The 54,666-nt window shown below is 68.0% G+C and carries 59 protein-coding genes and 1 tRNA gene (2 of these 60 running past the window's edge); 28 read left to right on the plus strand and 32 right to left on the minus strand.

Features of this window, described 5'->3' with window-relative positions; all coding sequences use genetic code 11:
- The 3 genes from FKQ52_RS08260 to rpiA all read right to left on the minus strand — a co-directional run.
- Positions 1-1,217 carry the 5' portion of a class II 3-deoxy-7-phosphoheptulonate synthase gene (locus FKQ52_RS08260; protein WP_141626743.1) on the minus strand. The gene continues 157 nt to the left of window position 1, outside the view, so the window shows 1,217 of its 1,374 coding nt (coding positions 1-1,217); its start codon is at positions 1,215-1,217; its stop codon lies off the left edge, out of view.
- Positions 1,218-1,432: 215 nt separating this feature from the next.
- Complete coding sequence (gene gor / locus FKQ52_RS08265) at positions 1,433-2,830, minus strand: glutathione-disulfide reductase (RefSeq protein ID WP_141626744.1); 1,398 nt, start codon at positions 2,828-2,830, stop codon at positions 1,433-1,435.
- A gap of 34 nt (positions 2,831-2,864) precedes the next feature.
- Complete coding sequence (gene rpiA / locus FKQ52_RS08270) at positions 2,865-3,548, minus strand: ribose-5-phosphate isomerase RpiA (RefSeq protein WP_141626745.1); 684 nt, start codon at positions 3,546-3,548, stop codon at positions 2,865-2,867.
- 116 nt (positions 3,549-3,664) lie between these two features.
- Here rpiA and FKQ52_RS08275 point away from each other — a divergent pair, with 116 nt between their 5' ends.
- Entirely contained in the window at positions 3,665-4,156 is a 492-nt protein-coding gene (locus FKQ52_RS08275; protein ID WP_141626746.1) for a hypothetical protein, read from the plus strand.
- A 28-nt stretch (positions 4,157-4,184) separates the two neighbouring features.
- Here the strand turns inward: FKQ52_RS08275 and glmU are convergent, their stop codons facing one another.
- A complete protein-coding gene (gene glmU, locus FKQ52_RS08280) occupies positions 4,185-5,534 on the minus strand; it encodes a bifunctional UDP-N-acetylglucosamine diphosphorylase/glucosamine-1-phosphate N-acetyltransferase GlmU (protein ID WP_141626747.1) in 1,350 nt (449 codons plus the stop codon).
- Positions 5,535-5,601: 67 nt separating this feature from the next.
- On the opposite strand from glmU, the gene FKQ52_RS08285 reads away from it, so the two are divergent.
- Positions 5,602-6,297, plus strand: a complete 696-nt coding sequence (locus tag FKQ52_RS08285) for an HAD-IA family hydrolase (protein ID WP_141626748.1) — start codon at positions 5,602-5,604, stop codon at positions 6,295-6,297.
- Here FKQ52_RS08285 and FKQ52_RS08290 read toward each other — a convergent pair.
- Both FKQ52_RS08290 and FKQ52_RS08295 read right to left on the minus strand, forming a co-directional pair.
- Positions 6,290-6,793 (minus strand): hypothetical protein, encoded by a 504-nt coding sequence (locus tag FKQ52_RS08290; RefSeq protein ID WP_141626749.1) that lies wholly within the window; start codon positions 6,791-6,793, stop codon positions 6,290-6,292. The genes FKQ52_RS08285 and FKQ52_RS08290 overlap by 8 nt on opposite strands.
- A 40-nt stretch (positions 6,794-6,833) precedes the next feature.
- Positions 6,834-7,241, minus strand: a complete 408-nt coding sequence (locus FKQ52_RS08295; RefSeq protein ID WP_141626750.1) for a helix-turn-helix domain-containing protein — start codon at positions 7,239-7,241, stop codon at positions 6,834-6,836.
- A gap of 105 nt (positions 7,242-7,346) precedes the next feature.
- On the opposite strand from FKQ52_RS08295, the gene FKQ52_RS08300 reads away from it, so the two are divergent.
- From FKQ52_RS08300 to FKQ52_RS08315, 4 genes are all read left to right on the plus strand, one after another.
- Positions 7,347-8,099, plus strand: a complete 753-nt coding sequence (locus FKQ52_RS08300; RefSeq protein ID WP_141626751.1) for an SDR family oxidoreductase — start codon at positions 7,347-7,349, stop codon at positions 8,097-8,099.
- A gap of 92 nt (positions 8,100-8,191) precedes the next feature.
- Entirely contained in the window at positions 8,192-9,481 is a 1,290-nt protein-coding gene (locus FKQ52_RS08305) for a dicarboxylate/amino acid:cation symporter (RefSeq protein ID WP_141626752.1), read from the plus strand.
- 76 nt (positions 9,482-9,557) lie between these two features.
- Positions 9,558-9,632 (plus strand) — tRNA-Val (locus tag FKQ52_RS08310).
- Between the two features lie 216 nt (positions 9,633-9,848).
- Positions 9,849-11,927 carry a DEAD/DEAH box helicase gene (locus tag FKQ52_RS08315; protein WP_141626753.1) on the plus strand — a complete coding sequence of 693 codons (2,079 nt, stop codon included), beginning with the start codon at positions 9,849-9,851 and terminating at the stop codon, positions 11,925-11,927.
- On the opposite strand, the gene FKQ52_RS08320 is transcribed toward FKQ52_RS08315, so the two are convergent.
- The 3 genes from FKQ52_RS08320 to FKQ52_RS08330 all read right to left on the minus strand — a co-directional run bounded on the left by FKQ52_RS08320 (position 11,928) and on the right by FKQ52_RS08330 (position 15,917).
- On the minus strand, positions 11,928-14,069 hold the full coding sequence (locus tag FKQ52_RS08320; protein WP_141626754.1) for a histidine kinase dimerization/phosphoacceptor domain -containing protein: 2,142 nt from the start codon (positions 14,067-14,069) through the stop codon (positions 11,928-11,930).
- Between the two features lie 12 nt (positions 14,070-14,081).
- A complete protein-coding gene (locus tag FKQ52_RS08325) occupies positions 14,082-14,642 on the minus strand; it encodes a biliverdin-producing heme oxygenase (protein WP_141626755.1) in 561 nt (186 codons plus the stop codon).
- Positions 14,643-14,753: 111 nt separating this feature from the next.
- Positions 14,754-15,917: a hypothetical protein gene (locus FKQ52_RS08330; RefSeq protein ID WP_141626756.1), complete on the minus strand. Its 1,164-nt coding sequence runs from the start codon at positions 15,915-15,917 to the stop codon at positions 14,754-14,756.
- A gap of 299 nt (positions 15,918-16,216) precedes the next feature.
- On the opposite strand from FKQ52_RS08330, the gene FKQ52_RS08335 reads away from it, so the two are divergent.
- The 3 genes from FKQ52_RS08335 to FKQ52_RS08345 all read left to right on the plus strand — a co-directional run bounded on the left by FKQ52_RS08335 (position 16,217) and on the right by FKQ52_RS08345 (position 19,565).
- Positions 16,217-17,299, plus strand: coding sequence for an ABC transporter ATP-binding protein (locus tag FKQ52_RS08335; protein WP_141626757.1), 1,083 nt, complete (start codon positions 16,217-16,219; stop codon positions 17,297-17,299).
- 47 nt (positions 17,300-17,346) lie between these two features.
- A complete protein-coding gene (alr, locus tag FKQ52_RS08340) occupies positions 17,347-18,384 on the plus strand; it encodes an alanine racemase (protein ID WP_141626758.1) in 1,038 nt (345 codons plus the stop codon).
- A gap of 227 nt (positions 18,385-18,611) precedes the next feature.
- Entirely contained in the window at positions 18,612-19,565 is a 954-nt protein-coding gene (locus FKQ52_RS08345) for an NAD(P)-dependent oxidoreductase (protein ID WP_141626759.1), read from the plus strand.
- A gap of 9 nt (positions 19,566-19,574) precedes the next feature.
- Here the strand turns inward: FKQ52_RS08345 and FKQ52_RS08350 are convergent, their stop codons facing one another.
- Complete coding sequence (locus FKQ52_RS08350) at positions 19,575-19,904, minus strand: hypothetical protein (RefSeq protein ID WP_141626760.1); 330 nt, start codon at positions 19,902-19,904, stop codon at positions 19,575-19,577.
- Between the two features lie 80 nt (positions 19,905-19,984).
- Between FKQ52_RS08350 and radA the strand changes: the two genes are divergently transcribed.
- Genes radA through purF form a run of 3 tightly spaced genes read left to right on the plus strand, consistent with a single transcriptional unit; the run spans position 19,985 to position 23,514 of the window.
- Positions 19,985-21,349, plus strand: coding sequence for a DNA repair protein RadA (gene radA, locus FKQ52_RS08355; protein ID WP_141626761.1), 1,365 nt, complete (start codon positions 19,985-19,987; stop codon positions 21,347-21,349).
- A gap of 27 nt (positions 21,350-21,376) precedes the next feature.
- Positions 21,377-21,973, plus strand: a complete 597-nt coding sequence (locus FKQ52_RS08360) for a CvpA family protein (RefSeq protein WP_141626762.1) — start codon at positions 21,377-21,379, stop codon at positions 21,971-21,973.
- Positions 21,974-21,999: 26 nt separating this feature from the next.
- Positions 22,000-23,514, plus strand: coding sequence for an amidophosphoribosyltransferase (gene purF, locus FKQ52_RS08365; RefSeq protein WP_141626763.1), 1,515 nt, complete (start codon positions 22,000-22,002; stop codon positions 23,512-23,514).
- Positions 23,515-23,539: 25 nt separating this feature from the next.
- Here the strand turns inward: purF and FKQ52_RS08370 are convergent, their stop codons facing one another.
- Both FKQ52_RS08370 and FKQ52_RS08375 read right to left on the minus strand, forming a co-directional pair.
- Positions 23,540-23,857 (minus strand): type II toxin-antitoxin system RelE/ParE family toxin, encoded by a 318-nt coding sequence (locus FKQ52_RS08370; protein ID WP_141626764.1) that lies wholly within the window; start codon positions 23,855-23,857, stop codon positions 23,540-23,542.
- On the minus strand, positions 23,854-24,126 hold the full coding sequence (locus tag FKQ52_RS08375; RefSeq protein WP_141626765.1) for a CopG family ribbon-helix-helix protein: 273 nt from the start codon (positions 24,124-24,126) through the stop codon (positions 23,854-23,856). Before FKQ52_RS08375 ends, FKQ52_RS08370 begins: the two co-directional genes overlap by 4 nt.
- A 67-nt stretch (positions 24,127-24,193) precedes the next feature.
- Between FKQ52_RS08375 and FKQ52_RS08380 the strand changes: the two genes are divergently transcribed.
- Positions 24,194-24,949 carry an SDR family NAD(P)-dependent oxidoreductase gene (locus tag FKQ52_RS08380; protein WP_141626766.1) on the plus strand — a complete coding sequence of 252 codons (756 nt, stop codon included), beginning with the start codon at positions 24,194-24,196 and terminating at the stop codon, positions 24,947-24,949.
- Between the two features lie 84 nt (positions 24,950-25,033).
- Positions 25,034-25,441, plus strand: coding sequence for a LytTR family DNA-binding domain-containing protein (locus FKQ52_RS08385; protein WP_141626767.1), 408 nt, complete (start codon positions 25,034-25,036; stop codon positions 25,439-25,441).
- Here FKQ52_RS08385 and FKQ52_RS08390 read toward each other — a convergent pair.
- From FKQ52_RS08390 to FKQ52_RS08425, 8 genes are all read right to left on the minus strand, one after another.
- Positions 25,365-25,922: a lysozyme inhibitor LprI family protein gene (locus FKQ52_RS08390; protein ID WP_141626768.1), complete on the minus strand. Its 558-nt coding sequence runs from the start codon at positions 25,920-25,922 to the stop codon at positions 25,365-25,367. The two genes, FKQ52_RS08385 and FKQ52_RS08390, sit on opposite strands and share 77 nt — an antisense overlap.
- A 59-nt stretch (positions 25,923-25,981) precedes the next feature.
- Complete coding sequence (gene der / locus FKQ52_RS08395; RefSeq protein WP_141626769.1) at positions 25,982-27,604, minus strand: ribosome biogenesis GTPase Der; 1,623 nt, start codon at positions 27,602-27,604, stop codon at positions 25,982-25,984.
- A gap of 32 nt (positions 27,605-27,636) precedes the next feature.
- The gene (locus tag FKQ52_RS08400) at positions 27,637-29,052 is read right to left on the minus strand and encodes a PQQ-like beta-propeller repeat protein (protein ID WP_141626770.1); all 1,416 of its coding nucleotides are present in this window, start codon (positions 29,050-29,052) and stop codon (positions 27,637-27,639) included.
- A 23-nt stretch (positions 29,053-29,075) separates the two neighbouring features.
- Positions 29,076-29,867 (minus strand): tetratricopeptide repeat protein, encoded by a 792-nt coding sequence (locus tag FKQ52_RS08405; protein WP_141626771.1) that lies wholly within the window; start codon positions 29,865-29,867, stop codon positions 29,076-29,078.
- Positions 29,868-30,071: 204 nt separating this feature from the next.
- Complete coding sequence (panB, locus tag FKQ52_RS08410; protein WP_141626772.1) at positions 30,072-30,908, minus strand: 3-methyl-2-oxobutanoate hydroxymethyltransferase; 837 nt, start codon at positions 30,906-30,908, stop codon at positions 30,072-30,074.
- Positions 30,909-30,965: 57 nt separating this feature from the next.
- On the minus strand, positions 30,966-31,376 hold the full coding sequence (locus FKQ52_RS08415) for a hypothetical protein (RefSeq protein WP_141626773.1): 411 nt from the start codon (positions 31,374-31,376) through the stop codon (positions 30,966-30,968).
- The gene (locus FKQ52_RS08420; RefSeq protein ID WP_141626774.1) at positions 31,366-31,920 is read right to left on the minus strand and encodes an RNA polymerase sigma factor; all 555 of its coding nucleotides are present in this window, start codon (positions 31,918-31,920) and stop codon (positions 31,366-31,368) included. The genes FKQ52_RS08415 and FKQ52_RS08420 overlap by 11 nt, the downstream gene beginning before the upstream one ends.
- A gap of 25 nt (positions 31,921-31,945) precedes the next feature.
- Positions 31,946-32,323 (minus strand): DUF6249 domain-containing protein, encoded by a 378-nt coding sequence (locus tag FKQ52_RS08425; RefSeq protein ID WP_141626775.1) that lies wholly within the window; start codon positions 32,321-32,323, stop codon positions 31,946-31,948.
- A gap of 156 nt (positions 32,324-32,479) precedes the next feature.
- Between FKQ52_RS08425 and FKQ52_RS08430 the strand changes: the two genes are divergently transcribed.
- Positions 32,480-33,292 carry an endonuclease/exonuclease/phosphatase family protein gene (locus FKQ52_RS08430; RefSeq protein ID WP_141626776.1) on the plus strand — a complete coding sequence of 271 codons (813 nt, stop codon included), beginning with the start codon at positions 32,480-32,482 and terminating at the stop codon, positions 33,290-33,292.
- Here the strand turns inward: FKQ52_RS08430 and FKQ52_RS08435 are convergent.
- Genes FKQ52_RS08435 through FKQ52_RS08445 form a run of 3 tightly spaced genes read right to left on the minus strand, consistent with a single transcriptional unit; the run spans position 33,256 to position 34,546 of the window.
- Positions 33,256-33,579: a hypothetical protein gene (locus FKQ52_RS08435; protein ID WP_141626777.1), complete on the minus strand. Its 324-nt coding sequence runs from the start codon at positions 33,577-33,579 to the stop codon at positions 33,256-33,258. The two genes, FKQ52_RS08430 and FKQ52_RS08435, sit on opposite strands and share 37 nt — an antisense overlap.
- Positions 33,569-34,108 (minus strand): RNA polymerase sigma factor, encoded by a 540-nt coding sequence (locus tag FKQ52_RS08440; protein ID WP_240811597.1) that lies wholly within the window; start codon positions 34,106-34,108, stop codon positions 33,569-33,571. The genes FKQ52_RS08435 and FKQ52_RS08440 overlap by 11 nt, the downstream gene beginning before the upstream one ends.
- A gap of 27 nt (positions 34,109-34,135) precedes the next feature.
- Complete coding sequence (locus FKQ52_RS08445; protein WP_141626778.1) at positions 34,136-34,546, minus strand: hypothetical protein; 411 nt, start codon at positions 34,544-34,546, stop codon at positions 34,136-34,138.
- 239 nt (positions 34,547-34,785) lie between these two features.
- On the opposite strand from FKQ52_RS08445, the gene FKQ52_RS08450 reads away from it, so the two are divergent.
- Entirely contained in the window at positions 34,786-35,025 is a 240-nt protein-coding gene (locus FKQ52_RS08450) for a DUF2188 domain-containing protein (RefSeq protein WP_141626779.1), read from the plus strand.
- A gap of 143 nt (positions 35,026-35,168) precedes the next feature.
- Positions 35,169-37,391 (plus strand): glycoside hydrolase family 3 N-terminal domain-containing protein, encoded by a 2,223-nt coding sequence (locus FKQ52_RS08455; protein ID WP_141626780.1) that lies wholly within the window; start codon positions 35,169-35,171, stop codon positions 37,389-37,391.
- Positions 37,392-37,459: 68 nt separating this feature from the next.
- Here FKQ52_RS08455 and FKQ52_RS08460 read toward each other — a convergent pair whose 3' ends face one another.
- From FKQ52_RS08460 to rplM, 4 genes are all read right to left on the minus strand, one after another.
- Entirely contained in the window at positions 37,460-37,807 is a 348-nt protein-coding gene (locus FKQ52_RS08460; RefSeq protein WP_141626781.1) for an arsenate reductase, read from the minus strand.
- Between the two features lie 62 nt (positions 37,808-37,869).
- Complete coding sequence (locus FKQ52_RS08465; RefSeq protein ID WP_141626782.1) at positions 37,870-38,454, minus strand: 2'-5' RNA ligase family protein; 585 nt, start codon at positions 38,452-38,454, stop codon at positions 37,870-37,872.
- A gap of 147 nt (positions 38,455-38,601) precedes the next feature.
- Positions 38,602-39,087 (minus strand): 30S ribosomal protein S9, encoded by a 486-nt coding sequence (gene rpsI / locus FKQ52_RS08470; protein ID WP_141626783.1) that lies wholly within the window; start codon positions 39,085-39,087, stop codon positions 38,602-38,604.
- 2 nt (positions 39,088-39,089) lie between these two features.
- A complete protein-coding gene (gene rplM, locus FKQ52_RS08475; RefSeq protein ID WP_141628291.1) occupies positions 39,090-39,563 on the minus strand; it encodes a 50S ribosomal protein L13 in 474 nt (157 codons plus the stop codon).
- Between the two features lie 371 nt (positions 39,564-39,934).
- Here rplM and FKQ52_RS08480 point away from each other — a divergent pair, with 371 nt between their 5' ends.
- Both FKQ52_RS08480 and FKQ52_RS08485 read left to right on the plus strand, forming a co-directional pair.
- Positions 39,935-40,594 carry a hypothetical protein gene (locus tag FKQ52_RS08480; protein ID WP_141626784.1) on the plus strand — a complete coding sequence of 220 codons (660 nt, stop codon included), beginning with the start codon at positions 39,935-39,937 and terminating at the stop codon, positions 40,592-40,594.
- A gap of 362 nt (positions 40,595-40,956) precedes the next feature.
- Positions 40,957-42,351 (plus strand): alkaline phosphatase PhoX, encoded by a 1,395-nt coding sequence (locus FKQ52_RS08485; protein ID WP_141626785.1) that lies wholly within the window; start codon positions 40,957-40,959, stop codon positions 42,349-42,351.
- Between the two features lie 42 nt (positions 42,352-42,393).
- Here FKQ52_RS08485 and FKQ52_RS08490 read toward each other — a convergent pair whose 3' ends face one another.
- Positions 42,394-43,464 carry a COX15/CtaA family protein gene (locus tag FKQ52_RS08490; RefSeq protein WP_141626786.1) on the minus strand — a complete coding sequence of 357 codons (1,071 nt, stop codon included), beginning with the start codon at positions 43,462-43,464 and terminating at the stop codon, positions 42,394-42,396.
- A 134-nt stretch (positions 43,465-43,598) separates the two neighbouring features.
- Between FKQ52_RS08490 and FKQ52_RS08495 the strand changes: the two genes are divergently transcribed.
- Entirely contained in the window at positions 43,599-43,850 is a 252-nt protein-coding gene (locus FKQ52_RS08495; RefSeq protein WP_141626787.1) for a transglycosylase, read from the plus strand.
- Positions 43,850-44,050: a DUF2842 domain-containing protein gene (locus tag FKQ52_RS08500; RefSeq protein WP_141626788.1), complete on the plus strand. Its 201-nt coding sequence runs from the start codon at positions 43,850-43,852 to the stop codon at positions 44,048-44,050. The genes FKQ52_RS08495 and FKQ52_RS08500 overlap by 1 nt, the downstream gene beginning before the upstream one ends.
- Positions 44,051-44,056: 6 nt before the next feature.
- Here the strand turns inward: FKQ52_RS08500 and FKQ52_RS08505 are convergent, their stop codons facing one another.
- A complete protein-coding gene (locus FKQ52_RS08505; protein WP_141626789.1) occupies positions 44,057-45,031 on the minus strand; it encodes a hypothetical protein in 975 nt (324 codons plus the stop codon).
- Between the two features lie 432 nt (positions 45,032-45,463).
- On the opposite strand from FKQ52_RS08505, the gene FKQ52_RS08510 reads away from it, so the two are divergent.
- Genes FKQ52_RS08510 through FKQ52_RS08530 form a run of 5 tightly spaced genes read left to right on the plus strand, consistent with a single transcriptional unit; the run spans position 45,464 to position 50,583 of the window.
- Positions 45,464-46,849 (plus strand): acyclic terpene utilization AtuA family protein, encoded by a 1,386-nt coding sequence (locus tag FKQ52_RS08510; RefSeq protein ID WP_141626790.1) that lies wholly within the window; start codon positions 45,464-45,466, stop codon positions 46,847-46,849.
- Entirely contained in the window at positions 46,849-47,172 is a 324-nt protein-coding gene (locus FKQ52_RS08515) for a DUF4387 domain-containing protein (RefSeq protein ID WP_141626791.1), read from the plus strand. Before FKQ52_RS08510 ends, FKQ52_RS08515 begins: the two co-directional genes overlap by 1 nt.
- A 23-nt stretch (positions 47,173-47,195) precedes the next feature.
- On the plus strand, positions 47,196-48,206 hold the full coding sequence (locus FKQ52_RS08520; protein ID WP_141626792.1) for a phosphoglycerate dehydrogenase: 1,011 nt from the start codon (positions 47,196-47,198) through the stop codon (positions 48,204-48,206).
- Entirely contained in the window at positions 48,203-49,510 is a 1,308-nt protein-coding gene (locus FKQ52_RS08525) for a glycerate kinase (RefSeq protein ID WP_240811598.1), read from the plus strand. The genes FKQ52_RS08520 and FKQ52_RS08525 overlap by 4 nt, the downstream gene beginning before the upstream one ends.
- Positions 49,507-50,583, plus strand: coding sequence for a tartrate dehydrogenase (locus FKQ52_RS08530; protein ID WP_141626793.1), 1,077 nt, complete (start codon positions 49,507-49,509; stop codon positions 50,581-50,583). The genes FKQ52_RS08525 and FKQ52_RS08530 overlap by 4 nt, the downstream gene beginning before the upstream one ends.
- Here the strand turns inward: FKQ52_RS08530 and FKQ52_RS08535 are convergent.
- Complete coding sequence (locus FKQ52_RS08535) at positions 50,580-51,281, minus strand: Crp/Fnr family transcriptional regulator (protein WP_168196815.1); 702 nt, start codon at positions 51,279-51,281, stop codon at positions 50,580-50,582. The genes FKQ52_RS08530 and FKQ52_RS08535 overlap by 4 nt on opposite strands.
- A gap of 88 nt (positions 51,282-51,369) precedes the next feature.
- On the opposite strand from FKQ52_RS08535, the gene FKQ52_RS08540 reads away from it, so the two are divergent.
- Together FKQ52_RS08540 and FKQ52_RS08545 are read left to right on the plus strand one after the other, a co-directional pair.
- Positions 51,370-52,149: a class II aldolase/adducin family protein gene (locus tag FKQ52_RS08540; protein ID WP_141626795.1), complete on the plus strand. Its 780-nt coding sequence runs from the start codon at positions 51,370-51,372 to the stop codon at positions 52,147-52,149.
- Between the two features lie 151 nt (positions 52,150-52,300).
- Positions 52,301-52,528, plus strand: a complete 228-nt coding sequence (locus tag FKQ52_RS08545) for a hypothetical protein (RefSeq protein ID WP_141626796.1) — start codon at positions 52,301-52,303, stop codon at positions 52,526-52,528.
- 140 nt (positions 52,529-52,668) lie between these two features.
- Here the strand turns inward: FKQ52_RS08545 and FKQ52_RS08550 are convergent, their stop codons facing one another.
- Positions 52,669-53,802 carry an AbrB family transcriptional regulator gene (locus FKQ52_RS08550; protein WP_141626797.1) on the minus strand — a complete coding sequence of 378 codons (1,134 nt, stop codon included), beginning with the start codon at positions 53,800-53,802 and terminating at the stop codon, positions 52,669-52,671.
- Between the two features lie 9 nt (positions 53,803-53,811).
- A protein-coding gene (locus FKQ52_RS08555; RefSeq protein ID WP_304580189.1) for a CitMHS family transporter crosses the window boundary here: on the minus strand, positions 53,812-54,666 show its 3' portion. The gene runs 495 nt beyond the window's last position; the window shows 855 of its 1,350 coding nt (coding positions 496-1,350); its start codon lies beyond the right edge, outside the window — the gene reads right to left on this strand; it ends in the stop codon at positions 53,812-53,814.

Raw genomic sequence — 54,666 nt, forward strand, 5'->3', positions numbered from 1 at the left:
CATTCCGTCACGTTCTGGCCGGTCATCTCCAGGTGCACCCCGCCGGGGTGAACGCCCTCGGCCTCGGCCACATCGATGAAGGTGCGGACCTCGGTCATGATCCGCTCGAACGGGCGTGTCTTGTAGCCGTTGCCGGCTTTCAGCGTGTTGCCGTGCATCGGGTCGATCGACCAGATCACGCGCTTGCCCGCCGCCTTCACCGCGCTCATCAGCGCAGGCAGACGGTCGCCGACCTTGTCCGAGCCGAACCGGCCGATCAGGGTCAGGCGGCCCGGCGTGTTGTCCGGGTTCAGCGCGTCGATCAGCGGCAGCAGATCGTCCGGCGTCATGGTCGGCCCGCACTTCACCCCGATGGGGTTGCGGATACCGCGCATGAACTCGACGTGGGCGCCGTCCAGCTGACGGGTGCGCTCGCCGATCCACAGCATGTGGGCCGAGGTGTCGAACCATTCGCCCGAACCGCCGTCCAGCCGCGTCAGGGCGCTCTCGACGTTCAGCAGCAGGGCCTCGTGCGAGGTGAAGACCTCGACGCGGCTCAGGTCCGGATGGGTCTCGGGCGTGACGCCAACGGCCTCCATGAAGGCCAGGGCTTCGGTGATCTTGTCGGCCAGCTCGCGGTACTGGGCGCCGGCGGCGTTGTCGCCCGCGAAGCCCAGGGTCCAGCGATGGATGTTGTACAGGTCGGCATAGCCGCCGCCCGCGAAGGCCCGCAGCAGGTTCAGCGTCGAGGCCGACTGGTTGTAGGCCTTCAGCAGACGCTGGGGATCGGGAACCCGCTCCTCCGGCGTGAAGCCCATGCCGTTGATGATGTCGCCGCGGTAGCTGGGCAGCTCGACGCCGTCGATCTGCTCCACGCCCGACGAGCGGGGCTTGGCGAACTGGCCGGCGATGCGGCCGACCTTCACCACGGGCTTGCGGCCCGCGAAGGTCAGGACCACGGCCATCTGAAGGATCAGACGGAAGGTGTCGCGGATGTTGTCGGTCGAGAACTCCTTGAAGCTTTCGGCGCAATCGCCGCCCTGCAGCAGGAAGGCGTTGCCCGCCTCGACCTCGGCCAGCTTGGACGTCAGACGCCGCGCCTCACCCGCGAACACGAGCGGGGGCATGGCCCGCAGTTCATCCTCGACACGGCGCAATTCGGCCATGTCGGGATAGTCCGTCGGCATCTGCACGACGGGCTTTTGTCTCCAGCTCTCGGGTGTCCAGCGCGTACTCATCCGGACAAGATAGGCCGATGATCCCTCCGGGACAACGCGGCGTGTTGGCTGAAATGATCCGTGTGACACGGAAAGCGCGGGGGATGTGAAGTGATTAGTGGCTAGTGATTGGTGGATCGCGGCGTCACGTGCGGATGTCGTCCTGGAACAGGCCGGTCCGCGGCCACCCACCAATCACTAGCCACTAATCACTTTCAGGCGCCCACGTCCGGTTCTCACCCCGCCGACATGTTCCCCGGCGACTGCTTCTCGCGCAGGGTGACCAGTTCCTCCGCCATGGTGGGGTGGACGGCGCAGGTGGCGTCCCACTGGGCCTTGGTCAGGCCGCCCTTCACCGCGATGGCGGCCAGTTGGATCATCTCGGGCGCCTCGGGGCCGACGATGTGGACGCCGACGACCTTCTGGCTTTCGGCGTCGACCACCAGCTTCATCAGCACCCGTTCGTCCGAGCCGGTGAAGGCGTATTTCATCGGGCGGAAGCGGGTCAGATAGACATCCACCTCGCCGGGACAGGAGTGACGCGCCTCGTTCTCTGTCAGGCCGACCACGCCCACGGGCGGCTGGCTGAACACGGCGGTGGCGACGGCCTCGTAATCAAAAGCCTGCGGATGGTCCTTGAACACCGTCTGATGGAAGGCGACCGCCTCGCGGATGGCGACCGGGGTCAGGTTCATCCGGTCGGTCACGTCGCCGATGGCCCAGATGTTGTCGACGTTGGTCTTCGACCAGGTGTCGACCTTGATCGCCCCCTGCTCCGTCAGCTCGACACCCGCCTTCTCAAGCCCGAGGCCCTTCACGTAGGGGACGCGGCCGGTGGCGAACATGACCACGTCGGTCTCGATGGTCATGCCGTTCTCAAGCCGGTTCACCAGCCCGGTTTCGGTCTTCTCGATGGCCTTGTGCTGGCACCCCAGAATGACCTTGATGCCGCGCTTCTCGATCTCGCCGGCCAGATGGGCGCGCACGTCGTCATCGAAACCGCGCAGGATGTTGGGACCGCGATAGATCAGGGTCGTCTCGACGCCCAGACCGGCGAAGATGCCCGCGAACTCGACCGCGATATAGCCGCCGCCCGCGATGAGGATGCGCTTGGGCAGCTCCGGCAGGTGGAAGGCCTGTTCGGAGGTGATGGCGTGCTCGATACCCGGCAGGTCTTCGGGCACCCACGGGCGGCCGCCGGTGGCGATCAGGATCTTGTCGGCGGTGATCTCGCGATCGACGCTGCCGTCCTTCTTCAGGATCTGGACCGTGTGCGTGTCCTTGAACACCGCGCGGCCGTGAACCAGATCGACGCCCGCCTTGCCCAAGTTGGCGGCGTAGATGCCCGACAGGCGGGCGATCTCGACATCCTTGGCCTCAAGGAAGGTCGGCCAGTCGAATTTCGCATTGTCGAAGGACCAGCCATAGCCCTCGGCGATGTGCAGGCTGTGGCTGACCTCGGAAGCCATGACCATGAACTTCTTGGGCACACAGCCCTGGATCACGCAGGTGCCGCCGACGCGATACTCCTCCGCAATGGCGACCCGCTTGCCGCCCAGCGAGGTCAGCCGCGCCGCGCGCACACCGCCCGAGCCGGCGCCGATGACGAAGAGGTCGTAGTCGTAGTCGGCCATGTCAGGCTCCGTTATCCGAGCGGAATAAGTGGGATTACGGCAGCAGCACCTCAACCCCGTCGTCCGTGCCGATGATGGCTTCGTCGGCGAGGTCGAGGAACAGGCCGTGCTCGACCACGCCGGTGATCAGCTTCAGATCGTCGGCGAGGCGGACGGGATCGTGGATCGCGCCGCATTTGGCGTCATAGATCAGGTTGCCGCCGTCGGTGCGGACCAGACCGCGCTCGGCCATGCGGGCGCGGGCGGGCAGTTCGATCTCGTGGTCGAGCAGGACGTCGGCGATGCGGTTGCCGGTCGTCTTGTGGCCGAAGGCGACGACCTCGATCGGCAGCGGGAACTGGCCCAGCACCGGCACCACCTTGGCCTTGTCGGCGATGCAGATGCAGCGGGTCGAGGCTTCCCACACCAGCTTCTCGCGCAGCAGGGCGGCACCGCCGCCCTTGATCAGGGCCAGACCGGGCCCGACCTCATCGGCGCCGTCAACGGTCAGGTCGATGCGCGGCGTGTCCTCCAGCGTCGACAGCGTCAGGCCCAGTTCACGCGCCAGCTCGGCGGTGGCTTCCGAGGTCGGGACGCAGCGCAGCCCCTCCAGCTTGCGCGCCGCCAGCGCCTTGACGAACCACGCCGCCGTCGAGCCGGTGCCGAGGCCGACCACCATCCCGGCCTCGACGCGGAGGGCGGCGGCTTCGCCGGCGTGCTTCTTCTGAAGGTCGGACATGGGCGGCTCGCTTGACGGTGCGCGCGGATTCGCGGCTAGCTGGCCGGGCTTTATCGGGGGATGGGCGAATGGGGAAGCAGAACCGCGCAATCCGGTCAGCCATACGGTCAGGAGCCGTGCTTGCGATCGCGACGCTGGGCCTCGGTCTCTCTGGCTGCGAGACGGTTTTCGTCCAGCCACCAGAGTCCCCGACGACGGTCCGCGTGGACTATCCACGCGACCCCGAACTGGGACGGTTCGGCACAGGGCAGATCGTATCCTGGGCCAACGGGCCTGACTGCGCTGAGGTTCTGCGCATCTCTTCCTATGACCCGATGACGCTCGGCGCGAAGGCCTTCCGCCTGACGGCCGGTCAGCGTGTTCACCTTCTGGCCGAGATCTTCCCCGTCGGCCCCGGCGGTCTCTACACCAACACCCAGTGCGTGAACCTGATCAGCTTCACGCCCGAGGCGGGCCACAACTACACCCTGCTGCAGACCTTCCGCGACGGGCGTTGCCAGACCGCGGTCACTGATCAGACGTCCGGCGGCCCGCCTCTGACCGTCATCGAACATCCGGCCATCCCCGCCTGTATTCTCACCCCGGCAGGCTATACGCGGGTCGGATAGGCGACAGCGAGCACCGCAATCAGGGCGACTAACCCCGCGCCTTCTTCGCCCGCATCATCTCCATGAACTTCGTCGCCCAGCCGGTTCGCGCGGTCTGGGGGGCGCGGCTCAGGGCCAGGTCGCCCGGAGCTACGTCGGCCGTGATCACCGAGCCGGAGCCGACCATGGCGCCCGCGCCGATGGTGACCGGGGCGACCAGAGAGCTGTTCGAGCCGACGAAGGCCCCCTCGCCCACCACGGTGCGGTGTTTGAAGAAGCCGTCGTAGTTGCAGAAGATGGTCCCGGCGCCGATGTTGGCTTTCACCCCGACCTCACCGTCGCCGAGATACGCCAGATGGTTGGCCTTGGCGCCGGCGGCCATCGAGACGTTCTTCACCTCGACGAAATTGCCGACCTTCACGCCCTCAGCCAGTTTCGCGCCCGGACGCAGGCGGGCGTAGGGGCCGACCTCGGCGCCGCCGGCGACCGTCGCGCCCTCGATGTGGCTAAAGCTGCGGATGCGGGCGCCGCCCGCGATCTTCGCCCCGGGGCCGAAGACGACATAGGGCTCGATGGTGGCGCCGCCGCCGACCTCGGTGTCCCACGAGAAATGGACGGTCTCGGGCGCGGGCATGGTGACGCCCGCCGCCATGAAGGTCTCGCGCTGGACCTTCTGGAACAGGGCCTCGGCGACGGCCAGTTCGGCCTGCGCGTTGACGCCCATGACCGAGTCCTCCGCCGCCATGACGGCGCGGGTCGGGGCGCCGCGCTTGCGGGCCAGCTCGACCACGTCGGTCAGATAGTATTCGCCCTTGGCGTTGTCGTTCTTCACCTCGGCCAACAGTTCGAACAGCAGGCCGACCGGCGCGGCCATGACGCCCGAGTTGCAGGTCGTGATGGCCAGAACCTCGGCCGAGGCCTCCTTGGCCTCGGTGATGGCGGTCAGGGTCTCGCCGTCCATGACCAGACGGCCGTAGGCGCCCGGATCGCGGGCCTCGAAACCGATGATGCGAATCCCCTCGCTCTCGCCGAAGACCGGCTCGATGTCCGAGGCGCGCAGCAGGGGCACGTCGCCATAGGTGATGACCACCTGTCCCTTGAAGTCGCCCAGCACGGCCTCGGCGGCGCGCACGGCGTGGCCGGTGCCGGACGGCGGGTCCTGAACAGCGATGGCGTCCTCGCCCAGACGCTTGACCACATGGGCGCGCACTTCCGGCGAATGCGAGCCGACCACCACCACGATCCGCTCGCAGCCCAGCGCCTCGGCGGCGTCGATGGCGTGATCCAGCATGGCGCGACCGCCGACCGGGTGCAGCACCTTGGGCAGCGGCGACTTCATGCGCGTCCCCTGCCCGGCGGCGAGGATGATGGCGGCGCGGCTTTCGGTCTGGGTGGTCATGAATCGGTCCGGTCGATAGTCAGGCCCAAGGTTTAGACCATCCGAACCGGCGACGGGAGACAGGGCCATGACAACGCGCGACCTCGAAGGCTGGACCGTCGCCTTTGATCTGGACGGGACGCTGGTGGAGACCCACGAGGATTTGGTCGGCACCCTGAACCGCATGCTGGTGAAGCACGGCCTGCCCGAGGCGCCGATGGAAAGCGCGTCAGAGCTGATCGGCGGCGGCGCGCGAGCCCTGCTGCAGCACGGGTTCGAGCGGGCGGGCGCGAGCTGGAACGAGGCCCACGCCCCGGCCCTGTTCGAGGCGTTTCTGGCGGACTACGTCGAACACATCGCCGACCATTCCAAGCCGTTTCCGGGTGTCGTTGAGACGCTGGAGCGGCTGGCGGCGCGCGGCGCCGTCCTGTGCGTGGCGACGAACAAGCGGACGGACCTGTCTGAAATCCTTCTGGAAAAGCTCGACCTGACCCGGCATTTCGCGGCCATCGTCGGGCCGGACAAGGTCAGCGCCCGCAAGCCGTCGGGCGCGCATCTGATCGAGGCGGTGCGCATGGCCGGCGGCGATCCGGCGCGGGCGATCATGGTCGGGGATGCGGCCCCGGACACGGGCGCGGCGCGCGACGCGGGCCTGCCCTGCATCGTCTGCACCTTCGGCTACAGCCCGATCCCGCCCGCCGAACTGGGCGGCACGGTGCTGATCGACCGATTCGATGAAATCGAAACTGCTCTTGCCGCCGTGACCCACAATCCGGCTAGTTGATCGCGACCGCATCTATGATGAGATCGTAGAACTCATCCGGAGACATGATCTGCAGAAGCTGCTGCAACCGGTCACCGACGTCTTCGTCGCCCGATCTGTCAGCCAGCCACCGCTCCACACCGCGCTGCACAGCCCTGACGAAAAGATCCACGGCGACATAGACGACGCCGTTGACGGCATCGCTGCCGGCGCTTCCGATCCGCTCGCTAATGAAGCGAACTCGCTTCGCCGGTTTGCTGCCAGACGGTCTGTCTTGGCCCGAATGCAAAAACGCGCACCTCAGAGCCCAGGCATCAACTCCCGAGATAAGCCCCGGATCAGCCGGGTCTGAAAACAACTCGTTGAAGTACGCGCCTGGGTAAGCATCCCACCACGCTATATAGCGCTGCTGGCTCTTCCCATTCCCGGGCTGGTCTATGGAGCCGCAAATATCCGGAAGCGTCAGCCCGAGTGCGATAGCCGCGTAGTTGTTTCCATCGTTCTCGGCCTCAAGCATAGCCGACACAAACGCCGTTAAACGCTCGCCTGACATGACTTCAACCCGCCGACTTGGCGGCGTCAAATGCCTGACGCGCGCTCTCGATACGATCAAGGTTCTTTTCGGCCCACAGCCAGACCCCGCAGAAGGCCTCCGACAGGGTGAAGCCCAGATCAGTCAGCCGGTATTCCACGCGCGGCGGGATCACAGGGTGAACCGTCCGGATCAGCAGGCCGTCGCGTTCCATCTGACGCAGGGTCTGGGTCAACATCTTCTGGCTGATGCCGCCGCTCAGCTCGCCGATGCGCGTGAAGCGCAGCTCGCCATGCTCGGTCAGCACCTCCAGCACGATCATCGTCCACTTGTCCGCGACCCGGCCGATCACGTCGTTGACCAGCGCCTCCACCCGCGGATCGAGCGGCGGATGGTCGGGACGACTGTGGGCCGGAGCACCTTGGGCGGGCATGACTTTCCTTTCGGTAAGTATAGCACGTTCAGGTGCCTACTTTCTGATGGAGAGTATCAGGTATAGATCATCGCCCATCGGACTTCCAGACCAAGGAGCACTCCCATGGACACCCGCAACGACACCATCCTGATCACCGGCGGCGGCTCGGGCATCGGCAAGGCCCTGGCCGAGGCCCTGCATGCTCGGGGCGCCAGGGTCATCATCGCCGGTCGCCGTCGTGACGCGCTCGAGGCCGTCGCCGCCGCCAATCCCGGCATGGCGGTCGAGACGCTGGACGTCGCGGACGCCGCCGACGTGACCGCCTTCGCCCACCGGGTCATCGCCGCCCACCCCGACCTCAACGTCGTGATCAACAACGCCGGGATCATGCAGGCCGAGGATCTGACCGCCGACGCCATCGACCTCGACGTCGTCGAACAGACCATCGCCATCAACCTGCTGGGGCCGATCCGGCTGACCGCCGCCCTGCTCCCCCACCTGAAGTCGAAGCCGAGGGCGACGGTCGTGACCGTGTCGTCGGGTCTGGCTTTCGTGCCGCTCACGGCCACCCCCACCTATTCGGCGACCAAGGCGGCCATACATTCGTGGAGCCAGTCTCTGCGGACCCAACTGAAGGGCACCTCCGTCGAGGTGCTGGAATGGGCGCCGCCCGCCGTGGCCACCGACCTGATGCCCGGCCACGCCGCCAACCCGAATTCCATGCCGCTGGCCGATTTCACCGCCGAAAGCCTGTCGCTGTTCGAGGCCGGCGGGGTGGACGAGATTCTGGTCGAGCGGGTGAAGTTCCTGCGCGGCGCCGAGGCCCGGGGCGACTACGCCAGGGTCTATTCCATCCTCAACGACGGCACGCACTGATCGCCTGAAACGCCGGATCGCAGCCGCGACGGTTGCGGTTCGGCGCGGCGGCGCACATCTTCGTCGGCCCTGCCCTCCCCAAGGCTGATCCCATGCTCCGTCGCCTCTTCGCCATCCCGCTCTGGCAGCGCACCGCCGCGGGCTTCGCGCTCGGCATTCTCGCGGGTCTGCTGTTGCGGGAGCATGCGGAGACCTGGCTGGGACCGATCGGCGACGTCTATCTGAACCTGATCCGCATGGTGGTGGCGCCGCTGGTGCTGTTCACCATCGCCAGTTCCATCGCCAAGCTGGGCGAGGGCGTGGGCGCGGCCCGTCTGGCGATGCGGACCGTGGTGTGGTTCGCCATCACCTCCCTGCTGGCCGTGCTGGTCGGCTTCGCGGTCGCCCACATCATCAACCCCGGCCTGGGCCTGAGCGACCTGCCGCTGGGCACGGTGCGCGAGCGGGAAATCCCGACGCCGCTGGAGGTGCTCATCGGCATCGTCCCCACCAACCCCTTCGCCGCCCTGAGCGAAGGCAAGGTGCTGCAGATCATCTTCTTCTCGGCGCTGGTCGGCGCGGCGCTGGTGGCGCTGGGCGACCGGGCGCAGGGCGTGCGGCGGCTGGTCGATGAAGGCGCCGCCGTCGTCTTCCGCATCACCCGCTGGGTGATCCAGCTGACCCCCATCGGCGTGTTCGGCCTTATCGCATCGGTCGTCGGCGGCTACGGCTGGGAGGCGCTGCTGCCGCTCGGCAAGTTCATCATCGCCATCTATGTGGCCTGCGCCTTCCACATTCTGGTGGTCTATTCCGGCCTGCTGAAGCTGCACGGGTTGAAGGTGCGCAGCTTCTTCCGCGGCGCCTTCGCGGCCATGCAGACGGCCTTCGCCACCTCCTCCTCGCTGGGCACGCTGCCGGTCACCCTGCGCCAAACCGTCGAGCGCCTCGGCGTGCCGCAGGCCTATGCGGCCTTCGCGGTTCCGCTGGGCGCCAGTGTGAAGATGGACGGCTGCGGCGCCATCTATCCGGCCATCGCGGCCATCTTCATCGCCCAGTATTTCAGGATCGACCTCAGCCTGACCCAGTATGTGCTGATCGGCCTGACCGCTGTTCTGGGCTCGCTGGGCACGGCGGGCGTGCCCGGCACCTCCATCGTCATGCTGACGCTGACCCTGGCCACCGCCGGCCTGCCGCTGGATGGAATCGGCTACATCGTCGCCATCGACCGGATCATCGACATGATGCGCACCATGACCAACGTCACCGGCCAGATGCTGGTCCCCGTGCTGGTCGCGAAGGAGGAGAACATCCTCAACGAGGATGTCTATGACGGCCGCGTGGCCTGGCTGCCGGGCGATCCCGACGCGGAATCTCCCGAGACGGTGAAGGCTTCCGGAATCTGACGCTTGCACCATCGGGGAGGTCGGGCTATGTCCCCCGCCTCCCCGGACGGCGCACGGCCTTCGGGGCCCGAAAGATGGATGTGTAGCTCAGCGGGAGAGCACCTCGTTCACACCGAGGGGGTCACAGGTTCAATCCCTGTCACATCCACCATTTCTCCTCACATCATGAACCGACACGACCGGCGGGCGCAGGATCACCGCGCGCGCGGCCCCGCCCGGACGGTCCCCGTCCATCGACGCCGTTCAGAATTCGGCAGAACCCTGCTAGCGGGGCCGCGCTTCCGCCTTTATTGCAGCGCACAAGCCCCGCCCTTCGCCCGCCGGAAAGGCTGGCGTGCGCCGCGTTGGCGCCCTACGGACCCTGCCCATGCCCTTCCCAGCCAGCCATCCCGCGCTTGACCGCGCGCTTTCCGAACGCGGCTATGCCGAGCCCACCGCCGTCCAGGCCGCGGTTCTGGAAGCCGAACAGGGCCGTGACCTGCTGGTTTCGGCCCAGACCGGTTCCGGCAAGACCGTCGCCTTCGGCCTCGCCCTCGCCTCGACCCTGCTGGGCGACGCCGAGCGATTCGCCGACAACGGCGCCCCCGCCGCGCTGATCATCGCCCCGACCCGCGAATTGGCCCTGCAGGTGTCGAAAGAGCTGGAATGGCTCTACGCCAACACCGGCGCCCGCATCGCCACCTGCGTGGGCGGCATGGACCCCCGCGCCGAGCGCCGGGTGCTGGACCGGGGCGCCGCCATCGTCGTCGGCACGCCCGGCCGCCTGAAGGACCACATCGAGCGCGATGCGCTGGACCTGTCCGAGCTGAAGGCCGTCGTCCTCGATGAAGCCGACGAAATGCTGGATATGGGCTTCCAGGAAGACCTGACCTTCATTCTGGATCAGGCCCCGGCCGAGCGCCGCACCCTGCTTTTCTCGGCCACCATCGCTCGCGATATCGCCGAACTGGCCAAGACCTACCAGCGCGACGCTTTCCGCATCGACACGGTCGTCAAGAACGCCTCGCACGGCGACATCGAATACAAGGCGATCCGCATCGCCCCGCACGAGATCGAGCACGGCGTCGTCAACGTCCTGCGCTATTTCGAAAGCCCCGGCGCCCTGGTGTTCGCCAACACCCGTGAGCGGGTGAAGCACCTGACCGCCAGCCTGCGCGAGCGCGGCTTCTCGGTCGTCGGCCTGTCGGGTGAACTGACCCAGTCGCTGCGTTCGGAGGCCCTTCAGGCCCTGCGCGACGGCCACGCCCGCGTCTGCGTCGCCACCGATGTCGCCGCGCGCGGTCTGGACCTGCCCGATCTGGGTCTGGTCATCCACGCCGAAATCCCGGTCAACAAGGCCACCCTGCTGCACCGTTCAGGCCGCACCGGCCGCGCGGGCAAGAAGGGCGTCTCGGTCCTGATGGTCAGCCACACGCGCCGTCGCAAGGTCGAGATGATGCTGAACTCGGCCTCGATCAAGGCTGAGTGGTCGGGCGCCCCGTCCGCCGACGAAATCCGCGCCAAGGATCACGAGCGGATGCTGACCGACCCGATCCTGATGGCCGAGGCCGACGAGGAATCGCTGGCCATGGGCAAGGAGCTGCTGGAGCGGACTTCGCCCGAGCACGTCGCCGCCGCCCTGATCCGCCTGTACCGCGAGAAGCTGCCGCCCCCGGAGGACGTGCAGGACGACGAACGCATGAGGCGCGCCCAGCAAACGGGCGTGAACGAGCGCGGCCAACGCGACGGCCCGCTGGTCGACTTCGCCCGTGGCGGCGACATGACCTGGTTCCGCGTCAACATCGGTCGCGAGAAGAACGCCGATCCGAAGTGGCTCCTGCCGCTGATCTGCCGTCTGGGCCACGTCACCAAACGCGACGTCGGCTCGATCAAAATTTTCGACCGCGAGACCAAGTTCGAGATCACCGCCGACGCCGAGGCCAAGTTCCGCGCAGCCATGACCCAGCCGAACGACGAGGGCGTGACCATTCAGGACGCCGTGGCTCCGGCCGCCGGTGAAAAGAGCCTGCGCAAATGGGACAAGCCGCAAGGCGAGCGTGGCGACAAGCCCTTCCGCAAGCCGCGCTTTGAAGGTGAAGGCTCCAGGAAGCCCTGGGCCCAGCGCGAGGATCGTCAGACCGGCGATGCGCCGAAGAAGCCTTGGAAGGCCCGCGAGGAGCGCGCCGAGGGCGACGCGCCTAAGAAGCCTTGGGCTCCTCGCACGGATCGCGCCGACGCTCCGGCGGCCGACGGCGGCGAAAAGAAGTGGGTGAAGCGCACCAAGGATGCGCCCACGCCTGAAGGCAAGAAGCCCTGGGTCGACAAGCCGAAGGGCGACAAGAAGCCCTGGCAGCCCCGCGCCGACGGCGCCGCGTCCGGCGGTGATCGCCCGTGGACCGGCAAACCCAGGCCCGGCTTCAAAAAGCCCGGCGGCAAGCCGCCCTTCAAGGGCAAGCCACGCGGCTGATCAGCCCTCGAGCGTGATCGGGGCCTTCAGCACCGCATGAAGGCCCGGTTCGCCGTCGCGGTAGTCCAGTTGACCGCTCAACTGGGTGACGAGGCTCTCGATCATCATCGAGCCGAAGCCCTGCCCGGCCTTGTGCCCGCCCTTGCCGTCGTCCTCGACCGCGAGGCGCAGGTTCCGCCCGTCCTCTGACAGTCGGATGCGGATCGGGCCGGGCTTGCCGTCATAGGCGTATTTCTGGGCATTGATGATCAGTTCGGTCAGGACCAGTCCCAGCGTCACCGCCCGCCCCGCCTCGACCGAAACCGGCGTCAGGTCATGCTCCAGCTGGGCGTTCCAGTCCGCGCCGACCGACGCGCCCAGATCCTCAATCAGCTCCGCGAAGTAGCGCTCCAGATCGACCGTGGAGCCCGTTTCGGCCCGGTACAGACGACTGTGCACCATCGAAACGGCGCGCACCCGGCGGCGGGCTTCCAGCAGCTGGGCCTGTGACGCCGGGTCCGCCTGTCGCGCCTGCAACCCTAGGAATGAGGACACCAGCGTCAGGCTGTTCTGGACCCGGTGATTGACCTCCCGGATCAGGAACTCCTGCTGCTCAAGACGCAGATCGCGCTCGCTGAGCGAGGCCTGCAGCGAGCGGTTCAGATTGCGCAGCTGGCTCACGGAGGCGAAGTCGATCAGGGCGTCGCGCACACGACCGGCGGACTCGACCTGAGCGGGGGTCCAGCGCCGCGACCGACCGCGCACCGTTTCGGACCAGGCCTCGAACGAATTGCGGGGCGTCAGGACGCCGCCGTCCCCGGTCTTTCGGGCCGTCGAGGGATCACCCGCCCAACGCACGGTTTCAACGATCTCCGCCCGGAACCAGAGCAGTGTCAGGGGGCGCTCGCCCTGCAGATGCACCGCCAGCAGGCCGCTGCCCCGCGCGGCGAAGGCGGCCGCTTCCGGACGACGCTGAGACAGGACGTGGGTGGCCACGGGGCGCAGTCCGGGCTGATCCGCCACCCACCGGGCCAGATCGCGAACCTCGGCCTCCGACGGGGTCACCCCGAACCGGTACTGGCCGTCCGGTCCGACAATGGCCAGACCGTCGGCGTCGGTCAGATCGGCCAGATCGCGGCTGTTGTCCGCCAGCGCGTCTTCCAGCGGGCGGTCCGCCGACAGATGGCCGATCAGCTCGTCCTCGAGATGGCGCAGGCGCATGCGTTCCCGATACAGCTCCGCGTCGCCCTTCGCCTTGATCTGGCGGGCCAGGCCCCGCGCCAGCGTCGTCGAGGCCATGCGCAGTTCATAGGGCAGCAGTTGGGGTCTGGCGCTGTGACAGGCCACCAGCCCCCACAACTCGCCGTCGACGATGATCGACACCGAGGCCGAGGCCCGCACCGCCATATTGGCCAGATACTGGAGATGCACCGGAGACACGCTGCGCAGGCCGCAGTCGCTCATGTCCAGCGGCCGATCCGCCGCCGGGCGCAGGGGTTCGGGCTGATAGGTCGCGTCGGGGATCACCCGGACCGGATTGCGCAGGTACAGCGCCCTCGCCTGCTTCGGAATGTCCGTCGCCGGGAAGTGGTGGTTCTGGAAGGACTCGACCTCGGACGAGCGGGACTCCGCCACCACCTGCCCCGCCTCATCGTCGAGGAAGCGATAGATCATCACCCGGTCAAAACCGGTCAGGGCCCGGAAGGCGGCGGCGGCGCTCTCGCAGACCCCACGCACGCTGGTCGCGCGCTCGAACGCCGCGCCCGCCGCGTCCAGCCGGCTGATCAGTTCGATCCCCGGCTCCGCGCCCTGCGAACTCTGCTCGATTTCGACGATCAGAACCTCGCCGTGCGGGCGGGCGATGACGTCATAGTCGAGACCGTTCGCCCCGCGCCAGCGCCCGACGAAACCGTCCGTTCCGGCCCCGGTCCGTTGCAGACGGGTCGTGATGACCTCACCCAGAAGGCCCTGAACCGCCCGGCCGATCCAGCTGTCGTGTCCCGTAATGCGCTTGATGCGGCCCGCCTCACGGGTGACCGTCAGATCAGAGCCGTCCAGCACCAGCAGCAGGCCATGAGGCTGAATGGCTTCCGGGATGTGGATCGGTTCCCGGTCGCAGGAATTGAGATCAAGCCGGTCTTCAACCCCCGCGGCGTCGGTCATGCACTCGAACTTCTATCGGGCAGGTGGAACCAGAAGTCTGAAAGCAAGATCGAACGCGTCCGTTCCGCCCTTCAGGATATCATCCTGCATCGCCCGCCCCGAAGCGCACACAGTCTCCATCAGCGTCATGAACGCGCGCCAACGTGATCCGGTTTCATCGCCCCACGGATCAAGAAACTCAAGCCCCGTCAGGGGTATGCTGTCGCGGATCATGCCCTTGCGCATGACGCGGCCGCCGAGCATCGAACCCTCGACGACATAGACCCAGCCGATGGCCTCGCCATAGGTCGGCAGGGCCGCCGCTGACCGATGCTCGGGGGGGCGCGCGCCGAGCGCGTCCAGCCCGGCCAGAATCAGCGGCGAGCGACGGTCAGGTTCGTACCCTTCCGCCCCGAACGCCGACCGCCATGGCGCGATGGCGTCTTCCACGGCCCTGTGCAGAACCAGAAACTGGCCCACCATTTCGGGACGTTCGGCCAGATTCCGTAGCCGGCGCTCGACGTCCGCCTCCGTCTCGATCGCGCTGTGAATATCGGCCGTGGCCGCGCGGAGGGACTGGACAACGGGCGACACGGGCATCCATTGTCCCTACCAGACCCCGCGACGGTGTCACCCCGTGCGTAACGATTGATCGCTGGCCGGACCCGAGCCGCTCACGCGTGGAACGTCCCGGGCTCGCCCGGATCAGCGCGCCGCCGCCTCGCCCCCTCCAAGCACGCTGGTCGCGGTGAAGGTCGGGGCCAGCAGGGCGATATCGTAGCCCAGCGCCAAGTCACGCCAGTCCTCCGGCACGTTCGACAGCCCCCCGGCCCGGAGCGCCCGCAGATCAACCAGCATCCACGATCCCGGCGCCGCATCGCCCGGCCGGGCGAGGACGACATCCTTGCGCCAGTCCGCGTCCTCGGAGTCCATATCGAAGGCGCGCTCGGAGGTCGGTCGTCCGACGCCCGCATACCCCGCGTAGGAGCCCCTCGCCCCCGCCACCATGATGTGCAGAGCCGTGACGCCCTCCCCCTCGGCCCGCTCGGCCACATAGGCGCCGATGTCGCGCTGATTGAGCGGATTGAGCGACTTGTACAAATGCCAGGCGCCGAACTTCATCAGCACCCGTGCGTCAGGATTTTCGGCCAGACGGGCGGCGAGCGTGCGCTTCATCAGTCGCGCCCGGCGGCCGTTCGGATCGCCCTGACGCGCCTGCGACGCCTGATAGATGGCGCGGCTTTCCGTCAGCAGGCCGAACAGATACTGGACGCGCGCGCCACCATCCTGCGCGATCGCGGCAGCGGCCTGATCAAGGTCATCCTGCGCGGCGGAGAGCAGGAACAGCGCGCCCGGTGATCCTGAGGCCAGCGCGGCGGCGGTCGCTTCCTGCTCCTTCGCGGCCAGACCCGTCAGGGCGGCGCGGGTGAGCGGACCCGGGTTCGCGGCCAGCATTTCCTCAAGCAGATGACCGCTGGCGCCGAGGAATTCCTGATCCAGTCCCCACAACTCGAAGTCCGGTCCGGCGGCGGCGGCGCAATCGCCCACCGTCCGGACCTCATCGCGTCCGCGATAGAAGGCGATGGCGTCCGGATGCGTGGTCAGGAAATCGCCCATCAGTGTCTCGCGGTCATCTGACCTCATGACGGAACCGACGACACGAGCCGCTTCCGGGCCCGTCTCGATGACCATGGCGTCGAGGCCGGAGGGCGCCATCAGTCGACAGATACGGGTCGTGAGCTCCGGGATTTCCCGCGTCATGTGGGTCTCGCCGATCAGAACATAGCGGCTGCCCGCGACGGCCTCGGAAAGGACCAGCCCGCCCGCGCCTGAAAGACCGTCCGCATTGACCTCCACAGACGTGATCACCCGGGCAAGGCGCGCAGGAAAGTCGGAAGACGCGTCCTGGGCGACCGCACTGGTCGCAAGCGCGCCGAAACCGGCCAGAAGAACCGCCGAAAGACCCCGATGAACTTTACGCACTGCTTCCCCCGAAAATGAATCAACTGCAAAGCTCGTCTAGCGAGACCCACCGGGGATGGCCAATGAACTCGCGTCCACATCGGGGCGGCCATTGATCCGGGGCTGTAACCGTTTACGCTGGCATTTGAAGGGTTCAGACGGCGGGCAACGCCGCGAGCCGACCAGTTTTGTAATGGGCAGGAAACATGGCTGACGTCCGGCTGACCGGCGTGACCAAGCGCTTCGGGACGACCGAGGTGCTGAAGGGAATCGATCTGGAGATCGCGGACGGCGAGTTCGTCGTCTTCGTCGGCCCCTCGGGCTGCGGGAAGTCGACCCTGCTGCGCACCATCGCCGGTCTGGAAGAGGCGTCGGGCGGCGAGATCGCCATCGGCGGGCGCACGGTCAACGACCTGTCCCCGTCGGACCGGGGCATCGCCATGGTGTTCCAGTCCTACGCGCTCTATCCGCACATGAGCGTATATGAAAACATGGCCTTCGGGCTGAAACTTGCGAAGGCGGACAAGGCCGAGATCGACCGCCGGGTGCGCGCCGCCGCCGAAACGCTGAACATCACCGACTATCTGGAGCGCAAGCCCAAGGCCCTGTCCGGCGGCCAGCGCCAGCGCGTCGCCATCGGTCGCGCCATCGTGCGCGAGCCCGAGGTCTTCCTGTTCGACGAGCCCCTGTCCAACCTCGACGCCGCCCTGCGCGTGCGGATGCGCTACGAGTTCGCCGGCCTGCACGAGCGGCTGGAGACGACCATGATCTACGTCACCCACGACCAGGTCGAGGCGATGACGCTGGCGGACAGGATCGTGGTGCTGAACAGCGGGATCATCGAACAGGTCGGCGCGCCGATGGAGCTGTACGAGCGCCCCCGCAACCTGTTCGTGGCCGAGTTCATCGGCAGCCCGAAGATGAACCTGATCCCCGCCGAAATCGTCACCGCGACCGCGAAGGCCGCGACGGTGAAAACGGCGCTGGGCGACACCCTGAAGGTCTCCGTCGACGCCTCCGCCGCCAAGGCCGGAGACGCCGTCACCGTCGGCATTCGTCCCGAACACCTGACCAGCGGCGGCAAGGCCGGGGACATCAAGGCCGAGGTCACCTTCGCCGAGACCCTGGGTCACGCCACCTTCGCCTACGCCGCCTATGGTGACACGGCGCTGACGCTTCAGCTGCCCGGCGACGTGCGGCCGAAGACCGGCGAGGCCCTGACGCTGGCCGTACCCGCCGGTCAGGCCCACCTGTTCGACGCCTCCGGAACCGCTTTCGACCGTCTGTAGGCGGAAGGCGTGTTGCATCGCACAAGCGCGGGCTTACAGATGGAGCCATGCCCTCCCCGGCCACGCTGACCATCGACCTGAACGCGCTCGCCGCCAACTTCCACACCCTTGAGGCCGTGGGCGGCGTGCCTGTGCACCCGGTTGTGAAGGCCGACAGCTACGGCCTCGGCGCGATCGCTTGCGCCTCGCGACTGATGACCGAGGGCGCCCGCACCTTCTTCGTCGCCCGCGCCGCCGAGGGCGAGGCCCTGCGCAGCGCCCTGGGGCCGGAGCCGGTGATCCATGTGCTGGACGGCTGCCTGACGGGCCATGCCGCCCGCCTGATCGCGGCGGACCTGCGCCCCGTGCTGAACACGCCGGACCAGCTGGCCGAGTGGCGGGCCGCGAACGGCGGCGCCTGCGGCCTGCAGATCGACACCGGCATGAACCGTCTGGGCTTCCGTCCCGGGGACGCGCCCGAGCCGTTTGACGGTCTGGATCTGGTGCTCAGCCATCTGGCCTGTTCCGACGACCCCGATGAGCCGATGAACGCCCGCCAGCGGGACGCCTTCGCCGCCGCCGCGCAACGGTATCCCGGCGCGACCCGCTCATTCGCCAACTCGGGCGGGGTCTTCCTCGGCCCCGCCTACGCCTTCGACGCCCTGCGTCCGGGCATCTGCCTTTACGGCGGCGGCCCGGAAGGCCGCCCCGATCCCCGCATCAAGGCCGTCGCGACCCTGGAAGCGGAGGTGCTGCAGGTCCGGGATGTCCCGGCGGGTGAAACCGTCGGCTATTCGCGCGGCTTCCATGCGGTCCGCCCGACGCGCATAGCGACCTGCGCGGCGGGCTATGCGGACGGCCTGCTCCGTAGCTACAGCCCCGGGGGACAGGTCTTCGTCGGCGGCGCCCTGCGGCCGATCGTCGGACGGGTGTCGATGGACGTCTGCGCCGTGGACATCGGCGATCTGGACGTCGCCGTCGGCGACAGGGTCGAACTGTACGGCGCCAACCGTCTGCTGGATGACGCCGCCGCCGCCGCCGGCACCATCAGCTACGAGCTGCTGACCTCGGTTACGGTGAGAGTTCCGCGCCTCTACGTCGGGTAGCGGACGACCCCCGGATAACCGCACAACTATTTCCAATAAACTCAAGCTTACAGAAGTCAGGCACGTTGTCGGATCATTTAATCGCCGTCAGTTCTGGGCTGACTGCACAGCTTGTTATGTAAGCAACCGGACATAGAGAATTAATACTCGAGCACACGGAACCCGAGCTTCCCCCGCAAGTTGAGCCCGCTCAAGCGAGAACGCCTCTCGCGTGATCGGGGAAACAGATGCGTGTGCTTGTGACCGGTAGCTCGGGCTTCGTCGGCAAGGCTCTGATGGAGCATCTCAGCGGACTTGGGCATGAGGTCTGCGGCTTCAGTCGCCAACCCCGCCCGTTCTCGATCGCGGGCGACCTGCTCGATCCCGCCACCATCCGGCATGCGCTTGAGACCTTCCGCCCGGATGTCATCTACAATCTGGCGGCCGAAACCGATCTCAAGGGCGAGGCTGTCAACGGCTATGCGGCCAACACGGTCGGGGTGCGCAACCTGCTCGACGAGGTCCAGCGCTCGCCCACGGTTCGGCGGGTGATCTGGGCGTCATCACAACTGGTCTGCAAGCCGGGCCGACCGCCCGCCTCCGACACCGACTACTTCCCCGAAGGCGGCTATGGCGAAAGCAAGGTCGTGGGCGAAAAGATGGTTCGCGCCCGTTCCGGTGGCGGCAAGGAATGGGTGATCTTTCGTTCCACCACGATCTGGGGGCCGGGCATGAGCCCCCACTATGCCTCCATTCTGGGCATGATCCGCAAGGGGCTCTATTTCCATGTCGGCGGACGCCCGCTGATGAAATCCTATTCCTACATCGACAACCTGGTCGATCAGCTGGAGACGCTGGCCACGGCGCCCGCGGAGCAGGTCGCCGGTCGCACCTTCTATCTGGCGGACAGCGAGCCCATCGACCTGCGCGAATGGGCCGGCGGCTTCGCCCGGCATTTCCACAAGGCCATCCCCACCCTGCCGGAGCCGCTCGCGCGTGGCCTCGCGAGGGCCGGCGACGCCATGACCCGTCGCGGCGTGCGCTTCCCGCTGACCAGCCAGCGGCTGGACAACATGCTCACCGAGTACGTCTACGACGTCAGCCCCATCGACCGGGTGAGCGGCCGCACCCGCGTCAGCATGGCGGAGGGCATCGCCAGAACCGCGGACTGGTATCTGCGCGAACGGGCCAGGCCCGCCTGACCCGGCAGGTCAGAACTGGGCGTTGAGGGCGTCCTGCTGGGTCAGGGCGATGGCGAACACGGCGAGGATCATCGGCGCGGCGATGAGGAACAGAACCCGCGCGATCCCCGCCCAACGCGTGACAATCTCGTCGCCCAGCTCCGGGTAGCGACCGCCGAGCAGCCAGCCGATGAAACCGAACACCTCAAGCGAATTCGTCAGCGGGTCAGGCGCGGCGGTCGCCCGTCCGTCCTTCTTCAGGGTCCGCACCCGCCACATCAGCCGGACGGCGCTGAGGCTATAGGCCATGGCGATGACCCAGGTCACGCCGAACAGGATCATGAAGGTCTGAAGCGACATGGGAACCTATGCGTCATTTTTGGACGTATGGCTCTCGAGGCACCCTGCCCCGGCCCCGCCGATTCCTGTAAGCCAACCCCATGGCTAGAGACGGCGCAATATATGTTTGTCAGTCCTGCGGGGCGGTGCACGGCAAATGGTCCGGGCAGTGCAGCGCTTGCGGGCAATGGAACTCCATTGTCGAGGAGAGCCGCTCGGCTCCGCCCGGCGCGCTGAAGCCCGCCGCGACCAGCCGGGCGAAGGGCCTCAATTTCGAGACGCTGCAGTCCGACACGCCCGAGCCCCCGCGCATCGTCACCGGCGTCACCGAGTTCGACCGGGTCTGCGGCGGCGGCGTGGTGCCGGGCTCGGCCCTGCTTCTGAGCGGCGACCCCGGCGTCGGCAAGTCGACCCTGCTGCTGGAAGTGGCCGCCAGGGCCGCCCTCGCCGGGCGCCGCGTCGCCTATATCTCCGGCGAGGAGGCGGTGGAGCAGATCCGCTCCCGCGCCCGCCGCATGGGCTTTGAAAAGGCGCCGGTCGAGCTGGCCTCGGCCACGGCCCTGCGCGACATCCTCGGCACGCTGAAGCGCGAGAAATTCGACATCGTCATCGTCGATTCGATCCAGACCCTCTGGTCCGACGTTCATGAGGCCGGGCCGGGTTCGGTCACCCAGGTCCGGGCCTGCGCCAGCGAGATGGTGCGGCTGGCCAAGTCGGGCGGCCCGGCGGTCATTCTGGTCGGCCACGTCACCAAGGACGGCCAGGTCGCCGGTCCCCGGGTGGTCGAGCACATGGTCGATGCGGTTCTGAGCTTCGAGGGCGAGCGCGGCTATCCCTTCCGCATCCTGCGCGCGGGCAAGAACCGCTTCGGGGCCACCGACGAGATCGGGGTGTTCGAGATGGGCGACGGCGGACTGCGCGAGGTCAGCAATCCCTCCGCCCTCTTCCTCGGCGAGGGCAAGGATCGGGCGCCGGGCGCGGCGGTCTTCGCCGGCATCGAAGGCTCGCGCCCCGTGCTGGTCGAGATGCAGGCGCTGGTGTCCAAATCCGCCTACGGCACGCCCCGCCGCGCGGTCGTCGGCTGGGACACCGGTCGCCTGGCCATGGTTCTGGCTGTGCTGGAGGCGCGCTGCGGCATCAGCTTCGGCGATCAGGACGTCTATCTGAACGTCGCGGGCGGCCTGCGGATCAATGAACCCGCCGCCGATCTGGCCGCCGCGTCGGCCCTGATCAGCTCGGCCATGGACATGCCCCTGCCGCAGGGCTGCGTCGTCTTCGGCGAAATCAGCCTGTCCGGCGAAATCCGCGCCGTCGGCCGCGCCGAGGCAAGGCTGCGCGAGGCCCAGAAGCTGGGCTTCGATCAGGCCCTGTCGCCGGTCCTGACCGTCAAGGACAAGGGCGTAAAGGTCACAGCGGTGAACCGACTCAGCGAAGCGGTCGAACGAATCTCGCAAAACCGCTATTGAGACTGAACGTCCGGGTTTCGAGCGCGCATGAACGGTTTTGACGTCGTCGCCATTCTGGTTCTGATCGCCTCGGCCGCGGCCGGATGGGTGCGCGGGGGCACGCGCGAGATCATCACCCTGTTCAGCTTCGTGCTGGCCGCCTTCATCGCCCTGATCGCCCTGCCGCTGACGGCTCCGCTGGGCCGGGCGCTGGTCAATCCCGACTGGGCCGGAACGATCTTCGCGGCCATCCTGACCTTCCTGCTGATCTATTTCGGCATCCGCATCTTCGGCTCGATCCTGTCGAAGCGGGCGCAGGCGCATCCGCAACTCGGCGGCGTGGACCGGTTCGTCGGCGTCTTCGTCGGCGCGGCGCGCGGACTGGTGCTGCTGGGCGCAATCCATCTGGTGATCGCCGCCGCCATGCCGGGCGAAAGAACGCCGGGCTGGCTGACCAACGCCGCCGTGCGTCCGCTGACCGCCGGGGCCGCCCGCGCCATCCAGATCATCCTGCCGGGCATCGGCCGGGGCGTGGACGCCCTGACGCCGGTCGTCTCTTCGTCCGTGAGCAAAGGTTTTTCGGAAGAAGAAGCCTTGCCCTCGCCCCAAACAGACAATACTTCGCCCGCGTCCGCCGCCCGCTAGCGCCCCTGCTTCATCGGAGCCCCACGATGAGCCGCCTCGACCATTCCATCGCCGCCCCCGTCGTTCATCGGGAGCACCATCGAGACGCCGACGACGACCGTCCGCGTCTGGAATGCGGGGTCTGCGGCGTCTGGGGCGCGGACACGGACGAAGCCTCCTCCATCGTCGCCCTGGGCCTGCACGCCCTGCAGCATCGCGGTCAGGAAGCCTGCGGCATCGCCAGCGTCCACGACGCCCGCTTCCACACCGAACGCCACATGGGTCTGGTCGGAGACGCCTTCGGCGGCGCCAATCTGGCGGAACGCATGCCGGGTTCGGCGGCCGTGGGCCACACCCGCTACTCCACCGCCGGCGGCAGCTTCCTGCGCAACATCCAGCCGATGTTCGCCGATCTGGACCAGGGCGGCATCGCCATCGCCCACAACGGCAACCTGACCAACTTCAAATACCTGCACAGCCAGTTGGTCTCGGAAGGCGCCATCTTCCAGTCGACCTCCGACTCCGAGGTGATCCTTCATCTGATCGCCCGCAGCCGTAAGGCCAAGATCGTCGACCGCTTCATCGACGCGCTGGGCCGGATCGAGGGCGGCTACGCCCTGGTCTGCCAGACGCGCTCGAAGATGATCGGCGCCCGTGACCCGCTGGGCATCCGTCCGCTGGTTCTGGGCCGGCTTGGCGACGCCTGGGTTCTGGCTTCCGAGACCTGCGCCCTGGACACCATCGGCGCCACCTTCGTGCGCGACGTCGAGAACGGCGAGGTCATCGTGATCGACCACGACGGTCTGCGCTCGGTGAAGCCCTTCCCGGCCAAGGCCGCCCGCCCCTGCCTGTTCGAATACGTCTACTTCGCCCGCCCCGACAGCGTCGTGAACGGCAAGTCCGTCTATGAGGTCCGCAAGCGCATGGGGCGCGGTCTGGCCCGCGAATATCCGATCGACGCCGACGTGGTCGTTCCGGTGCCGGATTCGGGCGTGCCCGCCGCCCTCGGCTATGCTCAGGAAAGCGGCATCCCCTACGAGATGGGCATCATCCGCAGCCACTATCTGGGCCGCACCTTCATCCAGCCCAGCCAGGGCGCCCGTCAGAAGGGCGTGCGCATGAAGCACAGCCCGAACCGCGAGGTTCTGGCCGGCAAGCGCGTGGTGCTGATCGACGACTCCATCGTGCGCGGCACCACCTCGGTGAAGCTGGTGCGCGCCGTCCGCGCCGCCGGTGCGACCGAGGTTCACCTGCGCTCGGCCTCGCCGCCGATCCTGTACCCGGACTTCTACGGCATCGACATGCCCGAGCGGGATCAGCTGATCGCCGCGAACAAGACGCTGGAAGAGATGCGCGCCTACCTCGAGGTGGACTCGCTCGGCTTCCTCTCGGTCGACGGCCTGTACGGCGCCATGGACGCCGGCGTCCGCGACAGCGCCAATCCGCAGTTCACCGATCACTACTTCACCGGCGACTATCCGACCCGCCTGCTGGACCGTGAAATCGAGGAAGGCGGCCGCGAGGACAATACCCGGCAACTGTCGCTGCTCGTCAGCGCCTGAGGCATCCGCTTCCGACGCCGACAGGCTACCGCGCGTCCTCGTCCGGATGGGGCGTCCAGCCCGTCCAGTCCTGCGACGTATGGAAGACCCTGTGAATCCATAATCCGCCATCGGGGCCTCCGAGCAGCGAATAGACGATCAGATACGGCGTCCTGAGTACGGACTTCTCATACGTGCCCTCGCAATAGCCGGGGCGACCAATGGGCCGCCGGGCCAGCGCCGCGACAGTCTCGTCCAGACGGTCAGCCAGATGATCGGCCGCCGCCTCGTTCTTCTGGGTCAGGTAGGCGATCGCGGCGTCAAACTGGTTCAACGCCGTGTCGGACCAGCGAACGGACCTCACGTCTTTGATCTGGGCCCGTCTGATCTGTGTCTGTCGATGGTTCCGCGGATGCGAGCCATCGCGTCCTCGTGGGAGACGGTTCGACCTTCGCGGAAATCTTCCCGGGATTGCTCGACCGCCTCAAGCATTTCCAGTTCCCGATCCAGAAAGGCTTCCATGGCCCGCTCGGCTACCGCGGACGGCGTTCTTTGGGTGCGCTCTGCAAACAGGCCGAGCTTGGACTTGAGAGATTCACTCACACGCAGGTTCAGCGTTGCAGTCTTGGCCATCGCAATCTCCAACAACAACACAATGTAACACATTGACCCTTCGGCTCGCCAGACCTACGACGCCGCCATGACTTCCGATCTTCCCCTCAAAGACCGTATCGCCCTCGTCGTCGGGGCCACTCGCGGCATCGGTTACGAAAGCGCGCTCGCGCTCGCCAAGGCCGGCGCGCACGTCATCGCCACGGGCCGCACCCAGGGCGCGCTGGAAGATCTGGACGACGCCATTTTCGCCGCCACCGGCCAGCACGCGACCCTGATCCCGTTCGACCTCGTGGACGGCGGCGGCATCGACCGCATGGGCGGCGCCCTGTATGAGCGCTTCGGCAAGCTGGACATCTGGGTGCAGGCCGCCGCGACCATGGGCGCCGAGGGCCTGACGCCGGTGTCGAACGCCGACCCGCGCGGCTTCGCCAAGGTCGAGAAGACCAACTTCACCGCCGTCTATCGCCTGATCCGTTCGCTGGAGCCGCTTCTGAAGGCGTCGGACGCCGCCCGCGTCATCCACCTGACCACCAGCGTCGCCACCGTCCCGCGCGCCTTCTGGGGCGCCTATGCGGCGACCAAAGCGGGCGCCGAGGCCCTGATGAAATGCTGGGCCGACGAGATCGAGTCCATGCCGATCCGCGTCGCCATCCTCGATCCGGGCCGCATGCGCACCCAGCTGCGCGCCCAGGCCTATCCGGGCGAAGACCCGGAACAGAACATCCACCCGTCAGCCATCGGCCCGCTGATCGTCGAACTGGCTCGTCCGGACCTTGAGCCGCCGCTGACGGTCAGCTTCAAGGAATGGAACGCAGGCCCGCAGGCGTCGGCGCTGGTCTGATTGACGGAATGCGGCTCGTCCCGGCGAGCCGCGATCCGTCCCGCGACGATTGAGACGGACCCGGAGGACCGGTCGGATCGGCCCATGTCGATCTATTCCCTCCTCCTCGCTGTTCACATCGCCGGCGGCCTCGGCGCCGTCCTCATCGGGATCGCGCCTGTCCTGACCCGCAAGGGTGAGCGCGCCCATCGCCTGACCGGCCGAGCCTCCGCCTCCAACTATGTCGTCATCCACTGGCGCGACCGCGAGGGCCTGCTGCGCGAGACCCTTCAGACGCTGGAAGCCCGCCTCACCCCGCACGGCTTCGCCCGCGGCCACCGCTCGACGCTGGTGAGCCTCGCGCGGGTGCGGGCGCTGAAGCCCCTGTCCGACGGCGCCTGGCGGCTGACGCTGGACAGCGGAACGGAGCTGGTGGTCAGCCGGTCGTATCGGGATGATCTGTTGGCGCGTCTGAAGACGCCTCGCCCTGCGCCTCTTCCCGAACCGTCCTGATCGGCTCCGGCAACAGCGGCGGCGTGCTGTCGAAGAAGGTCAGATGGTCTTTCCAGATGTCGTGTGTCCGTTGGCGCGTCGCCTCGGTGTGGCAGCCCATCAGAACGATGGTGCGGATTGTTCCGCCCTTCACCAGATCCCACTGCGCATCACAGCGGACCTCGGCATAGGCCTCCCATGCCTTCTGCGCCGCGTTCAGGAGCTCAACCTGCCGCGTCGGCTCATCGCCGTACTCGCCGGACCCGGCATCCGTGGCCGCTGCCCGTTCCAGGGCCCGATCCAGATAGCGCTGCATACGCGCCTGCTCGGCGTTCACATCCTCAAGCGCACAGACATTGAGTTCCAGCGTATTCCCGTCCCGGACGCACCGGGGCTCCTCATGCGCATAGCTCGGGGCTGGCTCCGGCGGTCCGAACAGGGACTCGGCCTGCGAGGAAGGCGCGACTTGCAGGGCAAGCGACAGCGCGACAGCGAGAATCATCGGCGGGCTCCAGCGGACATCGCCAAGCTAGAGCGAGCCTCGCTCTTGTCGAGCCTGCCCTACTTCTTCGGCGCGTGCTTCTGACCCGTGCGAATTCGGCCCGAGCGGGAGACCTGACGCGCCCCGCCGCGCGCGCCCTTCTGGACGGCGATGGAGGAGCCGGCCTTCTTGGACGAACTGGCCTTCACGCCCGAGACGACCTTGGGCTGATGCTTGCGGGTCTTCTTCTGCTCCAGCGCCTTGCCCGGCAGGTTGGACAGCCGCTCCTCGGCCTCCTTGGCCTTCTTCACGCGGCGCGGCGCGGTCTTGGCGTCGCCCTTGTAGCGTTCCGGCCCCGACTTGGCGCCGCCCTCGGCATAGGGGTTGTCGCCGCTCGACTTGACGATCAGGCGGATCGGCGTGCCGGGCAGGTCGAAGCTCTCGCGCAGCGAGTTCACCAGATAGCGCTTGTAGTGGTCCGGCATCGCCTCGGCGCGGCTGGCCATCAGCACGAAGGTCGGCGGACGGGCCTTGGTCTGGGCCATGTATTTCGGCTTGATGCGCTTGCCGTCGACGGCGGGCGGCGGGTGCCGCTGGGTCGCCATGGACAGCCAGGTGTTCAGGTCCTTGGTCTTCACCTTGACCGACCAGGTGTCATAGGCCTTCAACACCGCGGGCATCAGGCGCTCGACGCCCCGGCCCGAGTGCGAGGACAGGGCCACGAACGGCGTGCCCTTCAACTGGGGCAGCTTGTCCTCGGCCATGGCCTTCAGCTTCGCCATGCGGGACTGGGGTTCTTCCTCCAGGTCCCACTTGGACGCGACATAGATCAGCGCGCGCCCTTCCCGCTCGACCAGATCGGCCAGTTGCAGGTCCTGGATGTCGAAGGCGTTGTCCTTGTCCATCATCAGGATCACCACCTCGGCGAAGGTGATGGCCCGGATGGTGTCGGCGACCGACAGCTTCTCCAGCTTCTCCTGCACCCGCGCCTTGCGGCGCATGCCGGCGGTGTCGACGAAGCGGATGGCCCGGCCTTCGTATTCCCAGTCGACCGAGATCGAGTCGCGCGTGATGCCCGCCTCCGGCCCGACCAGCAGACGATCCTCGCCCAGAAGGCGGTTCACCAGCGTGGACTTGCCCGCGTTCGGGCGGCCGATGACGGCGATGCGGATCGGTTTGTCGGTTTCCTCGACCTCTTCGATGAAGATGTCGGCCGAGGCCGCCAGAATGGCCTGATACAGGTCCGCCATGCCCTCGCCGTGCTCGGCGGAGATGGCCACCGGCTCGCCGAAGCCCAGCGCATGGGCCTCGCCCACGCCGCCGCCGCTTTCACGGCTCTCGGACTTGTTTGCCAGCAGGATGATCGGCTTGTGCACCTTGCGCAGACGGTCGGCGAAGATGCGGTCCAGCGACGTCACGCCCTCGCGGGCGTCCATCATGAACAGGATCAGTTCGGCGTCGTCGATCGCCGCTTCGGTCTGCTCGCGCATCCGGGCCTCGAGGCTTTCGTCGGTGACGTCCTCGTAGCCCGCCGTGTCGATCAGCGTCAGGTCCATGTCCCCGATGTTGCCGTCCGCATAGCGACGGTCGCGGGTCACGCCCGGGCGATCATCGACCAGCGCGAGCCGCTTGCCGACGAGGCGATTGAAAAGTGTCGACTTGCCTACGTTCGGGCGGCCGACGATGGCGACTTTGAGAGCCATGTCGGCCTTCTAACGCAGTTCGCGGGTTTTGGTCAGCGAATGCTGAGCAGGACGCCGCGATCAGTCAAAACATAGACCGCGCCGTTATAGGCGGCCGGGGCGATATAGGCGGGACCGCCCAGCTTGATCGAGCTGGTCTCGGCGCCCGTCTTCGGGTCGAGGGCGATCAGGTCACCGTCCGAATTGGTCAGCAGCAGGCGGTTCGACGCCAGCAGCGGCCCCGACCATTCCGGGGTCACGGTGCGGTCGAAGAAGCCCAGGAAGCCGCCTTCCTGACGGACGCGGCCCTCGTTGAGGTTCCGCGTCCAGTAGACCTGTCCGCTCTCGCGGTTGATCACCGTCAGTTCGCCGCTCTTCGACACGACATAGACCACGTCGCCGACCGGCAGCGGGGCGTTCACGCCCGCGATGGGCAGTTGCCACTTCGGCTGGCCGGAGCGGACTTCCATCGCCGACAGGACGCCCGAATGGCCGACCGCATAGACGACGCCGCGGCTGACGACCGGACGACCGGCGATGTCGCGAATTTCCGACAGGGCGCTGGTGCGGCTGGTGCGCGACAGGGTCTGGCTCCACAGCGACTGGCCGGTGGCCGCGCGCAGGGCGGTGACTTCACCCGACGAGAAGGGCGCGATGACCGTATCGCCGGTCACGGCCGGGCTGGACGCGCGCATGATGCGGGCAGGCTCGGGAATGCCGCGATACGACCAGGCCTGCTGACCGTTGGCCGCGTCGAAGGCGAGCATCTGGTTCTCGACGTCCACCACGAACACGCGACCGCCTGCGAAGGTCGGAGCGCCGTGGATCGGCACGTCCACGCGGGTGGTCCAAAGCACCGCGCCGGTGGCCTGATCCAGCGCCGTGACGACGCGATAGCCCGAGGAGACGAAGACCTTGCCTGCGCCGACGGCCACGCCGCCGCCGAAGCCGCCGCCGCCCGAACCGCCGCCGATGCCGAAGAAGCCGCCGGGGGCGTCGCGTTCGTCCGGCTTGATGTTGGCCTTCCAGCTGACCGCGCCCGTGGCGGCGTCAACGGCCGAAACCGTGGCTTCGCCGTCCATGACGAAGACGCGGCCGCCGTCGGCCACGATGGGCGACATGACCTGATGGGTCCGCGACGAGCCCGCGCCGATGTTCCGACGCCAGGCGACCGTGAAGTCCGCCGCGCCGATGACGTGCTCGACCGAGTTTTCAGCCGTGCCGCCCGGCTGGGTCCAGGCCACGGCGGCCTGCGGACCCGGAATGAAGAAGTCGCGGCCCGACAGCGCCGCCGACGGGGCCAGTTGCTGTTCGAACTCCAGGACGGAGATCCGCTGACCGGCGGTGGCCGTCGCGGTGTTGCCGTCGTTGCCGCCCAAGCCGAATGGCAGGACGTTGCGCACCGACGAGCAGGAGGCGGCGGTCATGGCGAGCCCGCACAGCAGGGCGACTTTAAGCACACGGTTCATGGCGAACGTCCTGGAGGCCGGGGTCACGGGCGGGCCGGAGCGGCGGGCTGAGGAGCTTGGGGCGCGGCGGCCGCCTGGGCCGGAGCTTGCGCCGGAGCCTGGGCCCGGTTCGGGGCGGCGGCGGCCTGGGCGGCGGCCATCTGGCCGACGATGGCCTGCACATTGGCCGCGCCGCCGGAGTCGATGGCGTCCAGAGCGATCTGGGCGTGCTGGCTGACCAGCGGCGGCGTGTCGATGTCGTTCTTCAGGACGACAAGGATCGCCTTGGCCTCGTTCGGCTTGCCGTGTTGCAGCAGGGCCAGGGCCAGGGCTTCTTGGGCGAAGGCGTTGAACGGGCGGTCGTCGCCGCTCAGGGCTTCGGCGCGCTTGGTGACCTGTTCGAGGGTCTCGATGTCCATCGCCAGCAGCAGGGCCTTGTAGGCGGCCGGGCCGGAGATCAGCGGATCGCGCGAGGCGGCGGCGGCTTCATCGAGGAAGGCCAGGGCCTGGGCGTCACGACCGGCGTCCAGCGCGATGCCCGCGCGGTGTTGCAGCGCCAGGGCCTTGTAGGCGCTGTTCCCCTCCTTCGCCGCCTGGGCGAAGGCGGCGTCGGCGCCGACCGGGTTGTTCGACTGGAGCGATTCGAGCCCTCGCTCCATCGCGATGGAGGCCTTGTCCGCCTTCGAGGTCTCCCACGATTGCCAGCCCCAGAACGCCAGTGCCCCGATCAGCGCGACGACCAGCACACCGCCGACAATGGGCAACCACACGCGGGCGAGACGCTTGTACCGTTCGGAGCGAAGCTCCTCCTCGACCTGCTCGAAGACATCAGACACTGAATGGTCGCCCCAAAGAACGGCTCCACAGAACCGTTGAATTTCAATCCGGCCGGACCCTAGACCATTTTTGCTTCAGGTCGGAACGACCTGAATCCAAAAAATGGTCGAGATCCCTACTGGAGCCCGTCCGTGCGGCGGAACCGAAGTCCACTTCCGCTTGACGGCCTCTAGAGGGTCAACCGCGCGCCCGCAACGCAGGCTTTACTGCGCGACGGGCTTTTTCGAGAAGTAGGTCTCGACTTCGGCAGGAAAACGGCGGCTCCGGACGTCCGCGGCGTATGCGCCCACGGCCCGGTCGATCTCGCTCTTCAGATCCGCGTAGCGGCGGACGAATTTCGGGGTCCAGTCGAACACGCCCAGCATGTCGTGGACCACCAGAATCTGCCCGTCGCAGGCGGCGGAGGCCCCGATGCCCACCGTCGGCTTGTCGATGGCCTCGGTGATGTCGCGCGCCAGCCCCTCGGCCACACCCTCGATGACCACGGCGAAGGCGCCGGCGTCGGCGGTGGCCTCGGCCTCGGCGATCACCCGCAGGCGCTCTTCCTCGGTTCGGCCCTTGGCCTTGAAGGCGCCGTCGGTCAGCACCGCCTGCGGACGCAGACCCACGTGCCCCATCACCGGAATGCCGCGCTGGACCAGATAGGCGATGGTCTCGGCCACCGTCGGGCCGCTTTCCAGCTTCACGCCCTGGGCGCCGGTTTCCTTCATCACCCGCGCGCAGTTCTCGTAGGCGACTTCCTTGGCGCCTTCATAGCTGCCGAAGGGCATGTCGATCACGACCATGGCGCGCTTCGAACCGCGCATGACCGCCTGACCATGCAGAATCATCATCTCCAGCGTCACGCCGACCGTGTTGGGCAGGCCGTGCACCGCCATGCCGACGCTGTCGCCGACCAGCAGCAGGTCGCAGTGGGCGTCCAGAATCTCTGCGGTCGGGGCGTCGTAGGCGGTCAGGCAGACCAGCGGCTCCCCGCCCTTGCGGGCCCGGATATCGGGCGCGGCGAGGCGACGGACGGTTTCCTGCTTCTGGCTGGACATGGGGAGGCTCCGGTTCAGGACATCGCCTAGATAGGCGTCCGGAGCCCCACCGTCACCTCACACTTCCTGGGACAGACGCAACAGCCCGATCGACGCCACCGCGATCAGACCGGCGGCGGCCACCCAGAACATCTGCATTCCGCCGACCGGCGCCAGATCCATCGAACCCAGCCCGAAGCGATCCAGTCCATCCTGCAGGACCGATTGCGCGTTGACGCTGGCGGCCTGAAGCCCATGCCCCACCAGCGCCGCGGACTCGCCCGGCTCCGCGCTGAGACGAACCGTCAGCACCTCGCGCGCCGCCACGCCCAGACCCAGCACGCTGGCGAGGCCCAGAATGAGAAAGCGAAGGCGGGAACCGCGTTGCAGACGCTGCTCGACTTCCGCCGTGAACAGCGGCGCGTCCGGCAGGGACGGCGCCCGGGCGAACAGGCGCTCGATCGCCGGATCGAACTCTTCAGCCGACATGCTGCGTCCTCCCCATTGAGTCTGCGGGCTGTAGCCGCGCGCGGAGTTTATCCAGACCACGTTTGACATGAGACTTCACCGTGCCGAGTGGCAAATTCAGGGCCGTGGCGATCTCCGGATGCGCCATCCCCGCGCCGTGGCACAGGGACACGCACAGCCGTTCGACCTCGCTCAACCCCTTCAGGGCTTCATCGAGGTCCATCAGCCCGCCCGGATCGGGCGCGGCGATGACCTCTTCGGTTTCGACTTCAGCGACATAGCGGGCTTCCTTGGCCACCCGCTTGATGTAGAGGCGGGCCGCGATGCGCTTCACCCAGGCGGCGAAAGTGCCCTCGCCGCGAAACTCGGCGCAGCGTTCGAACGCCTGGATGAAGGCGTCCTGTGCGATGTCGTCCGCCAGCGCGGGCTGGGCGCCCATCCGGCGCAGCAGGCCGCGCACGGCCGAGCCGTGACGCCGCACCAGCTCGCCGAACTCCCGACGTCCGCCCGCCGCCGCTGAGGCGGCGAGCTCGACATCGTGCCGATCTACCAGGGCCTGGGCCATGAGGGTTCCCCTGTCCTGCCCGACCTCAGTCCTTGTTCTTGTTGAAGAAGCCCAGACCCAGGAAGGCCACGCCGACGGTGGCCGGGATCGCCGAGACCGCGAGCATGCCGTACATGATCTCTTCCTCGAAGAAGGACAGAGCCGCGCCGCACAGCGCCAGACCGACGGAGACCGCCAGCAGGATCACGCCCAGGCGGATGTCGCGGGTCGCGGACGGCGGGCGATGGATCGAGGCGCTCATCGATTCGATCACATCAGCCGGCAGGGGCTGCCCTTTCTCGATGGCGGATCGAAGGGTGGTCTGGATCTCCCGTTGCGCCTTGACCTTCTGCATCGTCTGGAAACCGACGATGGCGACGATCATGATGAAGGGGGACAGCGGGATCAGAAGTTCAAAGTCCATGACGACGACCTTTTTGAATGTCTTGAACCGGAGCCTGACGTTCCGGCCTTCTGACGACAAGAGGCGGCGATATGGGCGTATGGATGCGAACCTTCGCGTGAAACTTTCGTAAGGCGGCGCGAGCGCGCTAGAGAGGGCGAAACAGGGAGTATCGTTATGATGGATCGCCGCACGGTTCTGGCCGGAATGGCCGCCGCCCCCGTGGCCGCCTGCGCCTCCACCCCGGCGCCCGTCACCGCCCAACGCACCCTGCGGTTGGCCACCTTCAACATCTGGCACAACATGGGCGACTGGGCCGCCCGGCAGCCCCTGCTGATCGAGGCCGTGCGCGCCGCCGACGCCGACGTCATCGCCCTGCAGGAAGTGCTGGAAGACGCCGCCGTCGGCCTGCCCAATCAGGCGCGGACCTTGGCCGATGCCCTGGGCGGCTATGAGATGCGGTTCGTCTCGACGGACCCGGAGGGCGCGCCGCGCCGCTACGGCAATGCGGTGCTCAGCCGTCTGCCGCTTCTGGCGAGCGATTCGAGGAAGCTCGAGCCGCTGGACGACTATCGCACCGCCCTGCGGGTGCGGGTCGATGTGGGCGGTCGGGCCGTCGATGTCGTGAACACCCATCTGGCCTGGCAGCAGGACGCCCAGGCCGTGCGGGCGCGCCAGATCGCCGATCTGCTGGGCTGGTTGCCGAACGACGCAACCCCGCTGGTGGTCACGGGAGACTTCAACGCGGTGCAGGAAGACGCGGGCCTGAACGTCCTGACCGGCGAACGCTTCTTCAGCGCCCTGCCCCGCGGCGCGGTCCAGACGACGCTGAACCCCGCCAAGGGCCATCCGAACCGGGTCATCGACCACATCTTCGCCGAACGCGCCCGGTTCGCGCCGGGTGTCTGGTCGCTGCTCGGGGATCAGCCGACCGGCGGCGAATATCCGTCAGATCATTTCGGCGTCGCGGCGACCCTGACCCTGCGCTGAAGCAGGCCCGACAGCCAAAGAGCGCCGCCTCCGGCCACGGCGATCAGCCCCAGCACCATCGCCACCGGCGAAAGCACCGGCGCGACCTCGCCCGACAGCCGCATCAGGATCGGCGCCAGCGCCCACAGGACGATGCCCGCGACCGTCAGCCAGGGCAGCATCGCCACGACAGTCAGCCAGGCGCGCCGCCGCGCGACCCGCTCGGCCACATCGGCCTCGAAGGCGTAATCGCGTCGGGGCGGGGCCTCGGCGGCGAACAGGGCGGCGAGTTTCTGTTCAGGCGTCATCGGACCCTCCCAGCGCCTTCAGCAGGCGCGAACGTCCACGGGCAACATGGGACTTCACCGTCCCCAGAGGCAAGCCCAGCGCCAGCGAAACCTCGCCGTGCGACCAGCCGTCGCCCAGACACAGGGCCACGCAGCCCCTGACGTCGGGCGGCAGTTCCGCCATGGCGGCCTGCAAGGCCAGTTTCTCCTCCGGCGACACCCCGGCCGGAAGCTCCAGGCTTTCCAGCCAGCTCGCGTCCCGCGCCGCGCCGCGTCGGGAGCCGCGGATCCGGTCCTGCGCCTTGCGCCAGGCGATGCCGCACAGCCAGGGCCGGACGCCCGCCGGGTCCTTCAGGGTTCGCAGCGAGCGCCAGGCCGCCAGAAAGGCGTCCTGGGCCACATCGTCCGCCTCGGCCCAGCCGCTGCCCAGGAAGCGACGCAGGAAGCCCCGCACCGCCGCCTGATGCCGCTCGACCAGCCGCGAGAAGGCCGCGTCCGAACCGGCGAGCGCGCGGCTCACCAGTTCGGCGTCGCTCAGGGCGCCGTTCACGGTCCGGAATCCCCCCCTTCCGTCCCCTCACCCGCCCCGGCGGCTGGTCAGGGCGCTGATCAGGGCCCAGATCGCCACCGCGCCCATGACGAAGCCCACGATGCTGAAGGCCGTCACCGCGCCGGGGTCGAGGTCCCCGATGACGAAACGCGAGCCCAGGAAGCCGGCGCTCAGGGCCGTGAACAGGCCGAACAGCGACCAGTAGTTCGTCGGGCGCCGCGACGTCGCCGGGGCGCCGTCCCAGTCGTTATCCTCCAGCGGCCGCTGGAGCACCTTCAGCAAGGCCTCCGGCGGCTCCTGCCCCTTCTCCGCATAGGTCTTGATCAGGTTCAGCGCGTCGCGCTGACGGCGGTAGCCGAGATAGCTGTTGTAGGCGCCCATGATCCCGAACCCGATCGGGAAGATCAGCCACCAGAACTGATAGAAGAGGGTTTCCATCGTCATTGCCCCTGTCGGCGGGAGCCTTTCCCCCGCGCTTTCATCCGGTAGTCGCCGTCGCCTGCCGGATTGGATGCGGGACCGGATGATTTTCCACCGGCAGGTTCACGCCGCGCGCCGAACCTCGCAAGGCCCCGCTAGCCGAACGGCCTTCCACGGCGTAGGAATCAGCGAACGCGTCGCTGTCGCCGTCCGCGAACAGCCCGTCCGACATCCCTCCCCTTTTCCGGAGCCGCATCATGGTCCAGGTCACCTATCGCATCGTCGAACACGACGGAGGCTGGGCCTACAAGCTGGGCGACACCTTCTCGGAAACCTTCCCCAGCCACGACGCCGCCCGCGCCGCCGCCGTGACCGCCTCGCGTGAGCAGAAGGTGTCGGATCAGGACGCCTGGATCGAATGGGAAAACACTGACGGACAGTGGATCACCGAGCGCGCAGACGGTCATGATCGCCCGGAGACGAGCGTCGAGGGCTGATTGCCGCAACCGGTTTTTATGATTTCGGACTAGGCGCGGCGATCCATGCCCGCTAGTCGTGCCCCGACTTCAGTGGAACCGGTTACATGCATCAACTGCGCAGCTCAGCCCCTTCCCGTAGAAGACTTCTCGCAGGAGGCGCCATGATGGCCGGAATGATGATGGCTCCCCGTATCGCCGCCGCGAAGGCGCAGGAAAACCTGTCCCGCGTCGACGCCCTGATCGCCCGCATGACGATCGAGGAGAAGGCGGGCCAGCTGAATCTGATGAACGACCCGTTCCGCTGGCGTCCCGAGGGAATCAATCCCGGCGACACCTTCGATTCGGATCAGGCCCAGACCGCCGCCGACATTCGCGCGGGCCGGATCGGCGCCCTGTTCAACGGCGTCGGCGCCGCCTCGACTCGCTATGTCCAGGACATGGCGGTCAAGGAAAGCCGTCTCGGCATTCCCCTGCTGTTCGCGGCCGACATCGTCCACGGCCTGAAGACCACCTTCCCTGTCCCGCTCGGCGAGGCCGCAAGCTGGGATCTGGATCTGGCCGAGCGCACCGCGCGCGCGGCCGCCGTCGAGGGCGGCGCCGCGGGCGTGCACCAGACCTACGCCCCCATGGTCGACGTGGCCCGTGACCAGCGCTGGGGCCGCGTGGTCGAGGGCGCCGGCGAGGACGTCCTGCTGAACAACCTGTTCGCCATCGCCCGCACCAGGGGCTTCCAGGGCGATGACCTGACCCATTGGTCGTCGCTGGTCGCAACGCCGAAGCATTTCGCCGCCTACGGCGCCGCCGAAGCCGGCCTGGACTACAACTCGACCGACATGAGCGAGCAGATGCTGCGCTCGGTCTATCTGCCGCCGTTCAAGGCCGCCTTCGACGCGGGCGCCCTGTCGGTGATGAGCGCCTTCAACGACCTGAACGGCGTGCCGACCAGTGGCAACAAATGGCTGCTGACCGACGTGCTGCACGGCGAGTGGGGCTTCGCCGGCTTCGTGGTCTCCGACTACACCTCCGAGCAGGAACTGATCGCCCACGGCTACGCCGCCGACGGCCGTGACGCCGCGCGTCTGGCCCTGATGGCCGGCGTCGACATGTCGATGAAGAGCGGCCTGTACATCAAGCACATTCCCGAACTGGTCCAGTCGGGCGACGTGCCGGTCGAGCGTGTCGATCAGGCCGTCCGCCGGGTGCTGATGACCAAGGCCGCGCTGGGCCTGTTCGACGATCCCTACCGGGGCTCGGACGTGCGCACCGAGCGCCGCGTCACCGGCAGCCGCGAGCATCTGGACCTCGCCCGCGAGGCCGGCCGCAAGTCCATCGTGATGCTCAAGAACGAAGGCGACCTGCTGCCCCTGCCCAGGACCGGCAAGCGCATCGCCCTGATCGGCCCGTTCGGCGCCGACAAGACCGATGTGTTCGGGCCGTGGTCCGTGTTCAAGGACATGGCGCTGGCGGTGTCGCTGGAAGAGGGCGTGCGCGCCGCGCTCGGCGACGACGCTCACCTGACCGTCGTGAAGGGCTCGGACGTCGAGGCCCCGCTGGCGGGCGGCATCGAGGCCGCCGTCCTGGCCGCCGGGGACGCCGACGTGGTCCTGCTGGCCATCGGCGAATCCAGCGAGATGTCGGCGGAATCCAAGTCCCGCACCGAAATCACCATCCCCGACGCGCAACTGGCGCTGGCCGAGGCGGTCGCCGCCACCGGCAAGCCGGTCGTGGTCCTGCTGCGCAACGGTCGCGGCATGGAGCTGTCGGGCGCGGTCAACGGCGCCGCCGCCATTCTGGTGACGTGGTTCCTGGGCTCCCAGAGCGGCAACGCCATCGCCGACGTCCTGTTCGGCGACCACGCCCCCACCGGCCGCCTGCCGGTCAGCTTCCCCTACAAGTCGGGACAGTCGCCGTTCTATTACGCGCACAAGTCGACCGGCCGCCCCTCGCGCCCGACCGACCGGGAGTTCACCACCAAATTCCGCGGCGTGCCGAACGAGGCCCTCTATCCGTTCGGACACGGCCTGACCTATGCGCCGATCCGCTATTCGGCGGTCACCGTCTCGTCGCCGACGATGACGCGTGACGACGAACTGACGGTCTCGGTCACCCTGACCAACGGCGGCGAGCGCGACGCCTCGGAGGTGGTCCAGCTCTACATCCGCGACCGCGCCGCCTCGATCACCCAGCCGGTGCGCCTGCTCAAGGCGTTCAAGCGCGTGACTGTCCCGGCGGGCGCCAGCGTCGAAACCTCCATGACGCTGAAGTTCGCGGACCTGCTCTTCCTCGGCGGTGACCTGACCCCGACGGTCGAGCCGGGCCTGTTCGACGTCTGGCTGGCGCCCAGCGCCCAGTCGGGCGAACCGGCCCAGTTCACCCTGGTCTGAAGCGAAGCGAAATCGGTCGGGTTGGACAGCGTCCAGCCCGGCTCAGATTTCGCTCCTGAAAACTCCCCTCAGCCGAACACGGCCGCATAGATCTCGGGTTTGAAGCCCACGGTCGTGCGGCCGTCGACGTCCAGCACCGGACGTTTGATCATCGACGGATTGGCCAGCATCAGGCCGATGGCCTTCTCCGCCGTCAGGTCCGCCTTGTCCTCGGGCGGCAAGGCCTTGAACGTCGTCCCCGCGCGGTTCAGCACGATCTCCCATCCGTGCGTCGCCACCCAGCCCGCCAGCGTCTCCCGATCAATCCCGGCCTTCTTGTAGTCGTGGAAGGCGAACGCCTGACCGTTCTGCTCGAGCCAGACGCGCGCCTTCTTGACCGTGTCGCAGTTGGGAATGCCGTAGAGGGTGATGGTCATGGTCGGAGCCTCGCTGTGTCAGGCCCCGCGTCTCCCACAATTCGCGGGCGGCGTCATGCCGCCTAACCCAGCGGCCAGCGCCCCAGCGTGTGATAGACCGAACGCCCCACCTCGCTGTGGATCAGCTCCACCTCCGTCGCGCGCCATGAGATCGGCGCCACGGCCCGATCCGGCAGGCGGGCATCGCCGTACATCAGGGTGACGTGCGGATTGAACTGCGGATTCGACAGCGTCTTCTTCAGGCGACGGTGGATCGCCTCCCACAGGCTCAAGCGGAACGCCTTCAGCGCCTCCACGCCTGCCTCGCCCAGCAGGACGTGCGGATGCTTGCCCGGCGCGCCGCCGAAGCTGCCGACCCGGTCGAACGAGACCACGAAAGAGGGCCGCTCCATTTCGGCGATCACCGCCGACACATCGGCCGCGACATCGGCGCGGATGCTGCCCGCATAGTCGCCGACGTGGATCAGGGTCACATGCAGCCGATCCGACCGGATCTCGCCGCCGCCCAGCCCGTACAGTTCGCGTGATCGGCGACGCACCTCCGCGGCCTGCTCGGCCTGCGCGGCGGGCAGCATCAGGCCGACGAACAGCCTCTCAATGCTCTGCGCGGTTCCGAAGTCAAAGCCGCCCTGCGCCGTCATCATCATCCCTTCAGATCGGCCTTCAGATCGACCGTCAGCCCGAAGCCGCTTCAAAGCAGGCGTCGCCCGCACCGGTCAAAGGAAAGTCGCGTTCAAAAGAAAAGGGCGCTCCGGTTTCCCGAAGCGCCCCTTTTCCAGATTGCGGAAACGCGATTAGCGCTTCGAGAACTGGAACGAACGGCGGGCCTTGGCGCGGCCGTACTTCTTACGCTCGACGACGCGGCTGTCGCGGGTCAGGAAGCCGTGCGGCTTCAGAACCTTGCGCAGTTCCGGCTCGTAGTGGGTCAGGGCGTGCGACAGGCCGTGGCGGATCGCGCCGGCCTGGCCCGACAGGCCCGAACCTTCGACGGTGCAGATCACGTCGAACTGGGTTTCACGCTCGGTGACGACCAGCGGCTGGGCGATCATCATGCGCAGAACCGGACGAGCGAAATACTGCTCCTGGTCCTTGCCGTTGATGGTGAACTTGCCGGTGCCCGGCTTCACCCACACGCGGGCGATCGCGTTCTTGCGCTTGCCGGTCGAGTAGGCGCGGCCTTGCGCGTCCAGCTTCTGGACGGCGGGGGCGGCGTCTTCAGCGGCGCTCGACAGGCCCTTCAGGGCGTCGAAGCCGGTGTTTTCGGTGGTGACGTCGGTCATGCTCAGACGCTCCGGGTGTTCTTGGCCGACTTCGAGGCGAAGTCGATGGTTTCGGGCGACTGGGCGGCGTGGCTGTGCTCGGCGCCGGCGAACAGACGCAGGTGCGTCATCTGCTTGCGGGCCAGCGGGCTTTCCTTCGGCAGCATGCGCTCGACAGCCTTCTCCAGGACGCGTTCCGGGAAACGACCGCCCAGCACCTTGGCCGGGGTGGTTTCCTTGACGCCGCCCGGGTGGCCGGTGTGACGGTAGTACACCTTGTCGGTGTTCTTCTTGCCGGTGAAGACGACCTTGTCGACGTTGGTCACGATGACATAGTCGCCGCAATCGACGTGCGGGGTGTAGTCGCCGCGGTGCTTGCCGCGCAGACGGTTGGCGATGAAGGTCGCGAGACGGCCCACCACGACGCCTTCGGCGTCGATGTGGATCCACTTCTTCTCGACCTCGGCCGGCTTCAGCGAAGCCGTGGTGCTCTTCAGCATAACGAGGAGTCCTTGGGAGACGGGCGAAACGGTGTGCTCTTCCGGCGGACCGGAGGAACGGAAGGCGCGCTGATAGAGGAAGGCGGATCATCGGTCAACGCCGATCTGCGCGCCGGCCTCGCAATATATACCTGTAAAATAACGGAAAAGTCGAAACGGTATTAAAATACCACATCTTTTCGGCGCCCCGTGGGGTGTCGGATGTGGGGTGTGGGGTGTCCCGCGCACTCTCCTGACCCGCCGTCACCTGCACCTCACCCTCCGACACGACACCCGACACCCCACGCCCCACGCCCCACGCCCCACTCCCCCTACGTCCAAAAATGACGTACCGGCGTTCTATCCTGCCTCCATCCCCGGAGGCTCCCATGACCGACGCAGCTCCCCGTCCCGCCCCGACCGACCCCGCCGACGCCGGACAGGCCGTCCTTCCCGACGCCGTCTGGGACGAGGTCCGCGCGGACTATCTGGCCGGCTGGTCCGCGCCCGCCTGTTGCCGCCGCTACGGCGTGGGCTTGAGCACCCTGCGCAAGCGCGCGGCCGAGGAGGGCTGGCGGCGAACCGATCAGCCCTTGACCACGCCCCGGGGGCTGGACCGCGATGACGAGGGGCTGGCGCTGGAGGAGAGCGTCGACGGCGATCTGGAGCAGATTCCGCTGGGCGAGCTGTCGGTCGTCGCCTTCCAGCGGATGATGCGCGCCGTCCTGCACGGCAACGCCATGGAGGCCCTGCGCTGGCGCCGCGTGCACACCGTCATCCAGTCCGAGGCGGCCGAGATCGAGCGGCGTCAGAGGGCCGCGCAGGTCGAGCGTCTTCAGGCCGCCAGCCGCCGCGACCGCGCCTTCGCCGACCGCGTCCTCCAGGGCGCGCGGGCCGATTACGCGGCCTCCCTGATGGACGATCCGATAGACGGCATAGACGACATAGACGGGATAGACGGTGTATTTTCATCGTCTCCGGCGTCTCCCCCGTCCACCGGGGTCCTGCCCGGCCTCCCCGGCGGCGCGCCGTTCGCGGGACCGCCGTGAGGGGTGATCTCACGCCCAAACTGCTATCGTCATTCCCGACGAAAGTCGGGACCCCGCGGCGCCGCGACGGCGGCGACCGAAGGGCGGCGCGAAGCCGCCAAAAACGGCTGCGTGAAGGTTGGCGCACAACCGCTACGGCCTGCGCTCCCGACAGCTTCGCCCTCGCGGGCGCCGCTGGGTCCCGGATCGCGCGCCCGCTACGCGAGCGCTTGTCCGGGATGACGATAGCGGCAAAGCCCCCCAAACCCCACGCCCCACACCCGACACCCCACACCCTCAGGACAATCCGCCGCGCCCACTGTCACAGAACCCTGACCGACGCCCGCCATAAGCGCCGCAGTGTCCTCCCGGAGTGCCCGCCCATGCGTCTGAACCGTCGTAACCTCATGGGAACGGGCGGCGCCGCCCTCGCCTTCTCGGGTCTGGCCCGCCACGCGGCCGCCCAGACCTCCGCCGTTGAAGAGACCTACCTGAACCAGATCCACGGCTACGGCCCGCTGAAGGCCGATCCGAACCGCCTGCTCGATCTGCCCGAGGGCTTCACCTATCAGGTCATCGCCCAGAGCGGCGACACCATGGACGACGGCCTGTTCGTCCCCGGCCAGCCGGACGGCATGGCCTGCTTCCCGCTGGACGGCGCGCAGGTCGCGCTGGTCATGAACCATGAGCTGAAGGGCTCCAGCAGCCTGCACCGCAACCTCGGTCCCGGCGGCCTGCATCAGGAGCGGCTGGGTCAACTGGACGCCTCCAAAGCGTTCGACACCTACAAGGACGGCCGTCCCCTCCCCGGCGGTTGCTCGACCCTGATCTATGACCTCGCCACCCGTCAGGCCGTCAGCCATCGCCTGACCCTCGCCGGCACCTCGACCAACTGCTGCGGCGGCCCGACGCCCTGGGGCAGCTGGCTCAGCTGCGAGGAGACCATCGAGACCCCCGCAGACGCGGACGTGACCAGGGCCCACGGCTGGGTGTTCGAGGTGCCCGCCACCGCCACCGGCCCCGTCGATCCCGTGCCGCTGAAGGCCATGGGCCGCTTCGACCATGAGGCCGTCTGCATCGATCCGCGCACCGGCTACGCCTATCTGACCGAGGATGTGAACGACAGCCTGCTGTACCGCTTCATCCCGAACGTCCCCGGCAAGCTGGCCGAGGGCGGCAAGCTGCAGGCCCTCGCCTGGAAGGGCGCCCCGTCCGCCGACACCCGCAATCAGGACGGTCAGCGCAGCTGGGCCGTCGGCGACTGGCGCGAGATCGAGTGGATCGACCTTCACGACGTGGAAGACCCCGCCGGCGACCTGCGCCGGCGCGGCCACCGCGACGGCGCAGCCCTGATCGCCCGTGGCGAAGGCATCTGGTGGGGCGACGACGAGATGTACTTCACCGCCACCTCGGGCGGTCCGATCCGCGCCGGTCAGGTGATGCGTCTGGTCCCCGGCCTGAACGGCGCCGCCGACCGCCTTCAGCTGTTCGTCGAGAGCGCGGACAGGAAGGTCGCCAACATGGCCGACAACATCACCATCGCGCCCTGGGGTCACCTGATCCTGTGCGAGGACAACTACTCCGACGAGGTCCGCAACCACCTGAAGGGCGTCACGCCCGAGGGCCAGATCTATGTGATCGCCCGCAACGTCTTCCGGGGGAACTCGGAGTTCGCCGGCGCCTGCTTCTCGCCCGACGGCGAGGTGCTGTTCGTCAACATCATGTACCCCGGCATGACCCTGGCCATCCGGGGGCCGTGGGAGAGCGTGCGGGCGTAACCTCAAGCCCTCCCCTCGATGGGGGAAGGGAGACGATGCGATCTAGAACAGCCCGCTCACCCGCGGCCCCGACACGAACAACCGGGGCTGCGACCGGCGGACCAGCCACAGGTTCACCGTCGCGGCCGCCAGCACCAGGGCTGCGCCCGCCTGATGCAGCCCGCCCAGCCACATCGGCACCGCGTGCATCAGGGTGATGACGCCCAGCGCCGCCTGCAGCCACAGGGCCACGGCCACCACGAAGGCGCTCGCACCCAGACCTTCCGCCAGCCGCCAGCGCCAGGCCTGCACCGCATAGATCGTCCCGCCGATCAGCAGGCCATAGGCGAAGATGCGGTGGTTGAACTGAACGAGCGCCTGATCGTGCAGGAAGGCCAGCGCGCCCTTGCCCCACTCCACCGGCGGCAGGAGGTCGCCGTTCATCAGCGGCCAGTCGGTATAGACGAAGCCCGCCTTGGCCCCGGCCACGAGGCCGCCCAGCAGGCACTGGAAGAAGACCGCGCCCAGCAGGATGGCCGCGCCCCGGCTCCAGCCCTCGGGCGAGCGCGAATGCTCCTCCCCGTTCCAGGCCTCCAGCCCGGTCCAGATCAGGCCCATGAAGATGATGAGCGCCAGCCCCAGATGGGTCGCCAGCCGCTCGGGAGCCACGTCCACGCGCTCGCTCAGTCCGCTGGTGACCATCCACCAGCCGATCAGCCCTTGCAGGCCGCCAAGGCCCAGCAGGACCACGCAGCGCAGGATCAGGCGGCGCGGCAGCTTCCGCATCGCCAGGAAGACGAAGAACGGCAGGGCGAAGACCACCCCGATCAACCGGCCCAGCAGGCGGTGGAACCACTCCCAGAAGAAGATGCCCTGGAACTCGGCCAGACTCATTCCCGCATTGACCTGCTGGTACTGCGGGATCGCCTTGTACTTCTCGAAGGCGTCCATCCAGTCGGCGTGGTTCATCGGCGGCAGCGCGCCCATGATCGGCTTCCACTCGGTGATCGACAGGCCTGAGCCGGTCAGGCGCGTCACGCCGCCGACCACCACCATGGCGAACACCATGACCGCCACGGTCCACAACCAGATCGCCACCGACCGGCTCTGATCCCTACCGCCAAAACGCTTCATTCGACGCCTGCCGTTCCGAACGTTACACTGCCGGCCGCGCCACTCGCCGCGCCCGGACCTGTGCGGTATGCCCGTGCATGAGGGCGAGATCGAGTCGCTTTTCGGCGCATCGTCGCCGCACGTGGAGAGGCCGTTTGCAGTACGCCGATATCGTCACCGCCGTCGTGGCCGCCTTCGCCCTCGCCTGGCTGGCCGATCTGCTGACCGGCCGTCGCGGTCTGTTCGCCACCTCGCTTGTCGCGGCCACGGGCGCCGTCGCCGGCTGGTTCCTCGCCGTGCGGGTGTTCGGGGTCTCCACCATGGACGAATGGGGCTGGGTCCTGTGGTCGATGATCGGCTCGGCCGTCGCCCTGGTCGCCTTCTTCCTCTTCCGCAGCAAACGCTGATGGGCGGCAGCACCCGACGCTTCATCGCCATGATCGGCGTTCTGGCCTTTCTGGCCCTGTGGATCTGGGGCGTCATCGCCCTGCGCGGCCTGTTCCCGGCCGGCATGCTGCTGGACCTGCTGTTCTTCGCCGTCGGCGGCGTCGGTTGGGGCGTGCCCCTCTATCCGCTGTTCAAATGGGCCGAGAGCGGCAAGGACTGAGCCGCCCTACGGTCGGGGCACGACCACGGCGTAGGTCGCGTTGGCGGCGTCCAGCACCAGTATCCGGTCCACGAACAGCTTGTTTCCGGTCATTCCGCCCATGCCCGAGGCGCGCATGGCGTTGGCCTGCGCGGCGTCCACGCCCTCCATATAGGCGACCTCGCCCAGCGGGACCGTGGTGTCGCCGAAGCGCGCGACGCTGCCGCTCGGCGCGACATGGGCGGTCAGGGTGCGGCCCCACGAGTTGACCGGGAAGCTGGTCTCGCCCGCCCCGCCGTTCGTCTTGGCCAGCCAGTCCTCATGGCTGGTCAGCAGGGCGAAGGCGCTCGATCCGGTGTCCAGCATGATGTTCTTCGCCTCGCCGTCGATCACCATTCCGGTCAGGATCACGCCGCGCGGGGTGAAGATGAAGGGGATGCTCTGACCGGCCCCGACCAGTCCTTCCGGCGCGGCGGGACCGACGAAGATGCGGTTGCGCGGATAGTCGATCACCAGAACCCGGCCCCGCAGCAGATCGGCGCCGACGGTGCCGATGATGTCGATCCGGTCCGGCTCGTCCCAGGCGATGCCTCCGCTTGACCCGCCCTGAACGACGCGCACGTTCGCGGCCTCGGCCCGCACCTCTCCCATCGAGAAGACGAGGCGGTTCACCGCCCCGTCCGCCCCGGCGGCGAGACCCGGCAGGCGTTCCGTCAGGCTGTCCAGCTTGTCCTTCATCAGCACCGTCGACGGCGCCCCGAGGTCGAACTGCATGTACAGGGTCTTGGGCGCGCCCTCGATCCGGACCGGGACGATCAGCGCGGCGTGCGGCTCAGTCCGGTCGCCGAACCGCGCCGCCTGCCACAGGAAGCCGAACTCACGTCCGTCGTTCCGCAGGGCCAGTTGAGGGGCCGACTGAGGCGACTGCGCCAGCGCCGGGGCCGCCAGCCCCAGGACCGCGACAGTGAACAGGGCCTTCGCCCACGACAGGATGCGCAACATCTCTTCCCCCGACAGCCCTGATCGCCAGCCCGCGATCCTCAAGGGCTAACAGCCGTCCGGTCCGGCGGCACCTTAAACATCGTCCATGAAGCGCCGGCGGACAGCGCTCGAACCGCGCCCGCGGCCTATCAGCCAGATCTTCGCCTGTGGCATCACCGGGGACCGGATTCTCAAGCCCCCTAACAGCTCGACGATCTCGCAGAGGAAACGCCGCGTACCGAGCTAAACTGAGTCCATCACACAGCGGGCCTGAACACCTGGTCCGTTTCCATCCGTGCGGTTGACGGCAGGTTGAAGACCCGGGATCTCCAAAGGCGGATCGCCATCTCGACCTTCATTTTGCATCCAATCCGTTGACCCATTGCATTCACAAGGTCTAGACACGGTGCAAGAGCCGCCCGCGAGCGGCCTATGCCCTGCGAGGATCCAGGAATGCCCGGCGAGACCATCAGGATAATCGTGCCCACCGGCTCGCTAGGCGCCGGCGCGCTTGAGGAAGAAATCCGCTACGGTCTGTCAAAAGGGGCGCACGCCATCGCGACCGATGCCGGTTCAACCGACAGCGGCGCCGCCTATCTCGCCCTCGGCATCTCCAAGAACAACAAGGGCTCGGTCAAGCGCGACCTGACGATCCTGATGAGGGCCGGCGCCGAGGCGGGCATACCGGTCGTCATCGGCACCAGCGGTCAGGCCGGCGGCGACAAGAACCTCGACTGGACCCGCGACATCGTCCTCGAGGTCGCACGCGAACTTGGCATCACGCCCCGCATCGCGCTTCTGTACTCCGAACAGGACAAGACGACGCTCAAGACCCTGAACGGCGAGGGCCGCATCACCCCGCTGCCCCCGCTCGGCCCGCTCGACGACGCTACGATCGACGCCTGCGAGCACATCGTAGCCGCCATGGGACCCGAGCCTTATATGGCTGCGCTTGAGGCGGGCGCCGACATCATCCTGGGCGGCCGCACAACCGACACCGCGGTGCTGGCCTGTTTCGCCCTGCTGCACGGCGCGCCTGCGGGCCCCGCTTGGCACGCGGGCAAGGTGGCCGAGTGCGGCGCCCAGTGCACCGTCTACCGCGACCGGGGGTCCGGCGTGTTGATCTCGATCAGCCAGGACGGCTTCGAAGTCGAGCCCCTGACGCAGAACAACCGCTGCGACCCCAAAAGCGTGTCGGCCCACATGCTGTATGAGAACAGCGACCCGTTCCGCCTCACCGAGCCCGGCGGGGTGCTAGACGTCACCGACGCGGTCTACACCCCGATCGATGACCGCACGGTCAAGGTCACCGGGTCGGTCTGGGAGCCCAGGCCCTATACGATGAAGCTCGAGGGCGCCGCCGCCAGCCGGTACCAGACGGTCATGCTGATCGGGATCCAGGACCCTGAGGTCATGGCCCGGGTGGACGAGTTCCACGACAAGATGCTGGGCGCCCTCTACCACCGGGTTCACAGCACCATCGGCGAGGCCGCCGGCGATTTTCACATCTCGCTGCGCATGTACGGCTGGAACGCGGTCTCGGGCGACAAGCCGCCGGAGGGGACGCCGCCGCCGCGGGAGATCGGCGTCCTGTTCGTCGCCACGGCGGACAGCCAGGAGATGGCGTCGCAGATCGCCAAGGCCTGCAACCCCTACTTCTTCCACTTCCCGCTCTCCATGGACAAGGAGTTGCCGAGCTACGGCTTCGCCTTCACGCCCGCTGACATCGACCGGGGTCCGGTCTACGAATTCAAGCTGAACCATGTGGTCCATGTCGACGATCCAATGGCGCTGGTCCGCACCGAATGGGTCGACCTGCGTAAGGTGGAGGCCGCCTGATGCCGACCGTGAATGACGTCTGCCACCATGTGCGCTCCAAGAACGCCGGTCCCTACTGGGTGACCTTCGATCTCTTCTTCAAGGATGCGGACGGGTTCGCGAAATACGCCGACAGCCCGGCCTTGGGGCCGCAACTGATCGAACGCCTTTTCGGCGCGGACCCGGCGCTGGTGAAGCGATTCTCCGTGCCGAGCCTGAAAGTGGTCAAGATCTCCTATGCCCGCTCCTCCCCCCAGGGCGGAATGGTCGAGCGCGACATGCACTGCGGCCAGCAGTTCGTCCGGCTTCTGGACGTCGAACTCGGCGCGCCCGTCACCGCATAGCGCCGCCGCGCCCGGAGAACCCCATGTCGTCCTCAAGCCGCCGGGTCGTCGTCACCCAACGCTTCTTCGACGCCGAGACACGCGCCTGGCTGGAGCAGCACGGCTGCGAGGTCGTCATCGCCGATCTACCGCCCGGAAAGGGCGACGGCGACCTCACCCCCGCCGAGCTTGAAGGCCTGCTGGCCGGAGCGGCGGGCTGGATCGTCGGCCACGCCCGCGTGACCCGCGACCTGCTGACCGCCCTGCCCCGGCTCCAGGTGATCTCCAGGCGGGGCGTCGGCTATGAGCGGGTCGATACCGACGCCGTGCGCGACCTTGGCCGCGTCGCCTGCATCGCCGCAGGCGGCAATGACGCCTCCGTGGCCGATCATGTCGTCGCGATGATGCTGGCGCTGGGCCGCCGGTTTCGGGAAAGCCAGGACCGGATGCTGGGCGGCGACTGGTCGATCCTGATGGGCTCCGATCTCTACCGCAAGACCGTGGGCATCGTCGGCCTCGGCCGGATCGGCCGCAGCGTGGCGCAACGCCTTCAGGGGTTCGAGGCCGAGATCCTCGTTAACACCCCCGCCTTCGACGTGGAGGACCTTGGCGGCCGCCTCACGCCCGTCGGCCTCGACGATCTGCTTGCCCGATCCGACTATGTCACCCTGCACGCGCCCCTGACCGCAGAGACCCGGTTCCTGATCGACGCCGCCGCCCTGACCCGGATGAAGCCCACGGCCTTCCTCATCAACGCCGCCCGGGGCGGTCTGGTCGACGACCTGGCCCTGCTCGAGGCGCTGAGCTCGGGCGCGATCGCGGGCGCGGGACTGGACACCTTCATGAGCGAGAGCGATCCGGGCTATCGACCGACCACCGAGGCCCTGCTGGCGCTGCCGAACGTCGTCGCCACGCCGCATGCCGCGGCCTCCTCCCGCGAGGGCCTGGATCGGACCAACAGGGTGGCGGCGATGAACGTAGTCGCCGTCCTGGACGGCGGCAGCCCGCCCGCCGCCTGCGTGGTCGCCGACGGACGGGCCGTGGCTCCGGCGTGACGACCTCCGCCCCGACCGCAGGGCGGCCGCCTGAAGGGCTGCTCAGACATCTGTTCGATGTCGCCGTCGCCGCCGCCATGCCGCGCTTCGTTCTGCCGTCCCGTCTTCCTGATCCGCCCGTCGGCCGCACGGTCGTCATCGGGGCCGGGAAGGCGGCGGCGGAAATGGCCGGTGCGCTCGAGGCCCATTGGACCGGACGGCTATCGGGGCTCGTCATTGTCCCGTACGGCCCTCACCCCTCCCCGGGACGCATCACCGTCCTGAAAGCCGGCCATCCCGTCGCCGACGCCGCCGGGGTCTCCGCGACCAAGGCCTTGATGGCGGAACTGCAGGATCTGACGGCCGAGGACCTCGTGGTCTGTCTGCTTTCCGGCGGAGGCTCGGCGCTCCTCTGCGCACCGGCGCCCGGCGTCACCCTTCAGGACAAGCAGGCGGTGACGCGGACCCTCCTGCGCAGCGGGGCAACGATCTCGGAGATCAACACGGTCCGCAAACACCTCTCAGCGGTCAAGGGCGGAAGGCTGGCCGATCTGGCCCGCCCCGCCCGCCTGGTGACCCTGGCCATCTCCGATGTTCCCGGTGACGATCCGTCCGTGCTGGCGTCGGGCCCCACCCTGCCCGATCCGACAACCCGGGAGGCCGCGCTGGCGATCCTGGCCCGCCATGCGCCTGACGCGCCTCAGGGCGTCCTCGACTGGTTGGGGGACCCTCGCTCGGAGACGTCCTGGCCGAACCCGGATCATCTCCCTGATCTGCGGGTGATCGCGACCGCGGACCAGGCCTTGAGCGCTGCCGCCGTGGTCGCCCGGGTCCAGGGCTATGAACCCTTGGTGCTGGGCGGCGCGATCGAAGGCTCGGCCGAGGCCGTCGCGGCCGACCACGCCGCCCTGGTCAGACGCGTCCTCGCCGGCGAAGGGCCTGTCCGGCCGCCCTGTGTGATCCTCTCCGGCGGCGAGACCACGGTTACGGTGCGCGGCGGCGGCCGCGGCGGGCGCAACACCCAGTTTCTTCTGGCGCTAGCCCTCGCCCTTCAGGGCGTTCCTGGCGTTCATGCCCTGGCGGCCGACACCGATGGTATCGATGGGTCCGAAGACAACGCCGGGGCCGTGATCGCGCCGGACACCCTGCGCCGGGCCCAGGCGCTGGGTCTGGACGCGCGCAACGCCCTGACCTCGACCGACGCCTGGAGCGTCTTCGACAGCCTCGACAACCTGGTCGTCACAGGGCCGACCGGGACCAACGTCAATGATTTCCGGGCGATCCTGATCGAGGGACCGCCCGCCCCGTCCAAGGAGCCGACATGACGCCGAACCGTCACTACCGCATCGCCGTCATTCCGGGTGATGGCATCGGCAAGGAGGTCGTGCCGGAGGGTCTGCGCGCGCTTGAGGCTGCGGCCGCCCGCTACGGCTTCACCCTGGACTGCGACCCTTTCGACTTCGCCTCATGCGACTACTATCTGGAGCATGGTCAGATGATGCCGGGCGACTGGAAGGCACGGATCGGAGGTCATGACGCCATCTTCTTCGGCGCGGTCGGCTGGCCCGAGACCGTGCCGGACCACGTCAGCCTGTGGGGCTCGCTGATCCAGTTCCGGCGGGAGTTCGACCAGTATGTGAACCTGCGTCCGGTCAAGCTGATGCCGGGCGTGCCCAGCCCCCTGGCCGGCCGAAAGCCCGGCGACATCGACTTCTATGTCGTGCGCGAGAACACCGAGGGCGAATACTCCTCCATCGGCGGCCGGATGTTCCCCGACACGGACCGCGAGATCGTCCTGCAGGAGACGGTCATGACCCGCACGGGCGTCGACCGGATCCTGAAGTACGCCTTCGACCTGGCCCGGCGGCGCGAGAAGAAGCACCTGACCTCGGCCACCAAGTCCAACGGAATCTCCATCACCATGCCCTATTGGGACGAGCGGGTGGAGGCGATGGCCCCGGCCTATCCCGAAGTGCGCTGGGACAAATACCATATCGACATCCTGACGGCCCATTTCGTGCAACATCCGGACTGGTTCGACGTGGTCGTCGCCTCCAACCTGTTCGGCGACATCCTGTCGGATCTGGGTCCCGCCTGCACCGGCACGATCGGCATCGCGCCGGCGGGCAACATCAATCCGGAGCGGACCTTCCCCTCCCTGTTCGAGCCCGTCCACGGTTCGGCGCCGGACATCGCCGGCCAGGGGATCGCCAATCCGGTCGGCCAGATCTGGTCGGCCGCCCTGATGCTGGACCATCTGGGCGAGCGGGACGCCGCCGCCGCCATCGTCGCCGCGATCGAACAGGTCCTGGCCGACCCCGCCTTGCGGACCCGCGACCTCGGGGGGCCGCTCGGTACGATCGACTGCGGCAAGGCCATCGCGGCCGCGGTCCGCTAGGCGGACGACGCGCCATCCAGGCCGCCGGTGCGGACCAGGCGCCGGAGGCCTTCGGCGTCCAGGATCTCGATGCGGGCGTAGTGAATCCGGATCACGCCGCCTCGCTCGAAGGTTTTCAGCGTGCGATTCAGCGTCTGCCGGCTTACCCCCACGATCAGGGCCAGTTCCGCCTGGCGAATGGCGAGGGGCGCAAGACCCACGTCCTGTGCTGCGCCAAGCAGGGCGGCCGCGACCCGGGCCGGCAGAGCCTGCACCACCCGCTGTCCGATGAAGGCCAGGGCGGCGCGCTGGTGCGCGCAGGCCAGCAGCGCCAGATCGTGATGCAGGGCCGGAAGGCGTTCGGCCAACCGCTGGTAGGCGGCGTCGGACACGTGCATCAGGGTCGTTCGCCCGGATGCGACGGCGTCCTGGGGCCTGGGACCGCCGTCCAGGGTCGACAGCTCGCCGAACCAGGCTCCCGGCCCCAGGCTCTGCACCAGGACCTCAGCGCCCGCGACCGGATAGTCCAGGAGCCTGACGCGGCCTTCCACGACGCCCCAGAGACCGTTCGGCGGATCTCCGGTGGCGTAGATCCGGGCGCCGTCCGGCCGGGTGACGAGAACGGCGGCGTCCAGCAGGGCCGTACGGCGCGCCTCCGGGATCGCCCCGAACCAGGGATCCTGAAGCATCAGGAAAGTGCGGGCGGGAAGGATGGTCATCGCGGCGTACTGTCGCTGATTGTCGCGCAGGCGACAATCCCGGGCGCGGCCGTCGCTAGTCTGCACCCTGCACATAGGGAGAATGATCATGACAGCGCTTCTGAAGACCGCCTCAAACGTCCGGGACCGGGTCTCGCCGGAGGAATGGGCCGCCCGCGTCGACCTTGCGGCGGCCTATCGGCTGGTCGCCCTTCACGGCTGGGACGACCTGATCTTCACCCACCTGTCCGCGCGTGTCCCCGGTCCGGAGCACCATTTTCTCATCAACGACTACACCCTGATGTTCGAGGAAATCACCGCCTCGAACCTGATCAAGATTGATCTGAACGGCGAGCCGGTGGACGGCGCGCCCGGGGCCGTGAACCGGGCGGGCTTCATCATCCATTCCGCCATCCACGCCGCCCGCGACGACGCCCAGGCCGTCATTCATCTGCATACGCCGCACGGCCAAGCGGTCTCGGCGATGAAGGAAGGCCTTCTGCCCCACACCCAGACAGCCATGATCGCCCATCACGATGTCGCCTATCACGACCACGAAGGCATCGCCGACGCCCTGGATGAACGCGAGCGCATCGTCGCTGACCTGGGCGACCGGAACGCCCTGATCCTGAGGAACCACGGCACGCTGACCGTGGGATCGAGCGTGGCGGAGGCCTTCATCCGGATGTATTTCCTCGAACGCGCCTGCGAGGCCCAGGTCCTGATGCTCGCCGCAGGTCGCCAGGCTCTGAACGACCCCCCGGCGGGCGCCGTCGAGACCGTCCGCGCCCAGGCCCGCTCACCCCAGGCGAAGATGATCGCCGAACGGGTGGCCTGGCCGGCGCTCCTGCGCAAACTCGACCGCAAGGCAACGGGCTATCAGGATTAGTCATCGACCCGCCGGGCGCGGGCTGGCGTATCCCACCCGCCGACGAGGTGGCGGGCGAAGAAGGGTGCGAGTTGATCGACCGCGGGGCCGACGTATCCCGGCTTGTCGCAAAGGTCGCAATGGCCGGCGTCCTCCACCACGAAGGGGGGCCTTGTCCGTGGCGGGTGAGAGGGCGTGCAGCCGCTCGCCCGCCACGTACTGGCCCGTCGATCCGCGCCGGCCGCTGACGATCACCAAAAGGGGCTGGATCAACAGCTCCGGCACAAGCCTGAAGGCGTCGAACGCCAGGCCCGACACGATCATGCGCGAAGTCAGCCAGGCATTGGCGACCTCGGCGAAATGCGTGCGCCGCGCCAGCTTGGGCTTCCAGGAAGAATGAGACGGCGGCTTGTCCCCGAAGCGCCCGGCGGAGGCCCGGAGCACGCCGTAGGTCGAGGCCGGGAGGTCAGATGGCCATCCGGCGGCCTCCAGGAGGCGGACGTCCTAGAGGGTCGCGATGGCGGGGGCCGATGTCAGCGGTCATGAGCGGTTTCGGCGGAACAGATCAGGGAGGATCTTGCGGCGGGGCGACGGCGTGGGCGGTTCGCGCGTCAGGCGTTGCGCCAGCCTCCGCGCCAGGAAGGGACCGATCGCCAGCACCATCAGAAAACGCACCAGCTGTCCTCCCAGGATGAAGGGCAGATCCACCGGCGTGGACGTGGCGATGATCAGGATGGTGTCGGTTCCCCCCGGGCTGGTCACCAGCCAGGCGGTCAGCCAGTCGACCCCGGTGATCACCTTGACCCCGACCGCCAGCCCCCCGCAACCGGCAAGCAGCGCCGCCAAGGCGGCCAGGACGCGCGGCAGCATGCGTGCGCTGTAGGCCAGGGCTTCGCGGGTGAACCCCAGGCCGACGCTCCATCCGACCACGGCATAGGCGAACGCCGCGACAAGGACCGGCAGTTCGAGACGCAGCACGCCCATGGCCTGCAGCGCCGAACCCGCCAGCATGGGGACGAGAAAAGGCCCCGCCGGCATCCTCGAGACCTTTCCCGCCCAGCCGGCGGCGGCGGCCAAGGCCAAGGTGATTCCCACGCCGACCGGGTCTGCGAAGTCGAACCAGGCCGCGGGCGGGTGGGCGGGGGCCGACCCTTTCAGCTGGGCGAGCCCCATGGCCAGCAAGGCGACGATGAGCAGCCGCAGATAGTGGATGATGGCGACCAGACGCCGATCCCCGCCCAACGCTCCGGACATCAGGACCATGGCGGTGGAGGCTCCCGGGGCCAGCGCCCAGATCGCCGTCGTGCCCGGCAGCCATCCGCGGGCCGCCATCACCCAACCGAACCCCAGGCAGACGGCCAGGGTCGAGGCGGCGAGCCCGACATAGAGGGGAAGATGAGCGAGAACCCCGCCCCAGAACCCGGCCGTCGCCGAGGCGGCGATCAGGCAACCGACCAGGGCCTGGGCGGCGCCGAAGACCAGCGGAGCCGGCCGGATCGTCGCGCCTCTCAGCCCGAACAGAAGACCGGCAGCCATAGGCCCCAGCAGCAGCGCCGCCGGCGCGCGGATCGCCTGCAGCATCAGGACGAACGCCGCCGATACGGCCACCAGGGCCGCCCATCGCCAAGTACGGGACAGCGGGGTCGGGCCGCGGTCCCCCGTCTCAGGCGTCATGGAGAGCGATCACCCGACCCGGAACGGGAAGGCGGCTGAGGCCAGCCCCGCCGCGATCAGAACGAGGCAGGCCAGGACGGCCCACTTGAGCGAGAACCGCTGCGCGGCCCCCACATCGACCTTGAGCAGACCGCAGACCAGATAGATGGCCGCGATCAGCGGGCTCATGGCGTGAACCGGCAGGGCGGTCAGGGACGCCCGCGCGATCGCCTCCGGCGGCACGCCATAGTGGCCGGCCGTCTCGGCCATCACCGGCAGGATGCCGAAATAGAAGGCGTCGTTAGACATGAAGAAGGTCAGGGGCATACTGACCAGGGCGGTGATCGGCGCGAAATACGGCCCCAGCTGGGGCGGAATCGCCGACACCAGAGAGGCCGCCATGGCTTCGACCATGCCGGTTCCCTGCAGAATTCCGGTGAAGGCGCCCGCGGCGAAGATCAGCAGCACGATGTTGACGACATTTTCCGCATGCGCCGCGATCCGTTTCCGCTGGGACCTCAGGCTCGGATAGTTGACGATCAGCGCGATGGCGAAGGCGCTCATCATCATCACCGGCAAGGGCGCCAGGCCGAGCAGAAGGCCGGCCATCAGGCCAAGGGTGAGCGCCAGATTGAAGAAGAACAGCTTCGGGCGACGCACTTCGGCATGCGGTTCGGGATCGCCGTCCTCAGCCATCACCGCCATCCCGCACGTGGGCCCCAGCGGCAGGGGCTGCAGCGTCAGCGCGCCCAGACGCTTGCGCTCGGAGAGGCCCATGCGCCAGGCGACGAAGACGGCGAAGGCCGTGCCCGCCAGCATGGTCGGCATCATCGGCAGGAACAGCAGCGCCGGATCAATGCTCAGGGCCGTGGCGGCTCGCGCGGT

The sequence above is a fragment of the Brevundimonas sp. M20 genome, assembly GCF_006547065.1.
Lineage (GTDB): Bacteria > Pseudomonadota > Alphaproteobacteria > Caulobacterales > Caulobacteraceae > Brevundimonas.

Coding starts and splice junctions, on each gene's coding strand:
- der (WP_141626769.1), bottom strand. CDS start 27,604: ATGGCTCTCAAAGTCGCCATCGTCGGCCGCCCGAACGTAGGCAAGTCG.
- FKQ52_RS08435 (WP_141626777.1), bottom strand. CDS start 33,579: ATGACGCCTGAACAGAAACTCGCCGCCCTGTTCGCCGCCGAGGCCCCG.
- FKQ52_RS08430 (WP_141626776.1), top strand. CDS start 32,480: ATGATGGATCGCCGCACGGTTCTGGCCGGAATGGCCGCCGCCCCCGTG.
- FKQ52_RS08550 (WP_141626797.1), bottom strand. CDS start 53,802: ATGACGCCTGAGACGGGGGACCGCGGCCCGACCCCGCTGTCCCGTACT.
- FKQ52_RS08530 (WP_141626793.1), top strand. CDS start 49,507: ATGACGCCGAACCGTCACTACCGCATCGCCGTCATTCCGGGTGATGGC.
- FKQ52_RS08380 (WP_141626766.1), top strand. CDS start 24,194: ATGACTTCCGATCTTCCCCTCAAAGACCGTATCGCCCTCGTCGTCGGG.
- FKQ52_RS08450 (WP_141626779.1), top strand. CDS start 34,786: ATGGTCCAGGTCACCTATCGCATCGTCGAACACGACGGAGGCTGGGCC.
- FKQ52_RS08540 (WP_141626795.1), top strand. CDS start 51,370: ATGACAGCGCTTCTGAAGACCGCCTCAAACGTCCGGGACCGGGTCTCG.
- FKQ52_RS08385 (WP_141626767.1), top strand. CDS start 25,034: ATGTCGATCTATTCCCTCCTCCTCGCTGTTCACATCGCCGGCGGCCTC.
- FKQ52_RS08350 (WP_141626760.1), bottom strand. CDS start 19,904: ATGTCGCTTCAGACCTTCATGATCCTGTTCGGCGTGACCTGGGTCATC.
- FKQ52_RS08420 (WP_141626774.1), bottom strand. CDS start 31,920: ATGGCCCAGGCCCTGGTAGATCGGCACGATGTCGAGCTCGCCGCCTCA.
- FKQ52_RS08345 (WP_141626759.1), top strand. CDS start 18,612: ATGCGTGTGCTTGTGACCGGTAGCTCGGGCTTCGTCGGCAAGGCTCTG.
- FKQ52_RS08375 (WP_141626765.1), bottom strand. CDS start 24,126: ATGGCCAAGACTGCAACGCTGAACCTGCGTGTGAGTGAATCTCTCAAG.
- FKQ52_RS08415 (WP_141626773.1), bottom strand. CDS start 31,376: ATGTCGGCTGAAGAGTTCGATCCGGCGATCGAGCGCCTGTTCGCCCGG.
- alr (WP_141626758.1), top strand. CDS start 17,347: ATGCCCTCCCCGGCCACGCTGACCATCGACCTGAACGCGCTCGCCGCC.
- gor (WP_141626744.1), bottom strand. CDS start 2,830: ATGGCCGACTACGACTACGACCTCTTCGTCATCGGCGCCGGCTCGGGC.
- FKQ52_RS08390 (WP_141626768.1), bottom strand. CDS start 25,922: ATGATTCTCGCTGTCGCGCTGTCGCTTGCCCTGCAAGTCGCGCCTTCC.
- FKQ52_RS08460 (WP_141626781.1), bottom strand. CDS start 37,807: ATGACCATCACCCTCTACGGCATTCCCAACTGCGACACGGTCAAGAAG.
- FKQ52_RS08500 (WP_141626788.1), top strand. CDS start 43,850: ATGGGCGGCAGCACCCGACGCTTCATCGCCATGATCGGCGTTCTGGCC.
- FKQ52_RS08485 (WP_141626785.1), top strand. CDS start 40,957: ATGCGTCTGAACCGTCGTAACCTCATGGGAACGGGCGGCGCCGCCCTC.
- purF (WP_141626763.1), top strand. CDS start 22,000: ATGAGCCGCCTCGACCATTCCATCGCCGCCCCCGTCGTTCATCGGGAG.
- panB (WP_141626772.1), bottom strand. CDS start 30,908: ATGTCCAGCCAGAAGCAGGAAACCGTCCGTCGCCTCGCCGCGCCCGAT.
- FKQ52_RS08490 (WP_141626786.1), bottom strand. CDS start 43,464: ATGAAGCGTTTTGGCGGTAGGGATCAGAGCCGGTCGGTGGCGATCTGG.
- FKQ52_RS08535 (WP_168196815.1), bottom strand. CDS start 51,281: ATGACCATCCTTCCCGCCCGCACTTTCCTGATGCTTCAGGATCCCTGG.
- FKQ52_RS08515 (WP_141626791.1), top strand. CDS start 46,849: ATGCCGACCGTGAATGACGTCTGCCACCATGTGCGCTCCAAGAACGCC.
- FKQ52_RS08305 (WP_141626752.1), top strand. CDS start 8,192: ATGCTCCGTCGCCTCTTCGCCATCCCGCTCTGGCAGCGCACCGCCGCG.
- FKQ52_RS08300 (WP_141626751.1), top strand. CDS start 7,347: ATGGACACCCGCAACGACACCATCCTGATCACCGGCGGCGGCTCGGGC.
- rpiA (WP_141626745.1), bottom strand. CDS start 3,548: ATGTCCGACCTTCAGAAGAAGCACGCCGGCGAAGCCGCCGCCCTCCGC.
- FKQ52_RS08320 (WP_141626754.1), bottom strand. CDS start 14,069: ATGACCGACGCCGCGGGGGTTGAAGACCGGCTTGATCTCAATTCCTGC.
- radA (WP_141626761.1), top strand. CDS start 19,985: ATGGCTAGAGACGGCGCAATATATGTTTGTCAGTCCTGCGGGGCGGTG.
- FKQ52_RS08480 (WP_141626784.1), top strand. CDS start 39,935: ATGACCGACGCAGCTCCCCGTCCCGCCCCGACCGACCCCGCCGACGCC.
- FKQ52_RS08455 (WP_141626780.1), top strand. CDS start 35,169: ATGATGGCCGGAATGATGATGGCTCCCCGTATCGCCGCCGCGAAGGCG.
- FKQ52_RS08285 (WP_141626748.1), top strand. CDS start 5,602: ATGACAACGCGCGACCTCGAAGGCTGGACCGTCGCCTTTGATCTGGAC.
- FKQ52_RS08505 (WP_141626789.1), bottom strand. CDS start 45,031: ATGTTGCGCATCCTGTCGTGGGCGAAGGCCCTGTTCACTGTCGCGGTC.
- glmU (WP_141626747.1), bottom strand. CDS start 5,534: ATGACCACCCAGACCGAAAGCCGCGCCGCCATCATCCTCGCCGCCGGG.
- rpsI (WP_141626783.1), bottom strand. CDS start 39,087: ATGACCGACGTCACCACCGAAAACACCGGCTTCGACGCCCTGAAGGGC.
- FKQ52_RS08520 (WP_141626792.1), top strand. CDS start 47,196: ATGTCGTCCTCAAGCCGCCGGGTCGTCGTCACCCAACGCTTCTTCGAC.
- FKQ52_RS08315 (WP_141626753.1), top strand. CDS start 9,849: ATGCCCTTCCCAGCCAGCCATCCCGCGCTTGACCGCGCGCTTTCCGAA.
- FKQ52_RS08465 (WP_141626782.1), bottom strand. CDS start 38,454: ATGATGATGACGGCGCAGGGCGGCTTTGACTTCGGAACCGCGCAGAGC.
- FKQ52_RS08510 (WP_141626790.1), top strand. CDS start 45,464: ATGCCCGGCGAGACCATCAGGATAATCGTGCCCACCGGCTCGCTAGGC.
- FKQ52_RS08335 (WP_141626757.1), top strand. CDS start 16,217: ATGGCTGACGTCCGGCTGACCGGCGTGACCAAGCGCTTCGGGACGACC.
- FKQ52_RS08425 (WP_141626775.1), bottom strand. CDS start 32,323: ATGGACTTTGAACTTCTGATCCCGCTGTCCCCCTTCATCATGATCGTC.
- FKQ52_RS08360 (WP_141626762.1), top strand. CDS start 21,377: ATGAACGGTTTTGACGTCGTCGCCATTCTGGTTCTGATCGCCTCGGCC.
- FKQ52_RS08445 (WP_141626778.1), bottom strand. CDS start 34,546: ATGGAAACCCTCTTCTATCAGTTCTGGTGGCTGATCTTCCCGATCGGG.
- FKQ52_RS08400 (WP_141626770.1), bottom strand. CDS start 29,052: ATGAACCGTGTGCTTAAAGTCGCCCTGCTGTGCGGGCTCGCCATGACC.
- FKQ52_RS08295 (WP_141626750.1), bottom strand. CDS start 7,241: ATGCCCGCCCAAGGTGCTCCGGCCCACAGTCGTCCCGACCATCCGCCG.
- FKQ52_RS08290 (WP_141626749.1), bottom strand. CDS start 6,793: ATGCTTGAGGCCGAGAACGATGGAAACAACTACGCGGCTATCGCACTC.